Genomic DNA, 57,102 nt, shown 5'->3' on the forward strand with positions numbered 1-57,102 from the left:
CAATTGGCATTGGGTGCACGCCCGTCACCGGCCACGAACAGGGGCCTTGACGCATCGGATGCTAGACCCGACCAATCGCCCGGGCCTACTCGCCCGTGCTCTCTGTGATCGACCAGACAAGCACCCGGCTCCGGTTGATCGATGTAGAAATCATTTCGTGACACGCGAGCAATGCCCAAGCAGCAGCGTCAAGACTTAATTTCGAGAGCCACGTCACCGAATGGCGTGCGCTGCGGACCGGACGAACAATTCACCGAGGACGACACCATCGGGTGGAGTTCTGCCGGGACCGCCGCGCCCGGGAACGCCGGGCGCGCGGTCGGGGGACCGCGGCGGGACCAACAGGAAAGGGGAACGGCATGCGGCGGACGCCGATCTGGAGGCGCTCGGGTGCCGGAGGTTCACGAACGGCCACCGCGGTGGCGGTGCTGCTCACCGGCTCGCTGGTGCTCGCCGGTTGCGCGAAGGACGGAGGCGGCGGGGGGAGCAACAACGCCGACGGCCAGGGCTGCCGGCTGAACGCCCCGCCGGCCGCGGCCGCACCGGCCGCGCCGCCGACCCAGCCGCAGGCCCCGCCGGACGCGAAGCAGCTTCGGGTCGGGCTGGCCTTCGACATCGGCGGGCGCGGCGACGCCTCGTTCAACGACGCCTCGGTGGCCGGGCTGGACCGGGCCAAGCAGGAGATGGGCTTCACCGACGTCAAGGAGCTCGACGCCGGTGCGGGCGAGCCCGAGGATGCCAAGCAGACCCGCCTGCGGCAGCTGGCGCGCGAGGGCTACAACCCGGTGATCGCGGTCGGCTACGCCTACGCCGACGCGATCAAGGTCGTGGCGCCGGAGTTCCCCGGCACCAAGTTCGCGATCATCGACGAGCAGGTCGACGGCGTGCCCAACGTCACCTCGCTGGTCTTCGCCGAGGAGCAGGGCTCCTTCCTGGTCGGCGTGATCGCCGCGCACCGGTCGAAGAACTGCCAGGTCGGTTTCGTCGGCGGGGTGGAGACGCCGCTGATCCAGAAGTTCCAGGCCGGGTTCGAGGCGGGCGCCAAGGCCGCCGCGCCGGACATCGAGATCGACAGCAAGTACCTGACCCCGGCCGGTGACTTCAGCGGGTTCCAGGACCCGAACAAGGGCACCGAGGTCGCCACCGGGCAGCTGGAGTCCGGGGCGGACGTGGTCTACCACGCGGCGGGCGCCTCCGGTAAGGGCGTGTTCTCCGCGGTGAAGCAGGCCGGTGCGAAGGCCATCGGGGTGGACTCCGACCAGTACAACCAGCCGACCGTGGCCGAGTACAAGGACGTGATCATCTCGTCCATGCTCAAGCGCGTCGACCTGGCGGTGTACGACTACATCTCCGCCGTCGCCCGCGACGACCTGGGCTCGCTGCCGAAGAAGTTCGACCTGGCCATCGACGGCGTCGGCTACTCCACCTCGGGCGGCATGGTCGACGACCTGGTGCCGGTGGTGGACGCCTACAAGAACGCCATCGCCAACGGCGACATCAAGGTCTCCGACAAGCCGTGACGTTCGCGGTGCGGGGCACCTCCGCGCCGGTTTCGCGCGAAACCGGCGGTCGGCAGGCGGGGGAGGCGGCGATTTCGCGCGAAACCGCCGCCTCCCCCCGCGGCCGGGCGGAGGTGCCCTTCGCGCTTCACCCGGGACGGTGGCGGTTTCGCGCCAAACCGTCCCTCCCGGACCGAAACCGTCCATTGTTGAGCGTCCGTCCGCTTCGCTGCCGCGAGACGACGTCCCCTGGAGCACCATGAACACCGCCACCGAACCGGATCCCGGCGAGCCACCGGCCGTCGAGCTGACCGGCATCACCAAGACCTTCCCCGGCGTGGTCGCCAACTCCGACGTGAACCTGTCGGTGCGCGCCGGCGAGGTGCACGCGCTGTGCGGCGAGAACGGCGCCGGCAAGTCGACGCTGATGAAGATCCTCTACGGCATGCAGGCCCCGGACTCCGGCACGATCCGGGTGCGCGGCGAGGAGGTGCGCCTGCGCACCCCGGCCGAGGCGATCCGGGCCGGGATCGGCATGGTGCACCAGCACTTCATGCTGGCTGACAACCTGACCGTGCTGGAGAACATCGTGCTCGGCGCGGAGGGCGCGCACGGCATCGGTGCGAAGGCCCGCCGCGAGGTGCTGGAGCTGGCGGCCCGGGCGGGCTTCGAGGTGCGCCCGGACGTGCTGGTCGAGCGGCTCGGCGTGGCCGACCGGCAGCGCGTGGAGATCCTCAAGGTGCTCTACCGCGGCGCGCGGATCATCATCCTGGACGAGCCCACGGCGGTGCTCGTGCCGCAGGAGGTCGACGAGCTGTTCGCGACGCTGCGCACCATGCGCGAGCAGGGCTTCACCTTCCTTTTCATCTCGCACAAGCTCGACGAGGTGCGCGCGATCGCCGACACGATCACGGTGCTGCGGCGCGGCACCACCGTCGGCACCGTGCCCACCGGCGAGGTCACCAGCCAGCAGCTGGCCGAGATGATGGTGGGCAGCGAGCTCCCGGTCCCCGAGCGCGGCGAGTCCACGGTGACCGACCGCGAGGTGCTCGTCCTGTCCGGGCTGTCCGCGTCGGAGCAGGACCGCGCGGTGCTGTCCGAGGTCGACCTGGTGGTGCACGCCGGTGAGGTGGTGGGCATCGCCGGGGTGGAGGGCAACGGCCAGACCGAGCTGGTCGAGGCGATCATGGGCATGCGCCCGGTCGACGCGGGCCGGATCACCCTCGGCGACCGCGACCTGACCGGCCTGCCCACCCTGGCCCGCCGGGAGGCCGGGATCGGCTACGTGCCCGAGGACCGGCACCGGCAGGGCCTGCTGCTCACCGAACCGCTCTGGTACAACCGCATCCTCGGTTACCAGACCCGCCGCCCGACCGCCCGCGGCCGGTGGCTGGACCGGCAGGGCGCGAAGGCCGACGCGGCGCGGATCGTCGACCAGTTCGACGTCCGCACCCCCGGCATCGAGGTCGACGCGGCCGCGCTCTCCGGCGGCAACCAGCAGAAGTTCGTGGTGGGCCGGGAGCTCTCCGGCGACCCGAAGCTGCTGATCGCGGCCCACCCGACCCGGGGCGTGGACGTCGGAGCGCAGGCGGGCATCTGGGACCACCTGCGCGCAGCCCGCGCCGAGGGCCTGGCGGTCCTCCTGATCTCAGCCGACCTGGACGAGCTGATCGGCCTCTCCGACACGATCCGGGTGATGTTCCGAGGCCAGCTGGTCGCCGAAGCAGACCCGCGCTCGATAACCCCGGAAGCCCTCGGCGCAGCAATGACCGGAGCCAGGGACGGTGAGGTCGCATGAACAACCCCGTGCCAAGCCGAGTTCTGCGCAACCGCACCTCAGGGGAACGTGACGCAACTCAGCCACGAGAAACCGCGAAACGCGAGATGACCCTCGAACGCAACCACCACTGTGAATCGCGGAGAGGCGGTACAGCATGAACTGGCGTACTCGTCTGCTCCCCGCTGCGCTGGCGATCGTCTTCGCCGTGGTGCTGTGCAGCGCGGTGCTGCTGATCTCCGGGGCCAACCCCGTCGACACCTTGGGCGAGATGATCGCCCAGGTCGGGCGCGGCACGACCGCGGTGGACGTGGTCAACACCGCGGGCAGCTACTACCTGGTGGCCATCGCCGCGGCGATCGGGTTCCAGATGAACCTGCTCAACATCGGCATCGAGGGCCAGTACCGGCTGGGCGCCTGCGTGGCGGCGATCGTCGGCGGTGCGGTCAGCCTGCCGTTCGGGCTGCACGCGGCGCTCGTCGTCGCGGTCGGGGCGGTCGTCGGCGCGCTGTGGTGCGGGATCGCCGCGGTGCTGAAGGTCTACCGCGGGGTGTCCGAGGTGATCTCCACGATCATGCTCAACACCCTGTCCATCGGCCTGATCGCCTACCTGGTGGCCACCTTCGGCGAGATGCGCGGCAACATGCAGGGCACCGCGCGCATCCCGGAGTCCGGCCAGGTGCCGGGGATCCCGCTGGGCGGCGCCGGGACGATGTTCGGGCTGGTGCTGCTGTCGGTGGCGGTGGGCGTCGGGTACGCGGTGCTCGTCGACCGCACCCGCTACGGCTTCCAGCTGCGCGCATCGGGGCTGTCGCCGACCGCCGCGCTGGCGGGCGGGGTGGACTCCAAGCGCATGATCATGTCGGCGATGCTGATCTCCGGCGCCATCGCCGGGGTGGCCGGGCTGCCGGAGATCCTCAGCCGCGACCACACCTTCACCATCAACTTCCCGGCCGGGTACGGCTTCGCGGGCCTGGCCATCGCGCTGCTCGGCCGGAACCACCCGATCGGCATCGCCTTCGGCGCGCTGCTGTGGTCCTTCCTGGACAAGAGCTCGTTGACGCTGGACAACATCGGGGTGCCGAAGGAGATCGTGACCATCCTGCAGGGCACCATCGTGCTCTCCGTGGTGGTGGCCTACGAGCTGGTGCGCCGCCGCGAGCTCGCCGCCGAGCAGCGGCGGGTCGGGCGCGCGCTGGGCACTGCGAGCGAAGCACCGGCCGCCGCCGGGACCGGAGGTGAGCGGGCATGACACCTCTTGTGTCAACCGGAGTCCTGCTCGACCGCACCCAGGGGACCGTGATGCAACCCAGCCATGAGAAACCGCGAAACGCGAGAGCAACGCCCGACGTGACCACCACTGAAAATCGCGGAGAGGCGGGCCGCGCATGACGACCGCGGTGACCGCGGAACCGACGAAGGTCCCGCCGAAGCCCACCCGCCGCCGGATGCCCGGTTGGGCGCGGGTGCTGCTGTGGGTGGCCGTCGCCTTCGCGGCGGTGTCGATCACCTCGTACCAGACGGGGGTGCCGCAGCTGACCTCGTCGGGCACCGTGCAGTCCGCGGTGCGGCTGGGCATCCCGATCCTGCTGGCCGCGCTGGGCGGCCTGTGGGCCGAGCGCGCCGGGGTCATCAACATCGGCCTGGAAGGCATGATGATCCTCGGCACCTGGGGCGGCGCGTGGGCCGGTTACCAGTGGGGACCGGTCGCCGGGCTGGTCGCGGCGGCGGTGTTCGGCGCGCTGGGCGGGCTGGTGCACGCGATCGCGACGGTGACCTTCGGGGTCAACCACATCGTGTCCGGTGTGGCGATCAACCTGCTGGGCGCGGGCATCGCCAAGTACCTCTCGACGCTGGTGTTCGAACCGATCTCGCGGAACCCGCGGGAGTCGCCGCCGGTGCCGAAGTTCGACACCTACTCGGCGCAACCGCTGGGCACCTGGCTGCAGCAGCTGGAGGACCTGCAGCGGGTGGGCATCTCCGACGCCGCGGGCATCCTCGGTGGCCTGGTCACCGAGGTCTCGCCGCTGACCATGCTGGCCTTCCTGCTGGTGCCGGTGAGCTACCTGGTGCTCTGGCGCTCGCCGTTCGGCCTGCGGCTGCGGTCCTGCGGGGAGAACCCGGTGGCGGCGGAATCGCTGGGCGTCAACGTCTACCGGTACAAGTACCTGGCGGTGATCATCTCCGGTGCGCTGGCCGGGATCGGCGGCGCGGCCCTGATCCTCAACCCCGGTCAGGCGGGCTACCTGGAGGGCCAGACCAACAACCGCGGCTACATCGGCCTGGCGGCGATGATCTTCGGCAACTGGCGCCCGGGCGGCCTGCTCGGCGGTGCGGCCCTGTTCGGCTACTCCGACGGCCTCCAGCTGCGCAGCGGCGAGACCAGCGTGCACGCCCTGTTCTACGGCGCGACCCTGCTGCTCGTGGTGGTCGCAGCGGTCCAGGTGTGGCGGCGCAGCTGGTTCGCGGCGGGCCTCGCGCTGGTCGCGGCCGCGGTGATGTACGCGGTGTACTGGTACACCGACGAGCTCCCCACGGAGCTCACGGCGTACACCCCGCACCTGGTGACGCTGGTGGTCCTCGGCGTGGCCTCGCAACGCCTGCGACCACCGGCGGCGAACGGCCTGCAGTACCGCAGAGGAGCGGACTAGTGACCACAGTGGACTGGGGAGCGCTGCGCGCGGCGGCCGTCGAGGCCGCCGCCCGGGCGTACTGCCCGTACTCGAAGCTCCAGGTCGGAGCGGCAGCCCTGTGCGACGACGGCCGCATCGTGACCGGCTGCAACGTGGAGAACGCCTCCTACGGCATCACCCTCTGCGCCGAGTGCACGATGGCGGGCCAACTCCACCTGACCGGAGGAGGCCGCTTCGCAGCGGTGGCCTGCAGGAGCGGAGCAGGTGACCTCCTGATGCCCTGCGGCCGCTGCCGCCAGATCCTCCAAGAACTCGGCGGCCCGGACTGCCTCCTCGACACACCCCGAGGAATCCTCCCCATGACAGAAGTCCTCCCAGACGCCTTCGAGCTCTGAAAAGCCAACAGCGGTTTGGAGGCGACGATGCATTCTGCGGTTGATGTGATTCGGGTGAAGCGGGACGGCGGGCGGCTCAGCGACGAGCAGATCGACTGGGTCGTCGACGCCTACACGCGCGGGCAGGTCGCGGACGAGCAGATGGCTTCGCTGGCGATGGCGATCCTGCTGCGCGGCATGACGTCGGAGGAGACCGCGCGGTGGACGGCGGCGATGGTCGCCTCCGGCGAGGTGTTAGCGCTCGACTCGGTCCGGAAGCCCACTGTGGACAAGCACTCCACCGGCGGCGTCGGGGACAAGATCACCCTGCCGCTCACGCCGCTGGTCGCCGCGTGCGGTGCTGCCGTGCCGCAGCTGTCCGGGCGCGGGCTGGGGCACACCGGCGGGACGCTGGACAAGCTGGAGTCCATCCCCGGCTGGCGGGCGCAGCTCTCCGACGAGGAGATACGCGCGCAGCTGGACGAAGTCGGGGCGGTGGTGTGCGCGGCGACGGAAGGCCTGGCACCGGCCGACCGGAAGCTGTACGCGCTGCGGGACGTGACGGGCACGGTCGAGTCGATCCCGCTGATCGCCAGCTCGATCATGAGCAAGAAGATCGCCGAGGGCGTGCAGTCGCTGGTGCTGGACGTCAAGTGCGGCTCCGGCGCGTTCATGAAGGACCTCGACCGGGCGCGGGAGCTGGCCACCGCGCTGGTGGACATCGGCACCGCCAGCGGCCTGCGCACCAGCGCGCTGATCACCGACATGTCCGTCCCGCTGGGACGTGCGGTCGGCAACGCGCTGGAGGTCGCCGAGGCGGTGGACGTGCTGCGCGGCGGCGGTCCGCCGGACGTCGTGGAGCTGACCCTGGCGCTGGCCCGCGAGATGCTCGACCACGCGGGTCTGTCCGATGTGGACCCTGCGGAGGTCCTCGCGGACGGGCGCGCCTACGACTCCTGGCGACGCATGATCAAGGCCCAGGGAGGAGATCCGGAGGCGGAACTGCCTCGGGCGAGGCACATCGACGTCGTCACCGCGCCGGAGGACGGCGTGCTGACCGAGCTCGACGCGTTCGCCGTCGGCATCGCGGCCTGGCGGTTGGGAGCTGGGCGAGCCCGCAAGGAGGACGACGTCGAGCACGCCGCCGGAGTGCTGTGCCTGGCGAAACCAGGCGACCGCGTCACCGCGGGCCAACCGCTGCTGGAGCTGCACACCGACCGGCCGGAAACCGTCCCGGGGGCGGGCGAAGCACTGCAGGGCGCATACGAGATCAGCGGCGCCGACCGGAGGTCGACGCCGCTGATCCTGGATCGAGTGGCCGCTAGCAGCTGACCGAGCTGGCGCGGCGGTCCGGGGCTACCGGCACCGCCGCGCGGGGGACTCAGGCGCTTTCGGCGGTGAAGTCGTCTTCGCCGTCGGTGATCGCCTTGTCGGTCGTGTCGCGCTTGGCGCTCTTGGAGCGGCCGCGGCGCTGCTGGCGCGGGAGCGTGGTGGGCGGCGGCGGGGCCGACGGGGCGCTGCCACCGAGGATCAGCTCCGCGAAGGTCGCCATGGCCTCGTCGAGCTGCCCGGCGTGGCGCCGCTCGCTCTCCTCGTTGGCCTCGCGCACCAGGGCGTTCAGCGCCTCGCTGTCCGGGCGCGACGCGAGCGTGCCGGACAGCTGCGACAGGTTCTTCGACAGCGTGCCGCCGAGGTCGCCGAGACCGGTCTTGACGCCCTCCTCGACGGTTTCGAGGCGGTTGGTGAAGCCCTGCTCGACGGTGTCGATCCGGGTGTTGACGTTGTCCTCGACCTGGTCGAGGCGGGAGGACACCTGGTCCAGCCGGTTGGTGAGCTGCTCCAGCCGGTCGGCCAGCTTGTCCAGCTTGTCGGTCGGGTCCACCGCGGGGCGGGCCGCGAGCTGGTCCAGCTTGGCGTCGAGCTGGTCGCGGGTTCCGGCCACGGCGTCGGCGAGCGTGTTCTGCGCGCTGCCGGTGGACTCGGCGACCGCGCGCTGCAGGGCCTCGCGGGTGCCGTCGAGGTGCTCGTGCACGCCCTCGTCGATCTCGGCGAAGCGGCCGCGCAGGCTGGTCTCCAGGGAGTCGATGCGCTCGCGCACCGGGCCGTGCACCGTCGCGGGCAGCGACTCCAGGCGGCCGTCCTGCTTGTCCAGGTGCTGGCCGAGCTCGTCCAAGCGCTTGTGGATGTGGCCGAGCTTGTCCTCCAGGCCGTCCATCCGGCCGACCACGCCGTCCATCCGCCCGGACACCCCGTCGAGGCGGCCGTCGAGCTGGGCGAAGGGCTTGGCCAGCTTGTCCACCAGGCCGTCGACCGCGCCCTTGAGCTCGACCAGCGCACCGTCGTGCGCCTCGAGCTTGGCCAGCGCTTCGTCGAGTCGTTCGGCGAGCACGCTGACTTCGGTGCGGTCCGGCAGCTCGGACAATCGTTTCCGCACGGAACCCAGCGACTCCAGCGGGGAGAGCCGGGCGTGGATCTCGTCCAGGGCGTCGAAGATCTGCTGTTGTTCGCTCTCGCGGATCTCAGCCGCACGCGTGAGCATGTTCCGCATGCGGTCGAACGACATGTTCTCGGTCACGGCTAGGGGCGTCCTTCGTCGAGGGGAGGTGAGGACTCACCGAGCCTAGCCACTCACTCCGCGCGTTCCCAGGCACCCCCCGATACATTGCGTGATTGCCCATCGGAGGATGGCTCCATTCGGAGCAGCATTGTTCGACTGAAAAGTCCAGCCGACTCGCCGCTGATTGCTTTAAGCGTTGTGTTTGGGTCCATCCGGGTGAGTTTTGCGGGACGCCCGTCCTGCTCGGCAACCGTCGGAAACCTCGAGTTCCCGAAGTTTTCGCAGGGTTTTCGCTGGTAGCTGTGCGTGAGGTGGTCATCGGCGCCCTGTAACGTGGATGCATGTCGACTCCGGTGAACCTGAACACCATCCGGCAGGCGCCCAAGGTGCTGCTGCACGACCACCTCGACGGTGGGCTGCGGCCGCAGACCGTGATCGATCTGGCGCAGGCTGCCGGGTATTCCGAACTGCCCCACGAGGACGCCGCTGAGCTGGGAAATTGGTTCCGGGAGGCGGCGGATTCCGGGTCGCTGGAGCGGTACTTGGAGACCTTCGCGCACACCGTGGCGGTGATGCAGACCGAGGAGGCGCTGGCCCGGGTCGCGGCGGAGTGCGTCGAGGACCTGGCCGCGGACGGCGTGGTGTACGCCGAGGTCCGCTACGCCCCGGAGCTCTTCCAGGACGGCGGGCTGACGCTCGACCAGATCGTGCAGGCGGTCCAGGACGGGTTCCGGGAAGGGGAGCGGCGGGTCGCGGCCGCCGGAAAACGTATCCGAATCGGTACCTTGCTGTGCGCGATGCGGCAGAATGCGCGGTCAACGGAAATCGCCGAGCTCGCGGTCCGCTACCGGGATGCCGAAGTCGTCGGCTTCGACATCGCCGGACCGGAAGCCGGATTCCCGCCCACCCGGAACCTGGACGCGTTCGAATACCTCCGCCAGCAGAACGCGCATTTCACGATTCACGCTGGTGAGGCGTTCGGGCTCCCGTCGATCTGGGAGGCCATCCAGCACTGCGGCGCGGAACGGCTCGGGCACGGCGTCCGCATCGTCGACGACATCAAGGTCGACGAGGACGGCTCGGTGCACCTGGGGCGGTTGGCGTCCTACGTGCGGGACCGGCGGATCCCGCTGGAGATGTGCCCGTCGTCGAACCTGCAGACCGGTGCCGCCCGGTCGATGGCCGAGCACCCCATCGGCCTGCTGGCCAAGCTCCGCTTCCGGGTCACGGTGAACACCGACAACCGGTTGATGAGCCACTGCTCGATGTCGGGCGAGTTCGCCGCGCTGCACGAGGCCTTCGGCTACGGCTGGGAGGACATGCAGTGGTTCACGGTGAACGCGATGAAGTCGTCGTTCATCGGCTTCGACGAGCGGTTGGAGCTGATCAACGACGTGATCAAGCCCGGCTACGCGGCGCTGCTGGGCTGATCGGCGCGCCGCATGCCGCCCCGGAGGGGCTGCGCGAGCGGCGGTGGCGTTGGATACTGCCAGACCTGAGTGCGACTCACGTATGGCGCGAGGACAGCGGCGCCGCGCATTGCCGGGAGGGAACGGTGGCACGGGGTGGCGAACCAACGCTGATCACGTCGGTGCAGCGAGCCCTTCGGTTGCTGGAGGCGGTCAGCGAACAGCCCGCCGGGACCACGGCGAAGCACCTGTCCAGGCGCACCGGGATCGCCTTGCCGACCACCTACCACCTGCTGCGCACCCTGGTGCACGAGGGCTACCTCGAGAAGCTCGACGACGGCGCGTTCATCATCGGCGAGCAGGTCGCCGGGCTGCATTCGGCTGCGCAGGGCCAGGGCCTGCGCAGCCGGATCCGCTCGGTGATGACCGAGCTCCGCGACGACCTGAACGCGGCGGTCTACCTCGCCCGGTACGACGACGGCGAGGTGGTGGTGACCGACATCGTCGACAGCCCGCGCACGCCGCGGGTGGACACGTGGGCGGACTTCAAGGAGGCCGCGCACGCCACGGCGATCGGCAAGTGCCTGCTGTCCGGGCTGAGCCGGGCCGAACGCGCGGACCACTTCGACCGCTACCCGCCCGCGGACCTCACCCCGCGCACGATCACCCGGATCCGCGACCTGATCGACGGCCCGGAGCACCCGGTGGTCACCGACTCCGAGGAGTACTCGCTGGGCACGGCGTGCATGGCCGCGCCGGTCCTGGGCACCGGTTCGCCGATGACGCTGGCGATCTCGTTCCCGGCCCGCAAGCTCACCGGCACCGGCGCCTTCGTGCCGCCGCTGTGCGCGGCCGCCGGGGAGATCTCCAGAACGCTCGCGCTCTCCGGCGACTTTCCCACTGCTGGGTGACTTTCGCGAGTGGACACCCGCTTCACCTGCGATCAATCACTATCTGAAATATTCCATCTTGTTCGATGCCAGCGGCTTCGCGAACATCTTTCGCAGCGGGGGCGTATTCGGTGAGGGGCGTCAACCCCTCGGCGACGTCCCTCACCGGTGCAAAGGCTGAGGGGAACCATGTACGCGGGCGACGACGGAACTCTGCTCGAAGCGGTTCGATCCGGGTCGTCCGAGGCGTTCGCCGAGCTGTACGACCGGCACCGCACGGCGGCGCGGACGATGGCCAAGCAGGTCGCACCGACTCCGGCCGATGTGGACGATCTGGTGGCCGAGGCGTTCGCGAACGTCCTGGACGTCCTGCGGCGCGGTGGCGGACCGGACACGGCGTTCCGCGCCTACCTGCTCACCACCATCCGGAACCTGGCCGCGGCGGCGAGCAGCCGCGATCGCCGGGTGCACCTGGCCGCCGAGCTGGACGGCTTCTGCCCGGACGAGTACCTGCCGTTCGTCGACCCGGCGGTGGCGGAGCTGGAGCGGAACCTGGTCAAGCAGGCCTTCACCCGCCTCCCGCGCCGCTGGCGCCACGTCCTCTGGTACGTGGAGGTCGAGAACCAGACCCCGGCCGAGGTCGGCAAGCGCTTCGGGATCAGCCGCAACAGCGCGGCAGCGCTGGCCTACCGGGCCCGCAAGGGCCTCCGGGAGGCCTACACCCAGGTCTGCCGCGGCGAACCCGCCCAACGCCGCCTCGCAGCCCCCGGACAACTCCTCGCCGTGGCCTGACCACGCCGACCGCGCTCGGGGACGAGCCCTTGAGGCCCCTCTGCGGGCCGAGATCGCTTCGGGAGACCGCGAGTTCCATTGAAATCGAAGATGCGATTTCCATTGAACTTGTTCATCCTGTCCGTGGACCGCAGCCGCGAAGAGCGAACGGCACCGGCCGTCAGGTGCCGCATGCGCCGCCAGGCGCATAACCCACCCTCGCAACTCGCACCGCCGCGGGTTCACGGTGCCCACCCCTCCGGGGTTCCTTCCGGCGAGGACGGCCCTGACGCCGTATATCGGGCCATACATCAGTCAGGGCACCCGGAGTCCAGGCGGGCGCTGAGGTTCCGCCACGTGCACCGCCGCGCAGAACCAGGTTGGAAAAACCTCAATGGAACTCGTGCGGAGAGGTGCGCTCAGTGGGTGCGGAAGCGGTCCTCCAGGGCTTCCACGAGCTTGCGCCAGGCTTCGACCTCGGTGTCGAAGGGGCCGCTCGGGGGCAGGCGGTTCGGGCTGGGGCGGAGGATGAAGGAGACCAGCCAGCCGAGCCGCTCCGAGGGCTGGAGGGCCTTCTCCACGCTGTTGTCGTCCGCCCAGGCCGCCGCGTCCATCAGCAGCTCCTCGGCCAGGTCCAGCTGTGTCGGGTCCACTTCGGACGGTCCGCCGCCCAGGTCGGCGTCCAGCCCGGTCAGCACGTAGGTGTTGTCGTCGTCGACCTCGACGTCGAGCTCACCTGCGGTCGCCTTCTCCCGCACCTGCGCCCAGGTCGAGACCCGCTCCAGGTCGGTCCCGGCCACCGCTTCGTCGTCGGCGACGAACCGGGCCAGCGCGCGGGGGCTGGGGAACACGTCGATCTTCCCATCGCTGCCGAGGAAGACCGGGTCGTCGTCGAGGTAGCAGCGCAGCGAGTAGTGGTCGCCGGTGCTGGTGATGATGCGGATCGGGTCGATCCCGACCTCGCCCCAGAACCCGAGGTCGACCTCCTCGATCTCGTCCACGTCGGACTCGTCGGCGGTGCCCGCGGCGTCCTCGGCGTCGGCCTCCAGCGCCTCGGCCAGCTCGGCCTCGGCGGTGGCGACCGCGTCGGCCGGGACCTCCGGGGTGGTGACCACGGCGTCGATGGCGTCCAGCAGCTCGTCCCAGCGCTCCACGACGACCTTGCACAGCTCGGTCCAGCGGCGCTGGCCGTCCTTGCCGGTGAAGGCGAAGGTGCCCTGGTCGAGCAGGGCGAAGCCGTCGGCGGAGTCCAGGACGTCGTGCACCGCGTCCAGCTCGCAGACGTCGGCCAGCGAGCGGGCGATCTCGACGATGTCGGCGAGCTCGCCGACGGTCCAGGTGTCCAGCGGCTCGGCCACCAGCTCCGGCACCCCGACCAGGTCGTACTGGTGGTCCTCGTCCGGGCTCAGGTCCTCGGCGGCGAGCTGGGGCACCACGTGCCACGCCGGGTGGTCGTCGAGGTCGTGCTCCTCGGCGGTGCGCACGAACGCCGCCAGGTGAGCGGGGTCGGGGAACGCGTAGAGGTCGTCCTCGTGCCCGAGGAACGCCTCCCACTCCTCGCCGTCCTCGCGCCACCGCGGCGCCCACAGGGTGACGACGTCGCCCTGCGGCAGCCCGAGCTCGATGGGGACGATGTCCTGCGCCATCTCTCTACCTCCGGTCACCGAACCAGACCTCGCGGAAGCCTACGGGTTGCCCGTTCGCAGCGTGTTCCCCGGTCCAGCTGTCACCGTATCGAGTCCGGCGCGTGCAACGGTCGACGGAACAATTCGTAACGATCAGTCGTCGGGGTGGTGATCGCGTCCCAACGGCGTTGGGCTGTTCGGCTCAGCGGTGGCCCCGTCGGGGGCGAGGTCACCTTTGGCGGTACCCCTGCGCGGGCTTCCCGGCGATCATGAACGGAATGGATGTCACGGAGCTGTGGACCGAGATCGTGCGCTGGCTTTCGGAGCACGCACCGGTCACCGCAGCGGCCCTGCGCCCACCCGTGCCACCCCCGGACCTGGCCGAGCTGGAGGCGGAGTTCGCCGTCGAGCTGCCCGCGGAACTGCGCGAGCTGTGGTTGTGCTGCGGGGGCACCGACGCGAACGTGCTCGCCGACGTCCTGCCGCCGTTCTACACGCCGTACAGCGCGGCCGAAGCGCTCCAGGCGTGGCGCGACCACCGCAAGCACTGGGCCGCGCAGTGGGAGCGCCCGGCCTGCGACTACTACGCGGGCTCACCGGGATCGAGCTTCCACCCGGCCTGGATCCCGATCGCCGGTGACGGTTTCGCCGACGAGCTGGTGGTGGACCTGCGCCCGGGACCGCTGCGCGGCTGCGTCCTGGAGTGGGAGCAGGAGGCCGCGCAGGTGCTCCGCCCCGAGTGGAAGGGCGTCGCGGCGATGCTCCTCGACGTCCGCCGCGCCCTGACCGAAGGGGTCCCGGCGGGGCACAGCTACCCGACGGTCACCGAGGACGGCCGCCTCGACTGGCAGATCCGCTGACCCACCCGGCCTTCGCCGCCGGCCGCACGACCGCTTCCGCCGCTTCCAGCGCAGCGAGCAAGCGCCGCGCCTGCTCCGGTCCCAGGCCGGGGGCGGGCTTCGCCGGTGGTTTCCCGCTCGCCAGCGCGTCGGTGCAGGCCGCGCGGATCCACTCGGACAAGGTCGTACCGCTGGCCTCGACCGCGGCGCGGATCGCGAGGGCCTCGTTCTGCGGGAGGCGGAAGGACATCGTGATGCTGAGCGGGCGAGCGACGGTCACCTCCACTTCCTCCCCGTCCAGCGCGGGGTCGTCGCGGTTGGCGTGGTGGAAGTCGGCCAACCCGGCGTCGGTCGTTGAGGTAGTGCAGCGCAAGGGTTCTTTTCCGGGTGGGCGATACCTTCGCGTCGCCCACTAGTTTGCGACACCTACTAGTTGGTGTTACGTTGTCGGCATGGCGGACAGGACGATCTCGGGGCGGCAGGCGCAGTGGTTGCGCGGCGTGCTCGACCTCGCCGTGCTGGCGTTGCTGGCCGAGGGCGGCGAGGGCTACGGGTACACGCTGCTGCAGCGGTTGGCCGAGGCCGGTTTGCCGGGGATGAAGGCCGGGACGCTGTACCCGCTGCTCAACCGGCTCGCGGCCGACGGGCTGCTGAGCGCCGAGTGGCGGGCTGGGGAAGGCGGACCCGGGCGGAAGTTCTTCGCGCTCACCGACGAGGGGCGCGCGGTGCTCGCCGAGCAGGGGCCGAAGTGGGTCGAGTTCGCGAAGAACTCGATCTCCGTAGTGGAACGAGGGGTGCAGTCGTGATGACGTTGGACGCGAAGTACCGGGACGAGCTGCTGCTCGCGCTGCGGTTGCACGAGATCTCCGGCGAGCGCGTCGGCGAGGTGCTCGCCGAGGTCGAGGCGCACGTGCGGGAGACCGGGGAGGACCCGGTGGAGGCCTTCGGCAGCCCCCGGGAGTACGCGGCGCAGGTCGCCGAGCAGCTGGACAGCAGCACCGGCAAGCGCTCGTCGCTGGAGATCGCGATCAGCGCGCTGGCCACCGCGGCGCTGGTCATGTTCGGCTCGGACTTCCTGCTGGACGCGCTGTTCGAGAGCTCGGACGTGGTGGCTTACACGCTGAAGGACACCGTCGCCCTGGTGTCCCTGCTGGTGCTGATCGTCGCCGGGGTGATGCTGGCGTTCAAGGCCTACACCGCGAGGCGGGGGAACAAGGTCTACGGGGGCGCGGCGATCGGGGCGTTCGCGCTGGGGATCTTGGCGCAGTTCGCCTCCGCCCGGCTCTTCGACGACGTGGCGCCGCTGTACGAGCTGCCGCGCTGGGCCGCGGTCGTGCTCGGGGTCGTGGCGCTGGCGGGGGCCGTCACGCTCCTGGTGCGGGCGATGCGCCGGGGTCGGGTGGTGTACCCGGAGGTCGGCTGATCCCGCGATTTCCCTTGAAATCGGACCTTCGACTTCAAGGGAAATCGCACTCCACCGGCGTGTCGGGCCACGACACGCCGGTGGTCGCCGGGCGACTCCGCAATTTCAATGGAAATCAGACCTCCGATTTCCATTGAAATTGTTCATCCTGCCCGTGGACCGCAGCTGCGAAGGGCGACCGGCACCGGTCGGCCGGTGTCGCATGCGCCGCAGGCGCATAGCCCACCCTCGCAGCTCGCACCGCCGCGGGTTCTCAGCGTTCGCCTGGCGAGGACGGCCCTGACGCCGCGTATCGGTCATACATAAGTCAGGGACCCCGGAGTCCAGGCGGGCGCTGAGGTTCCGCCACCGGCACCGCCACTCAGAACGAGGTTGGAAAAACCTCATTGAAATCGCGGGACCGGGGGCGTCAGGTGCCGACGGGGTGCCAGACGGTCTTGACCTCGGTGAAGGCGCGGAGGCGCTGGATGTCCGGCTCGCGCGTCCAGTCCGGCTCGCCGCCGCGCACCGGGAGCACCCGCTTCACCGTGTTCGCCGCGGTGCGGGCCAGCTCGGCGCGCAGGTCCTCCGGGGCGCCGGTCGGGTCCAGGGCGTTGACGTCGGCGTGCGAGGCCAGCCAGGGGCCGAGCTCGGCGGCCCGTCCGGTGAGGACGTTGACCACGCCGCCGGGCACGTCCGAGGTGGCCAGCACCTCGGCGAAGGTCACCGCGGGCAGCGGCCGCTCCGCGCTGGCCACCAGCACGCAGGTGTTCCCGGCCGCGAGCACCGGCGCCACCACGCTGATCAGGCCGAGCAGCGCGGAGTCCTGCGGGGCGAGCACGCCGACCACGCCGGTCGGCTCCGGGACGCTGAACGAGAAGTACGGCCCGGCCACCGGGTTCGCCGCGCCGAGCACCATCGAGATCTTGTCCGTCCAGCCCGCGTACCAGACCACGCGGTCGATCGCGGTGTCCACGACGGTGTTCGCCCGCTCGGCGGACAGGCCCTCGGCGGCGGCGATCTCGGCGGCGAACTGGTCGCGCCGCCCCTCCATCACCTCGGCGACCCGGAACAGCACCTGGCCCCGGTTGTAGGCCGTCGCGCCCGACCAGCCGGGGAACGCCTTGCGCGCGGCGGCGACCGCGTCGCGGACGTCCTTGCGGGACGCGTGCGCGGCGTTGGCCAGGAACTCGCCGTCCGCGCCGCGCACCGGGTAGACCCGGCCGGACTCCGAGCGCGGGAACGATCCGCCGATGTAGAGCTTGTAGGTCTTGGCCACGGCCAGCCGCTCCGGGGTGTCAGACATCGAGGTACGCCTCCAAACCGGCCCGGCCGCCCTCGCGGCCGAACCCGGACTCCTGGTAGCCGCCGAAGGGGGCGGTCGGGTCGAAGCGGTTGAAGGTGTTGGCCCACACCACCCCGGCGCGCAGCTGCTGCGCCGCCCACAGGATCCGCGACCCCTTCTCGGACCAGATCCCGGCGGACAGGCCGTACGGGGTGTTGTTCGCCTTGGCGATCGCCTCGGCCGGGGTGCGGAAGGTCAGCACCGACAGCACCGGGCCGAAGATCTCCTCGCGGGCGATCCGCATCGACTGCTGCACGTCGGAGAACACCGTGGGGGAGAAGAAGAACCCGCGCTCCGGCAGCGGGCACGGGCTGGTCCAGCGCCGCGCGCCCTCGACGTCCCCGCTGTCGGCCAGCTCGGTGATCCTGGCCAGCTGCTCGGCGGAGTTGATCGCGCCGACGTCGGTGTTCTTGTCCAGCGGGTCGCCGACCCGCAGCGTCCGCACCCGCGCCCGCAGCTTCTCCAGCAGCTCCTCGGCGATCGACTCCTGCACCAGCAGCCGCGAGCCCGCGCAGCAGACGTGGCCCTGGTTGAAGAAGATGCCGTTCACGATGCCCTCGACGGCCTGGTCCAGCGGGGCGTCGTCGAACACGATGTTGGCGGCCTTGCCGCCGAGCTCCAGGGTCAGCTTCTTGCCGGTGCCCGCGACGGTGCGCTGGATCTGCTTGCCGACCTCGGTCGAGCCGGTGAACGCGACCTTGTCGACGCCGGGGTGGGCGACCAGCGCGGCGCCGACGTCCCCGGCGCCGGGGACGATGTTCACCACGCCCGGCGGCAGCCCGGCCTGCTGGCAGATCTCGGCGAACACCAGCGCGCTCAGCGGGGTGGTCTCGGCGGGCTTGAGCACCACGGTGTTGCCGCAGGCCAGCGCCGGGGCGATCTTCCAGGCCAGCATCAGCAGCGGGAAGTTCCACGGGATGACCTGCCCGGCCACGCCGAGCGGCCGCGGGTCCGGGCCGTACCCGGCGTAAGCGAGCTTGTCCGCCCAGCCCGCGTGGTGGAAGAAGTGCGCCGCGGCGGTCGGGATGTCGGCGTCCCGGGACTCCTTGATGGGCTTGCCGTTGTCCAGCGTCTCCAGCACCGCGAGCTCGCGGCCGCGCTCCTGGATCAGCCGGGCGATGCGGAACAGGTACTTCGCGCGCTCGGTGCCCGGCATCCGCGACCAGGTCTGCTCGAAGGCGCGCCGCGCCGCCCGCACTGCGGTGTCCACATCGGACTCGTCGGCGCTGCCGACCTCGGCGAGCACCTCCTCGGTGGCCGGGTTGATGCTCTTGAGCGGCTCGCCCCCGCCGTCGGTGAACTCGCCGTCGACGAACATCCGGTAGCTGGGCTTGAGGTTCGCGATGTCCCGCGACTCCGGGGCGGGTGCGTACTCCCAGGGGCTTTCGGTCATCAGTCCACCGCCACGTGGTCGGGGCCGCTGTAGTGGCCGTCGAGCTGGGTGCGTCGCTGCATCAGCAGGTCGTTGAGCAGGCTGGACGCGCCGAAGCGGAACAGGTCCGGGGTGAGCCACTCCGGACCGGCGACCTCGTGCACGGCCACCAGGTAGCGGATCGCGTCCTTGGTGTTGCGGATCCCGCCCGCCGGTTTGACCCCGCGCAGCTCGCCGGTGGCGTCGCGCCAGTCGCGGACCGCCTGCAGCATCAGGTGCGTCACGGGCAGGGTCGCGGCCGGGGCGACCTTGCCGGTGGAGGTCTTGATGAAGTCGCCCCCGGCCAGCAGCGCCAGCCAGGACGCCCGGCGCACGTTGTCGAGGGTGGCGAGCTCGCCGGTCTCCAGGATCACCTTCAGGTGCGCCTCGCCGCAGGCCGCCTTGACGGCCTGGATCTCCTCGAAGACCTGCCCGTACCTGCCGGACAGGAACGCGCCGCGGTCGATCACCATGTCGATCTCGTCGGCCCCGGCGGCGACCGCGAACTCCACGTCGGCGAGCTTGACCGCGCGCGCCGCGCGGCCCGACGGGAACGCGGTGGCGACCGAGGCGACGTGGATGCCGGTGCCGTCCAGCTCCCGCACCGCGGTGGCGGCGAGGTCGGAGTACACGCAGACGGCGGCGACCGGCGGGGTGTCCGGCCGCTCGGGGTCGGGGCGCCGGGCCTTGGCGCACAGCGCGCGCACCTTGCCCTCGGTGTCGGCGCCCTCCAGCGTGGTCAGGTCGACCATCGAGATCGCGGTGTCGATCGCCCAGCGCTTGGCGTCCTTCTTGATGCTCCGCGTCGCGAGCCCGGCGGCCCGCTGCTCCAGCCCGACCTGGTCGACACCGGGCAGGCCGTGCAGGAACCGCCGCAGCGACCGGTCATCCCGGACCGCGTCGGCGAGCTCGGACGAAGTCGGCGACTGTGCCATGCCCGGAGTCTAAGCGGCCCGCCCACCGCGCCGCCGGGCCTGGAGTGATCACGCCAGCTGACCGGGGACCGGCATACTCGGGTGCGCAGTCCGAGGGGAACGGGGTGGGGCGTGCTGATCGGAGAACTGGCGCGGATCAGCGGTGTCGATGCGCGCTTGCTGCGGTACTACGAGGCGCGGGGACTGCTCGAACCCCGGCGGGGAGCGAACGGCTACCGCGAGTACGACGAGAACGCGGTGGTCGTCGTGCGGCAGATCCGCGCCCTGCTCGACGCGGGGCTGTCCACCGGGGTGATCCGGGCGGTGCTGCCGTGCGTCCGCGGTGAGCTCCCGGAGTTCGACTGGTGCGTGGACGTGCGGGAGATCATGGACCGGGAGCTGGCGATCGCCGAGCAGCGGATCGCCGAGCTGCAGCGCAGTCGCAGCGCTCTCGCCGGTTTCCTCGAGAAGTCCTGATTCACGGCGCGACGAGCGGTTCCGCCTCGTACGCCCGGTGCAGCAGCTCCAGGAAGTCCGGTGCGACGGGCACGGTCGTGCCGTCGATCCGGTGCACCGCGACACCCGGCGTCCAGGAGTTCATGACCACCGCCCCGGCCAGCCCCGGGAGATCGGCGGGTCGGATCTCGGCAGTGCGCTGGGGCACGTCCAGCTGCCTGCGGACGATGCCCATCGCGGTTCCGCCCAGCACGTCCGCCTCGGGCCACACCACTGCCTCGCCGTCCCAGAAGGCCAAGTTCCAGATCGACGCCTCGCTGAACCGGCCCCGGCGGTCGAGGAAGGCGGCGTCGTCGAAGCCCTGCGCCACGGCCTGCCGCAGGTAGAAGGTCTTGGCCACCTCGCCGACGTGCTTCAGCTCCGGCAGGGTCCGTTCGTGCTCGACGGTCGCCAGCGACAGCGGACCGGTGGGGCCGGAGGCGGCGGGCGAGGTGCGGATCAGGACGTCGAGCGTCCCGTCGGCCGCGGTGAACTCGCCCGCGGACGAGTAGACGGTGACCAGCAGCGAGTGGTCGGCGGGTGACCCTTCCACGGCTGCCCGCAGGTGGGACCGCACCTGGTCGTCGGGCAGCGCCTGCCCGAACATCGTCAGCGAGGCGTTGCGCAGCCGTTCGAGGTGCAGGTCGAGGCCCCGCACGCCGCCGTCCCGCACCTGAACGGCGGTCATGTGCGCGAACCCCGCGAAGGCGAGCGGCGCCAGCTCCGCAGCGGTGGCTTCCCGGCCGTTGCGGTGCACGACGAAAGCGGACATGAGCGGCTCCTGAGCTCGTGTTTCCCGACTGGATCCGGGAAGGACGCTAGGGCTTCCAACCGGTTGGAAGGTCAACCCGAGGTGGCTCGGATCACGCCAGCGGGCATGCTGGGCCGATGGCGCTGACGAGCATCCCGTGGGACCCGGCTTCGCCGGTTGAAGTGCGCGAACTGCTCGCCGAGGTGGGTGTTCCGTGGTGGTTGGCCGGTGGTTTCGCCGTCGAGCTCGCGCTCGGGCGCTCGCTGCGCGAGCACGGCGACATCGACGTCCTGGTGCTCCGCCGCGATCAGCTGGCCGTGCGGGAAGCCCTGCGCGGGTGGGAGCTTTGGGCGGCGGATCCGCCAGGGGTGCTGCGGCCGTGGCGCAGCGGGGAGGTCCTGCCAGCCGGGGTCTGCGACGTCTGGTGCCGCCCGGCCGCCGACCAGCCGTGGCGGATCCAGGTCGTGCTCGACGAATCCGACGGCGACTGCTGGGTATCGCGGCGCAACCCGCGCGTGCGCCGCGACGTGCGATCGATCGGACGCACCGGTTCGGACGGCATCCCGTACCTGGCACCCGAGATCCTGCAGTTCTACAAGGCGAAGGACGCCCGGCCGAAGGACGAGGTCGACTTCGCCGCGCTGCTGCCGTTGCTCGGTGCCGACCAGCGCCGGTGGCTGGCCGGGGCGATCCGCGACACCTTCGGCGACCACCCGTGGTTGGCGCGCATCGGCTGAATGCGGCGGACCAGATCGAGGGCTCGGTCCTGCTGCACCACGACGGCGTCGGCCACGGCCAGCACTACCACAGCCCCTGCGTGACGGATCACGTCAACGACTCCGTGACGACGCTGCGCACGCCGGAGCCCGACACCACTGCGAACCGCCCCGGCGGCTGACGATCCCCGTCCGGGTCCCGATCTCGGGGAAATGTGGGAACTCTCCCGGAACCGGTCCTCGGAACGGTGGTGATTTCGCGCGAAGTCGCCACATCCCCGACCGGAACCCTGAGGGACCCGATTTCGGCAGAAATCGGGGCGGCGCGAAGGTGAGGGCGCGTACTCGATGGAGGTTCGGTGATTCAACTTCCGAAGGCGTTGTGGTGGGACCACAACGCGCACTACCACCCGTGGTTGCTGCGGCAGGTGCCGCGGCGCATCGCGCGGGCGCTCGACGTCGGGTGCGGGAACGGCGCGTTCGCCCGGCAGCTCGCCGGGAGGGCGGAGCACGTCGACGCGGTGGACGTCTCGGCCGAGATGATCGAGCGCGCCAGCAGCGCGCCGAACCCGACCAACGTCAGGTGGTTGTGCGCAGACCTGCTGGACCCCGAGCTGGCCCTGGACCCCGAGGGATACGACGCGGTGACGGCGATCTCGAGCGTGCACCACATGCCGCTGCGCCCGGCGCTGACCAAGCTCGCCGAGCTGGTGCGGCCGGGCGGAACGCTCGCGGTCGTCGGCCACTACCGCAAGGAGACGGCGGTGGACTTCGCCATGGACGCGGTGACGCTCCCGGCGAACGCGGCGGTCGGTGCCTACAAGGCGGCGCGCGGCCGAGCGGGCAAGCCCAACAACGAGGGCATGCCGATCGAGGACCCGGTGGACACCCTGGCGGAGATCCGCGCGGCAGCGGAGGACATCCTCCCCGGAGCAGCGCTGCAACGCCGCCTCTTCTGGCGCCACACCCTCCTCTGGCGCAAGCCCGGGGCGCGCCCCTGAACAGTCGTGAGTGCGCAACGGCGTTCGAACACCGTTGCGCACTCACGACAGCGGGGGTGGGGCGCGCGGGTCGCCACCGGCTGTGGTGGGACGGGTTCCCCGGTCAGTGCCGGAACGGGCCGGTGATCTCGTAGGTGATGCCGCCGGAGGAGTCGCCGGAGGTGCCGCGCTGGGAGGAGAAGTACAGGCGGTCGCCCGCCGGGTTGAACGCCGGGCCGCACAGCTCCGAGCCGTCCTGGTCGTTCACCCGCACCACCGGGGCGACCACGTCGTCGGGGGTGATGATGCAGATCTCCATGTTGCCGCCGTCCTCGGCGACGTAGAGGTCGCCGAAGGAGCTGCCGGTGATGTTGTCCACGCCGCTCAGGTCACCGTCGCCGTCGTAGGCCAGCTCGAAGGTGTCGTCGGCGGCGTTGAACTGCCACACCCGGTCGTCGCCCTTGGTGGTGAACCAGCACCGGTCGTTGGCGTAGTGGCAGCCTTCGCCGCCGTCGAAGTGCTTGGCCTCGGACACCTGCTCGCGGGTCGGCGTCGCGCCGTCGTCCGGCAGCGGCTCCGGCACCTCCACCCAGGTGGCCTTGCCGGACGTCTCCGACCCGGCGGCCAGGACCTCCAGCACCCCGCCCGCGCCGAGGTCGCCCCAGTTGTTCGGCCGGAAGCGGTAGAAGCAGCCGTCGGGTTCGTCCTCGGTCAGGTAGATGACCTTGCGGACCGGGTCGCAGGCCGCGGCTTCGTGGTTGAACTTGCCCATCGCGTCGCGCCGCACTGCTTCGTCGCGGCCCCACGGGTCGGTCTCGAAGACGTACCCGTACCCGACCTCCTCGCAGGACAACCAGGTGTCCCAAGGGGTTTTGCCGCCCGCGCAGTTGCGCCGGGTGTCGTCCAGGATCCGGTAGGCGTCGGCGATGTTGCCGCTGGCGTCGAAGCGGACCGCGCCGACGCCGCCGCCCGGCTCGATCTCGGAGTTCGACACGTAGATCCACCCGTCGCCGTCGGCGAAGCACGCCCCGCCGTCGGGTGCGTCGTGCCAGGTGTAGGACGTGCCCTCGACGGTCTCGCCGGACCGCGCGATGACCCGGCTGGTGAACCCCTCGGGCAGTTCGAGCCCGTTGCCGTCGGCGGGGAGCAGCGGCCCGTACGGCCCTTCCGCCCGCCGGATCGGCGCGGACGCGGCAGCACCGGTCCACAGCGCGCCGGAGAACGCCGCGACCCCGCCACCGACCACGGCAGCGCGGAGAAAAGAACGACGCCGCACAACGACTCCTCTCGGTCCGTCGGCGGCGGAGCCCCATCTTCACCGCCAGCAGCCCCCGAACGGCCCAATCACCGCAGGCACGGCGGGTCCTGGCTCACCCCTTCCGGCAGCTGGCGCAGCTCGTCCTCGGTGAAGTCGCGGGCCGAGATCCGGCACAGGTCGTCGAACCAGGCGTCCGGATCGAGCGGGATCGCATCCCGGCGCCCGGGGGCGGTGTTGGGCACCAGCGCATCGCCCTCGACGCTGCTCGTCTCACCCGTGCCGTCGAGGGTGATCGAGGTGACCAGCCGGTGCTGCCGCCAGTCCCAGACCTGGAAGTCCAGGGTCTTCTGCGCGAACAGGTAGTCCCCGGAGATGCCGATCACGCGGTCGATCTCGCCGGTCAGCGGCGCGAACTCGGTCAGGTTCGCCAGGTCGATCAGCACCACCGAGGTGCCCACCTCCGTCACCACCGCCGCGACCGAACCGTCCGCCGAGAGCGTTGGCCGCATGTAGTAGCCGTTCATCGGGAAGGACTTCAGCCGCGTCCGGGTTCGGAGGTCCCACACCGCGATCTCGGTGTTGGTCTGCACGACGGCCTGCTCCAGGTGCCCCGGGCGGAGCACGAAATCCGGTCCGGCGCGCAGCGAGTCCCACTCGCCCACGGGTTCCAGCACCAGCGGAGGTGCCGCCTGCACCCCGGTGCGCAAGTCCCAAGTGGACAGTATGCCCAGCTGGCTCACCAGGAGATCGCCGCTCGGGCCGACCGCCAGCACGGCGTACTTCTGGAAGTCGCGCAGCTCGTCCTCGTGGCCGCTCGGCACGGGCAGCTGCACTTCCCGCTCCAGCACCATCCCGGCCGTGCGGTAGATCTGCAGCGTCGTGCCCACCACCACGGCGAACCGCTCGCCGGTGGCGTCGAAGGAGATCCCGTTCGGCGAGCGCGGCGCGGCCGTCCGGCCCACCGCTGCGCCCTGCTCGTCCAGCAGGGCGATCGAACCGCCGAAACCCGTGCCGTCGGGGACGTAGGCGATCCAACGCCGACCGTCCGCGCTCCGGTCCATGAGCGACAGCCCGGTCACCGCCCGCTCGACCGGCCCGCGCCGGATCGGGAGGGAGCTCGTCTGCACTGCGCCGTGGCGCACCGAGACGGCGGTGAGCGAGCCGTCCGGCGCGGGGACGAGCAGCGGAGCCGCGGAACCCCACGACGCGGAGTCCGCCGAGTCGCCGAGCACCAGCCGCTCACCGGTCCGCCACCGGATCACCTCGGGCGGCGTGCCGTCGTACGAGCCGAGGTCGACCAGGAAGTACTGGCCGCTCTCGTCGAGTTCGAGCCGGCACTGCGGGACCGGGTACCGGGCCCGGACCCCGCCGGTAGCGGTGTCGAACACCGTGATCGCCTCGTGCTCGCAGGTCGCCGCGTGCGTTCCCGCCCCGAGGAGGACGGCGCTGCCGTCGTCCGCGGCGGGGAGGGTCCGGAGCTGGGCGCCGGTGGCGAGGTCGCGGACCACCGGGGCGTACACGTCGTCCCCCTGCGCGCTGGTCCGGACGCGCTCGGTGGCCACCAGGGCCCGGCCGTCCGAGGTCGGGTAGACCTCCCTGACCGACGAGGTCGGACCGTCCGACGGGTACACCACCCGGCTCGGGAGCTCGCGCATCCCGTCGAGGTCCCACACCCGGACCCGCTGCGGGCCGTCGTCGGTACCCGACAGGACGGCGAGGAAGCGGCCGTTAGCGCTGAACCGGGCGGCGGCGTTGATCTCCTCGGCCGCCAGCACGACGGGGGAGCTGGCGGCGGCGAGGTCCCACAGCCGCACGCCGGGCCCGTCGCCCTGCCCGGCCAGCCACCGACCGTCGGGGCTCATGGTGACCGTGCTGGTCCCGTCCTCGCCGATCGCCCGGCTGGTCGGGTTCGGCCCCGCCAATCCCCACCACGCGGTCACCTGGTCCGCGCGGTTCTGCGGGATCGCCGCGACGACGCGGCCGTCCTCGCTGGAAACCAGCTGCATCACCTGGTGCATCTGCTGCGGTGGCAGCACCCGGTCCGCACCGCGCCAGTAGAGCCGCTGCGCCAGCAGCGCGCCGTATGCGTCCGGGTTGCCGGGCTTCTCGCGCCAGGCGGCGAGCGCGATCTGCAGCGCCTCCGCCGGGTTCCCCGCGGTGGCGCGGTTGGCCACGCCCGCCAGATCGGTGGCGTTGCTGGTGCGGATGCGGTCTTCGAGCGCGCTGTTCCGGTTGAGCACCACACCGGTCAGCACCGCCGCCACCAGCGCCAGCACCCCGGTGATCGCGCTGATCGTCCGCCAGCGGTTCTGGTTGCGGCGGTGGGCCGCCGCGCTGCGGCGGATGAAGTCCTGCTGCGCCGCCGGGACGTCCTGCTCGCGCTCGGCCAGCCACCCGACCGCTTCGGCCAGGCCGGTGTCCCTGAGCTGACCGCCGGACTCCTGGAGCTGCTGGAGCCGCGACAGCCAGGCGAGGAAGTCGGCGTCCTCGGTCAGCCGGTCCCGCAGCGCTGGCCAGTGGTCGATGAGCGCTTGGTGCACCAGGCCGACGTGCTCGTCGCGGATCACCAGCAGGCGGTGGGCGGCGAGCTCGTGCGCGACCTCCCGGAGCTCCGGGTCGAGGTCCGCGATCCGGGCGCTGCGGCGGGAGAAACCGCCTTCGCCGTCGGGGCGGGCCAGCTGCGTCAGCAACCGCCGAGCCAGCGCCTCGTCCTTCGGGCGCAGTGCCGCGAGCGCGGCATCGGCGTGCTTGCTCAGCGCTCCCGGCAGTCGGCCGATCTCGTCGTAGGCGGTGTGGGTGAGCCAGCCTCCGCTGCTGCTGTCCCAGAGCTGTTCGAGGGCCTTGGAGAGCAGCGGCAGGGTGCTCTGGCCCCGGGCGTCGTCGAGGATCCGGTCCACCAGCCCCGCTTCGAACCCGATCGCGCCCGCCCGCGCAGCGGGCTGGACGATCGCCGCCCGCATCTGCTCGCGCCCCATCGGTTCCAGCAGCCAGACGGCCTTGTTGAGCTCCTGGCGGGTGTCGGCGGTGATCAGGTCGTCCAGCGACCGCGACCGCAGCGTCAGCACGGCGCGCAGCGGTGCGGGCTGCCCGGGGCGGCGGTCGCGGCTGGTCACCAGGCGGATGACCGCCGCCAGCCGGGCGCGGGCCGCGGCCGGGTCGGCGGTGACCTCCTCCTCGAACTGGTCGAGGAACAGCACCGCGCCGTCGGGCACCGCGTCGAGCGGGTCGTCGGCCCGCAGCTCGACCACCGGGGCGCCCAGCGCGGGCAGCACGCCCGCGCGGACCAGCGAGGACTTGCCGCTGCCGGACGGACCGGCGATGGCGACCAGGTCCTGCCGGTCCAGCAGTTCCAGCAGCTCGGCGATCTCCTCCTCCCGGCCGTGGAAGAGCTCCGCGTCCGCGGCCTGGAACGTCCGCAGCCCGAGGTAGGGGTTCCGGCCGGGCGCCGCCCACTCGCCGAGCCGGGAGATCGGCACCAGGTGCGCGGTGGTGGCGTTGTTCCCGGACCTGGTGACGACCATCCCGACGACGCCGCGCAGCTGCTCGTCCCAGACCGGGGCGCCGCTGAACCCCGGCTCGATGCGCTCGCCGTGCGCGTCGGTGCGCACCTGGATGCGCCCGCTGCCGGAGCGGCCGACCAACCGCCCCTCCACCCAGACGCCGTCCGGTTCCGCCGCGGTGAAGCCGAGCGTGCGGAAGCGCTGGTCGCGCAGGTCGTCGAGCCGGACCGGGGCGGGCAGGGCCCCGTCGGGCGGGTCGACCATCCGCAGGACCGCGACGTCGGCCTCCGCATCGCGCGCGACGACCTCCACCGCGCAGCTGGCACCGCCCAGCAACCGGAACTCGGCGGTCGCGGTCTCGTGCGCCCCGATCACGTGCTCGCAGGTGGCGATCAGATCACCGGTCAGCACGAACCCGGTGCCGAGGAGGTGCGCACCGCTGACGAGCCGGACGAGCGAGCGGGCGGGCAGCTCGTCCGAGATCAGGTCCGGCATGGCGCGCCTCCTCGCACGGTCGTTCCGCGGAGATCACCCGTGGCTGATCGAACCACGCTCGGACGTGCGGCGGTGCGGGTTCGCCGAATTTCCTCGTGAGCGCTTTTCGGGGTCACAGCACCGAAAAGCGCTCACGAGACCTCACCGGCGGAACGGGCCGCTGATCTCGTAGGTGTAGCCGTCGGAGAACTCGCCGGACGGGCCGTACTGGGAGGAGAAGTACATCCGGTCGCCCGCCGGGTTGAACGCCGGGCCGGTGAGACCGGACGAGTCGTGGCCGTTCACCCGCACCACCGGGGCGACCACGTCGTCGGGGGTGATGATGCAGATCTCCATGTTGTCCCCGTCCTCGGCGACGTAGAGGTCGCCGAAGGAGCTGCCGGTGAGGTTGTCCACGGCCCCCAGATCGCCGTCGCCGTCGTAGGCGAGCCCGAAGGTGTCGTCGGCGACGTTGAACTGCCACACGCGGCTGTCGCCGGTCGTGGTGAACCAGCACCGGTCCGCGGCGTAGTAGCACCCCTCGCCGCCGTCGAAGTGCTTGGCCTCGGGAACCTGCTCGCGGGTCGGGGTGTCGCCCTCGGCGGGTGTCGGGTTCGGCACCTCGACCCAGCTCGCCCGGCCCGACGTCCCCTCGCCCGCGACCAGGATCTCCAGCAGGCCGCCCGCGCCGAGGTCGCCCCAGTTGTTCGGCCGGAAGCGGTAGAAGCAGCCGTCGGGTTCGTCCTCGGTCAGGTAGATGACCTTGCGGACCGGGTCGCAGGCCGCGGCTTCGTGGTTGAAGCTGCCCATCGCGTCCCGGCGCACGGGCTCGTTGCGGCCCCACGGGTCGGTCTCGAAGACGTACCCGTACCCGACCTCCTCGCAGGACAACCAGGTGTCCCACGGCGTCTTGCCGCCAGAGCAGTTGCGTCGCGTGCCGTCCAGGATCCGGTAGGCGTCGACGACGGTCCCGTCGGCATTGAACTTGATCGCGCCGACGCCGCCGCCCGGCTCGATCTCGGAGTTCGACACGTAGATCCACCCGTCGCCGTCGGGGAAGCAGGCCCCGCCGTCGGGCGCGTCGTGCCAGGTGTACTCGGTTCCGGCCACCTTGTCGGTGGAGTGCGCGATGACCCGGCTGGTGAACCCCTCGGGCAGTTCGAGCCCGTTGCCGTCGGCGGGGAGCAGCGGTCCGTAAGGGCTTTCCGCCACCCGCCGGGCGGGCCCGCCCACGGCCGCCCCGGTCCACAACCCGCCGGTGAATGCCGCGACCCCGCCACCGACGACGGCAGCGCGGAGGAAGGAACGACGCCGCACAACGACTCCTCTCGGTCCGTCGGCGGCGGAGCCCCATCTTCACCACCAGCGCGGCCGGAACGGCACCTCCGAACGGTCGAATCAGCCGCACGGCGGTTCGGCGCTCGCCCCCGGCGGGAGGGTCCGGAGCTCCTCCGGGGTGAACTCGCGAGCACCGATCCGGCACAGGTCGGCGAACCACCGCTCGGGGTCCATCGGGATCGGATCGCGATGCCCGGGACGGTCGTCGAGGAAGAACTCGTCACCCTCGAACGCCGCGTTGTCGATCGCCGCCCTGCCCTCCGCGGCACCGGTGACCGCGCGCTGCAGCCGCCAGTCCCAGACCTCGAGGCCGTCGCGCTGGACGAACAGGTAGTGGTCGGAGAACCCGACGACGCTGGTGATCTCGGCGTTGATCGTGGACACCTCGCGGAGCGAGTCCAGGTCGAGCACGCTCACCGGGCCGTTGAACTGGCCGAAGGCGGCGTGCGCGCCGTCCGCCGACACGACCGCTTCCGGTGTGGTCGACGTCCCCTCGGGGACCGGGAACGCCGCCAGCGCCCGCCGGGCGCGGATGTCCCACACCGCCACCTTCCCGTCGGTCGTCACGAGCAGCTGCTCGGGGTGGCCGGGCCGGGCGGTGAGCATCGACGTGTCCGGAAGCTCGCCCCGCGGCCCGGGGGCTTCGAGGACGAGCGGGGGACTGGTCTGGGCTCCCGTCCCGAGGTCCCAGGCGGAGAGCACGCCCTGGGTGCTGACGAGCAGGTTCCCGTCGGGTCCGGGGAGCAGCTGAGTCCGGTCCCCGGGCGCGGGGGAGTCTTGTCCCGGGGCCTGGAGCTCGCGCTCGAAGACCAGCCCGTCCGCGCGGTACGTGCGCAGCACCGGCCCGATCGCCAGCGCCACCCGTTGCCCGCTGCCGTCGAACGACACGTCGACCCGGGGCGGGGTGTCGTCCGATCCGGCGGAGTTCGGGACGGGCGTCGAGGCCAGGACCGCGCCGGACCCGTCGAGCAGGAAGAGCTCCAGGTCGCCGGATTCCGCTCGGCGCGTGGCGGCCCACCGGTCGCTGCCGGGGGCTCTGGTGAAGGAGTCGTAGTCGCCGAGCTCCGCGCTCGACGTTTCCGCGGTGCGCACCGCCAGCGCGCCGCCGAGGTCGGTGATGGCGGTCGCGGAGCGATCGTCGCGCGGGATCAGCACGAGCTTGTTGCTGGACGAGCCGATCTCGGTGTACATCCGCTGCCAGCTGGGCCAGTGCACGATCTGCTTGCGCCCGTCGTCCGGGGACGCGTACGGCAGGAGGTACTGGCCGCTCAGATCGGTGTCCAGGTCCGAGCACTCGACCGAGTTCGGCAGCGTCCCGGTGGAGCGGCCGGTGAGCGGGTCGGTGCCGCGCAACTCGGTGTCCTGGCAGGAGATCAGCAGCGTTCCGCCGCCGACGAGCCGGTCGTAGGTCCCCGCGGGGAGGGTCCGGACGCGCGCACCGGTGGCGAGGTCCCGGACCACGACCGGGGAGGTCTGCTCGTCGCCGCCCAGGGCGTGCTCTTCCCTGGTGATCAGCGATCGCCCGTCGGGGGAGGGGTGGGCCTCGCTGATCGGGTCCACATCGGACACCACCGCGCTGGGGAGCTCCCGCCCGCTGGTCAGGTCCCAGACCCGCACGGGTTGGCGCTCGTCGGCGGGTTCGGCGCTCAGGAACCGGCTGTTCGCGCTGAACCCGGCGAATTCGATCTGTTCCGGCTGCGCGATCAGCTCGATCTCCCGGTCCTGGTTCGCCAGGTCCAGCACGCGCAGACCCCGGTTCTCCTTCGCGCTGACGGCGAGGAAGCGGCCGTCCGGGCTCAGCCGCACGAAGGCGGGCGGGGAGACGTCCGGGTCCACCGGCAGCACGCGGTGCTGCGGGTCGGGGCCGTGCAGGTCCTTCCACACCGAGGGGGCCTTCGACCAGTTTCCCGGGTAGATGACCACGGTCCGGCCGTCCGCGCTGGAGAGCATCGACCAGATGCCCGCGTCCGGGAGCAGATCGCTGGGGATGAACCGCTCGACGCCGTGCCAGTACACGCGCTGCTGGAACAGCGCGCCGTAAGCCTCGGGGCTGTCGGGCTTCTCGGCATAGGCGGCCAGCGCGAACTGCAGGCTCTGGCGAGGATCGATCCCGATCACGCGCCCGGAGGCTTCCGCGAGCTCGGCGGTGTTGGACGTGCGCAGCTGCTCGCGGGTCTGCGCGGCGTAGCGGGCAACGACACCGGTCAGCAGCAGCGCGACCAGCGCCAGCACGGCGGAGACCGCGGTGATGGCGCGCCAGCGGCGCTGGCTGCGGCGGCGGTTCGCCTCGCTGCGGTTGATGAAGTCGCGTTGTTCCCGGCCGATGTCGGCGGAACGCGAGTTCAGCCAGTCCAGCGCTTCGGCCAGCGGTGCGCCGGTGAGCTGGCCGCCGGAGTTCCGCAGGTCGTGGAGCTTCGCCTGCCAGGCCAGGAAGTCCACGTCCTGGTCGAGCCAGGTGCGCAGCGTCGGCCAGTGGTCGATGAGCGCTTGGTGGGCCAGGTCGACGCGTTCGTCCTGGATGGTGATCAGGCGTCGGGCCGCGAGTTCCTGGGCGATCGCGTGGAGATCCGGCGTTAAGTCGTTCATGTCGGCGCTGCGGCGGGCGTGGCCGCCTTCGCCGTCCGGGCGGGTGAGCCTGGTGAGCAGCTGGCGGGCGGCGCGGCGCTGGGGGATGTCCAGCGACGCGAGCGCGCCGTCGGCCGCGGTGCTGATCGCGCCGGGTAGGCGGCCGAGCTGCTCGTACGCGTCGTGGGTCAGCCAGCCGCCGTGGCGGTGCTGCCAGAGCTGGTCGAGCACCAGCGAGAGCAGCGGCAGCGTGCCCGGTTCGGCTTCGGTGTCGTCCAGGATCCGCTGCACCAGGCCGGATTCGAAGGCCAGGCCGCCGACCACCTCCGCCGGGCCCTCGACGGCCGCGGCGAGCTGCTCGCGGGACATCGGTTCGAGGAACCACACCGCGCGGTTGAGCTCGTCGACGGTCTCCTTGGTGATCAGCTCGTCCAGCGACCGCGAGCGCAACGTCAGCACCGTCCGAGCTTTCCCGGCGAGCCGGATCACCGCGGCGAGCTTCTCCCGCGCCGCGGCCGGATCCGCGGCCACGGTCTCCTCGAACTGGTCCAGCACCAGAACCGCGCCGGGCGCGGGCGATTCCGGGATCTCGTCGTTCGGACCGAGGTAGACGACGGTCCGGCCGTGCTGCTTGAGCTTCGGGATCAACCCCGCGCGGACCAGCGACGACTTGCCGCTGCCGGACGGCCCGGCGACCGCGACGACGTCCTGGCGCCGCACCAGGTCGAAGAGCCGGTCGGTGTCGGCCTCCCGGCCGCGGAACAGCTCGGCGTCCTCCTCGCGGAACGGCCGCAGCCCCCGGTAGGGGTTGCGGGCCGGTGTCGTCCAGGCGGCGCCGAGCGCGCTCGTCGGCACCAGGTGCGCGGTGGTCCCGCTGCGCACCGACGCGGTCACCACCATGCCGACCACCCCGGCCAGCTCCTCGTCCCAGACCGGTGCGCCGCTGAAGCCCCGTTCGATGCGCCAGTGGTCCGGGTCGACCGCCATCTGGATGCGGCCGGAGCCCTCGGCCCCGAGCAGCCGACCGGTCACCCAGATGCCGTCCGGCATGTCGTGCGGGAACCCGAAGGTGCGGAAGCGGTGGTCGCGGACCTCACCGGAGATCCGCGCGGGGGCCGGGAGCGCGCCCGGCGGCGGATCGGTCAGCCGCAGGATGGCGATGTCCAGCTCGTCGTCGCGCTCCAGCACTTCGACCGCGTGGTCGAGGCTGCTCAGGAACGGGAAGTCGGCGACGAGACCGGCGTCCACGACGTGCGCGCAGGTGGCGACCACGTCCGGGGCGACCAGGAACCCCGCCCCGAGGGTGCGCCGACCAGCGCGCAGCCGGACGAGGGCGGGGCCGACCGAGCCGCCCATCAGGACTCGTCGACGCCGTTCCACTCGATGGTGACGTTGAAGTTCGCCTCGCCCGCCGACTTGGCCACCGCGAGGTTCGCCTCACCGGTCACCTTGATGCCGAACTGCACGTTGACCTTCGACGGCGGCTTCTCCATCGCGCGCAGCTCGCCGAGCACGGCTTCGGCGGCGGACCGGATGCTGCCCATCGCCTTCTGCACCGTCTCCGACGCCTGCACCACGCGGCTGCCGCCGACCGGGATCGAGCCCTGCCCGTCGACCGATTCGACGAGCAGCTCGCCGCCGCCTTCCAGCGGCATCTTCACCAACGACATGGGAACCCCCAGCCCGCTGCGGATGTGATCGAAGTTACCCCGAGATCGACTCCGGTGGGGGCGGTTTCGGCAACTCCCGGTAAGGCCCTCGTTCGGGTGACCGCCATCCGTGTCTCGGGTCGTCCGGTGCGGGGTAGCCGGGAGGCGGCACGCACAGGGGAAACGCGCGTCTTCCACCCGGAGGTGGTCTGCCATGAAGGCTGTCGTGTACCAGGAACCGTTCTCGGTCGCGGTCGACGAAGTGGACCGGCCGACCATCCAGCACCCCAACGACGTGATCGTGCGGATCACCTCGACCGCCATCTGCGGTTCCGACCTGCACATGTACGAGGGGCGCACGGCGGCCGAACCGGGCATCGTGTTCGGCCACGAGAACATGGGCATCATCGAGGAGCTCGGGTCCGGCGTGACCAGCCTGAACCGCGGCGACCGCGTGGTGATGCCGTTCAACGTCGCGTGCGGTTTCTGCAAGAACTGCATGGCGGGCAACACCGGGTTCTGCCTGACCGTCAACCCCGGCTTCGCCGGCGGTGCCTACGGCTACGTCGCGATGGGGCCGTACACCGGCGGGCAGGCGGAGTACCTGCGGGTGCCGTTCGCCGACTTCAACTGCTTGAAGCTGCCCGCCGACGGCAGCCACGAGGCCGACTTCGTGCTGCTCGCCGACATCTTCCCCACCGGCTACCACGGCTGCGAGCTCGCGCAGGTCTCGCCGGGGGAGAGCGTCGTGGTGTACGGGGCCGGACCGGTCGGGCTGATGGCCGCCTACTCGGCGCTGCTGCGCGGTGCCGCGCGGGTGTTCTCCGTCGACCGGGTGCCGGAGCGGTTGGCCAAGGCGGAGGAGATCGGGGCCATCCCGATCGACTTCTCGCAGGGCGACCCGGTGGAGATGATCAAGGAGCAGACCGACGGCGAGGGCACTGACAAGGGCATCGACGCGGTCGGCTACCAGGCGCAGGTCGGCGACGGCACCAAGGAGGAACCGGCCGTGGTGCTGAACTCGCTGATCGACACGGTCCGCGCGACCGGGCGGCTGGGCGTGCCCGGCCTGTACGTGCCGAGCGACCCGGGCGGGCCGACGGACGAGGCGAAGAAGGGCATGCTGCTGGTCTCGGTCGGCCGCATGTTCGAGAAGGGCCAGGTCATCGGCACCGGGCAGTGCAACGTCAAGCGCTACAACCGGCAGCTGCGGGACATGATCATCGCGGGCCGCGCCAAGCCCAGCTTCGTGGTCTCCCACGAGCTGTCCCTCTCCGACGCCCCGGACGCCTACCGCAAGTTCGACCAGCGCATCGAGGGCTACACCAAGGTCGTCCTGCACCCGTGAAGGGTCGTGAGTGCTTTGGGGCGCTGGAGCACCCCAAAGCACTCACGAGGATGGCTAGCGGTCGAGGACCGCGCGGAGGGCCTTCTCCAGGTCGGCGGGGGAACCGGCGCCCTTGCTGCGCCAGGCGATGAAGCGGTCCGGGCGCACCAGGACGGCGCCGTCGGCGGTCACGCCGTACTTGCCGGTCCAGTCGCCGGCGACCTCGCCGCCGAGGCGGTGCGCCCGCAGGCGGATGCCGAGGTCCGCGGCCAGCTGCTCGGCCGCCTCCGCCCAGGCCTCGGACTCGGTCAGCAGCACGAACTCCCGGCCGAACAGGTCGATCGTGGAGATCTCACCGTCCGAAGTGGTCAGTCGGACGTGCGGGGCGCGCGAGCCGGGGCGGCCGGTCGGCGCGGTCGGCTCCTCCAGGAGCTCGCCCTCGTCGTCGGGCTCCGGGACGATCGCGCCGTTGTGCCGGTAGCCGAACAGCAGCATGCCGGGGTCCTCGATCGGCGGGGCGTCATCCGGCTGCTTCAGGTGCGGCATGCTGCGCACGATGGCGTTCATGTACTGGTTCTTCGCGATCAGCTCGCCCACCGGGCGCCGCTCGACGTCGTGGCTGTCCAGCAGTCCTGGCCCGGCCTCGCCCCGGAGCACCGCGGCGAGCTTCCACGCCAGGTAGAAGCCGTCCATCAGCGCGACGTTGCCGCCCATGCCGCCCTGCGGGGGCATGGTGTGCGCGGCGTCGCCGACCAGGTGCACCCGGCCGCTGGAGAACCGGTCCGCGACGTACATGCCCGCCGTCGTGGTGTCGGCGCTGAGGATCTCGACCGCCACGTCCGGGGTGCCGAGGACCAGGCGGATCTGCTCCAGCGCGCGCTCCTCGGGGAAGTCGGCCAGCGTCTCGCGCTCCGGGTCGTAGCCGACCCCGGCCACGAACTGGTCCGGGTGGTCGGTGCTGACCAGGACCCCCATGCCCCCGGAGAGCTGCGGGTTCTGCAGGTTGTAGAGGACCTGGCGGTCGCCCACGACGGGCGTCAGGTCGGCGCGGATCAGCCAGAGGACCGAGTGCCACAGGGCGCCGCGGCCGTGGGTGCCGATCCCCAGCCGCTCGCGGACCGGGCTGCGGTGGCCGTCCGCGCCCACGAGGTAGTCGGCGTGCACCGAGCGGGTCCCGGTGGCGTCGGAGAGCACCGCGCGAACCCCGGACTCGTCCTGCTCGAACGACTCCAGCGCGGTGGAGAAGCGGATCTCGGCCCCCAGCTCGCGGGCGCGCTCGGCGAGCAAGCGCTCGGCGCTGGCCTGGCTGGCGTCCGCCGAGCGGGCGGGCGTCAGGTGGTCGAGCGGGATGAAGGTGTCGTGCAGGATCTCGCGGAACACCGGACCGCTCGCGCTTTCCGCGATGCGCAGGAGGAACCCCTGGTCCCGCGGTGAGGCCTCGACCATCGCCTCGGCCAGGCCCGCGTAGCCCAGCGCTTCCATCGCGTCGTGCTGCTGGCCCCGCGCCTTCGGGTGCGTGGACGTGCTCGGGTGGCGTTCCACCACCAGCGACGGTGTGCCGTGCAGGCCCAGGAAGACGGCGGTCGACAGACCGGCCAGCCCGGCGCCGACGATCAGGACGGGAGTGCGTTCGGACATCTCGGTGACCCCTCTCTCGCGAACGGTGTTCGTTCGACGAACACTGTTCTACAATCGAACGGTGTTCGCGTCAAGTACGGTGTTCGCGACAGCAGCGATCGACGGTGAGGGAGAGCGATGTCGGTGCCCGTCCCGCCCTGGCGGCAGCGTGCGGCGCGCGAGCGGTCGGTGAAGCAGCCGCTGAGCCTGGAGCTGATCGTGCGCACCGCGCTCGACCTGCTCGACACCGAAGGGCTGGACGCGGTCAGCATGCGCAAGGTCGCCCAGCGGCTGGGCACCGGCGCGGCCTCGCTCTACGCCTACGTGCGCAACAAGGACGAGCTGCACGAGCTGATGCTCGACCTGGTGATCGGCGAGATCGCGCTGCCCGAACCCGACCCGGCGAAGTGGCAGGAGCAGCTCAAGGACCTGGTCCGCCAGCAGGTCGCGGTGCTCAGCGCGCACCCCGGCATCGCCCAGGTCGTCATGCGCACCCCGGCGCCGACCGGGCCGAACGCGCTGGACGTCAGCGAGGCGATGATGGCGATCCTGCGCGCGGCCGGGATGCCGGACCGGGTCGTGGCCTTCGCCGTGGACGTCCTCGCCCTCTACGGCACGGCGGTGGCCATGGAGCGCACCGCGGACTTCGGGCTCAGCGACGCCGAGCGCGGCGAGCGGATGATGCAGGTCCAGCAGTACTTCGCCGAGCTCCCGCCGGAGCGCTTCCCGTCGATCACGGGCCTGCTCCCGGCCCTGATGTCCGGCACCGACGACGAGCGCTTCGAATTCGGCCTCGACCTCCTCGTCCGAGGCCTCGCCGCCACCCAGCGGTGACCCCACCCCGGCGCGCCGCGACGTCTGCGGATCGCAGTTTCCATTGAGGTTTTTCCAACCTCGTTCTGAGTGGCGGTGCCGGTGGCGGAACCTCAGCGCCCGCCTGGACTCGGGGTCCCTGACTTGTGTATGCCAAATACACGGCGTCAGGGCCGTTCTCGCCAGGCGAACGCTGAGAACTCGCGGCGGTGCCGGTCGCCCTTCGCAGCTGCGGTCCACGGGCAGGATGAAAAAACCTCATTGAAACTGCGGTTCGCCGTGGGGGGAGTGCGCAGTTTCACCTGAAACTGCGGCCCGGGCGGGCGTGGAGCGTGTCGCACCAGGTGATCGGCGGTGGACGTTCCGCAGTGGACCGTTGCGACCGACGACACGTTGGCGCGCAGGTGCGGCGTGGGCGCGGGGGTCGGCGGTTACTGTTGTCGGTCATGGACGTTCGGGTCGTGGACCACCCCCTGGCGAAGGCAAGGCTGTCCACCATGCGCGACGCGCGCACCAACAGCGCTGCGTTCCGGGCCGCCCTGCAGGAGCTCACGCTGATGCTCATGTACGAGGCCACGCGGGACGCCGAGGTCGCGGTGGAGCCGATCCACACCCCGGTGGCGCGCACCGACGGCTACCGGCTGGCCAACCCGCCGCTGCTGGTCCCGGTGCTGCGGGCCGGGCTGGGCATGGCCGACCAGGCGCACCGGCTGATCCCGGAGGCGCAGATGGGCTTCGTCGGCCTGGCGCGCGACGAGACCACCCTGCAGCCCACGCCGTACCTGGAGTCGCTGCCCGCCGACCTGTCCGGCCGCCCGGTGTTCGTGCTGGACCCGATGCTGGCCACCGGCGGCTCGATGGTCCACACGATCCGGATCCTGACCGAGCGCGGCGCCAGCGACGTCACGGCGATCTGCACCCTGGCGGCCCCGGAGGGCGTGCGGAAGCTGGAGGAGTCCGGTCTCCCGGTGCGCGTGGTGACCGCGAGCGTGGACGAGCGCCTGAACGAGTCGGGCTACATCGTGCCGGGCCTCGGCGACGCGGGCGACCGCGAGTACGGGGCGGTCTGACCCGTCGGCAGTTCCGAGCGGCCCCCGGCTTCCGCGAAGTCGGGGGCCTTTCTGCTGACGGCTGGTCGCAGCAGTCGTTTTCGGCTGAACAGGCGATGGTTGGTCTAGACCTGCTTCGAATATGGTCTATACCACACATGGAGCGATCCCCCCGATGATGCAGGAGTCGCCATGTTCCCTCGAAGACGACGGTTCCCGTTCCGGATCCCGGTGCTGATGGCCTCGGTCCTCGCGCTGGGATTGCCCGCCCTGGCCTCGCCCGCGGGCGCCACCGACACCCCCGCCGAACCCCGACCGCAGGCCGCGGAGGCCCAGCCGCAGGCCGCCGCCCGCAAGGTCGGCTACTTCACCCAGTGGTCGATCTACGGTCGCAACTACTTCGTCAAGAACCTCGACACCTCCGGCGCGGCCGGGCAGCTCACCCACCTCAACTACGCCTTCGGCAACCTGGACGCCTCCGGCAAGTGCTTCCAGGTCAACCAGACCGGTGAGGGCGACGCCTGGGCCGACTACCAGCGCCGGTTCACCGCCGAGCAGACCGTCAGCGGCCAGGCCGACGCCTACGACCAGCCGCTGGCGGGCAACCTCAACCAGCTCAAGCAGCTCAAGGCGAAGTACCCGCACCTGAAGGTCTACATCTCCTTCGGCGGCTGGACCTGGTCGAAGAACTTCCACGCCGCGGCGGCCACCCCCGAATCGCGCGCCGCGCACGTGAAGTCCTGCATCGACATGTGGATCCGCGGCAACATGCCCAAGATCGGCGGTGAGCCGCAGGGCGGCGACGGCGTGGCCGCCGGGATCTTCGACGGCGTCGACCTCGACTGGGAGTGGCCCGCCTCCGAGGGCGGCCCGGGCAACGTGGTCGACCCGGCCGACAAGCAGAACTACACCGCGCTGCTGCAGGAGTGGCGCAACCAGCTCAACGCCGTCGGCCAGGAGACCGGCAAGACCTACGACATCAGCGCCTTCCTGCCCGCCGACCCGAAGAAGATCGAGGCCGGGTACGAGGTCCCGAAGGTCTTCGACCTGCTGACCTTCGGCACCATCCAGGGCTACGACCTGCACGGCGCCTACGACCCGACGACCAACCACCAGTCGGCGATCTTCAGCCCGGACGGCGACCCGTCGCCGGAGAAGTGGAGCATCGACCAGACGATCAACGCCTGGCGCACCGCCGGGGCGCCGAACGACAAGATGGTGCTCGGCGTGCCGTTCTACGGCCGCGGCTGGACGGGCGTGACGAACCAGAACAACGGCCTGTTCCAGAACTCGACCGGTCCCGCTCCGGCCACCTGGGAGGCGGGCATCGAGGACTACAAGGTGCTCAAGTCCAAGGCGGGGCAGTACACCCTGCACCGCGACGAGAAGGCCGGTTTCGCCTGGCTCTTCGACGGGACCACCTTCTGGACCTACGACGACCCGGCCGAGATCACCCGCAAGGTCCAGTACCTCAAGCAGCAGGGACTCGGCGGCGCGATGGTCTGGTCCATGGACGGCGACACCCCGGACGGCGAGCTGATGACCGCCATCCACAACGCCCTCGGCTGATCCCCCCGAGAACGGTCGTGCGCGGCGTGGTGAGACCCGCCAGGTCGGGCACGACGCGCTGACCCCGAAGGCAAACCCCCCGTCGCTTCGGGGTCAGCGCCTCCAACCGGCGATACCGTTCACCAGCGCCCGCTCGTAGCGGGCGCTGGTGGCGCTTCCGGGGAGCATCGACCCGTGCTGCAGCTCCAGCGAGATCAGGCCGTGCACCAGGGCCCAGGCGGCGAAGGTGATCTCGTCCGGGTCGGTGTCGACCAGCACGCCCTGCGCGATGCCCCGCGCGACGGTCTCCTGCAGCGGTCGCAAGCTCCGCAGCGCGGCATCCACGGCCTCGTCGTCCGGGGCGAAGTCGGGCACGGCGCGGCCGAACATGATCGAGTAGAAGTGCGGGTTGGCCAGGGCGCTCTCCCGGTAGGCCAGGCCGAGCGCGCACAGGTCGGCCACCGGGTCGTCGGTGCGGGGCACCTGCTCCATCCGGTCGCCGAACCGCCGGAAGCCCTCCACGTACAGCTCGCGCACCAACCCCGGCTTGCCGCCGAACAGCGAGTACACCGCGGTGGTGGAGGTGCCGACGTCCGCGGCCAGCCGCCGCAGCCCCAGCCCCTCCGGCCCCTGCGCGGAGAGCACCTCACCCGCGCGGTCCAGCAGCCGGGTGCGCAGGGCATCGTCGTGCGCTCGCGGTCTAGCCATTGAGGTTCTTCCATACTCGTCTTGCGCAGCGGTGCCGGTAGCGGAACCTCAGAGCTTCCCTGGACTGCGGGTGCCCAGCCTTATGTATGACCAGTACACGGCGGCTGGGCCGTCCTCGCCAGGAAACCTCTGAGAACCCGCGGCGGTGCCAGCTGCGTAGGTGGGCCCGAAAGCGCCTGGCGGCGCTTGGCGGCAGCTTTCGCGGCCGCAGCGCGTCAGACGTCGCGGTCATGGTTGCCGAGGAGGGCTAGAAGGGTGCATTGACCGAACGTATCTCCTTCAACGAGTGGTATCAGCGCGATACCATCACCTCATGGCCATGACCCTGCGCCTCACCGAAGAAGAGAACCAGCGGCTCGCCGAGCTGGCGGCGGCCGAGGGCCGGTCCAAGCAGGAGGTCGTGCGCAGCGCGCTGGCCGACCGCTGGGCGCGGCAGCAGAAGGAGCAGCAGCTCGACGAGGTGGTGCAGCGGGTGCTGCCCCGCTACCGGGGCTTGCTGGACAAGCTCGGCAGCGCATGATCGACCATTGACGGTGTGATCGTTTACCTCGACACGTCGGACCTGCTCCTGCTCGCCACGGCGGTGACCGACGGCGACCTGATGGTGCGGGACGGCGGTCTGCTCGACGCGGCCGCGTACCGGCCGCACGCCGAGGTGTTCGGCGTTCCCGCTTACGAGACGTTGTGGCTGAAGTCCGCCGCGCTGCTGGACTCGATCGTCCGCACCCGCCCGCTGGCGGAGGGCAACTGGCGGCTGGCGTGGGTGGCCGCGGTGGCGATGTGCGACCTCAACGGGTGGTGGGTGGAGGCCGCCGACGACGCGGCCCTGGAGCTGGTCCGCGAGGTCGGCCGGGACCAGCGGGAGCTCCCCGAGATCGCCGACCACTTGGAGTCCTGGGCGAAGCCGAAGCGGTGACCTCCGGACGCGGCGGTGGCCCGGCCGGTATCTCCGGTCGGGCCACCGCGATCGTTGTACCGGTCTGCGTCGGTCAGTCGGCGGAACCGCCTCGCAGCTTGCGCAGCGCGATCGGTGCGCCCGCCAGGTCCTCCTCGTTGCAGAGCAACTTCAGGTCGTAGTACGGGGCACCTTCGCGGTCGTCGTAGTCCAGGTGGACTGCGATGACGTCGATGGGCTCGCCCAGCCAGTCCTGGGCTTCGCGGAGCCACTTGGCGGAACGCTCCAGAGCAGCCGGTAGGTCGTTGTCGCGGAACTCGACAGGTCGGTAGGGAACGCCCTGAACCTGGTCGTGTGAACCAGCGGGCTGTGGGAGATCCACGGAGACGCCGGAGTCGTCGAGTTCGAGTCGGATCGTTTCCTCACTCACTGTCGCAGCGTAACCCCTCCGGCCCGGCAAATGCTGCTGGAGTCCTGGGTGGATGTGTCCCGGCGTCCCGAATGGGGTGGTTCGAGGGGGACTGGACCGTTACCGAGCGCGAGGGAGGAGGGCGCCCCGAACATCGCACGTTGATGAGGGAAGGCGGGCTTTGCCCAGGGCGCCCCGTGTCGTCAAGGGGCGCGCCCCGACGACACGATCAGGTTACTCCGCCCGATCGGATCAAGATCAACTGGGGTTCTTCTGCTGCCGCGCAACCGAAAACCGCTCGCGCAACGGCGGGGGAAAAGGCCGGAATGCCCGGTCAGCCGTCCATGAGCCCAGCGGCGACGGTCGCGCCCAGCTCCCAGCAGGCCGCGAGGTCGGACTTCTCCGGGGCGCCCAGCACGGTGACCGGCTCGGCGACCTGCTGCCAGGACAGCCCGGTGGTGATCGAGCGGATCGCGCGCTGCGCGCCCTCCACGCCCTCGTTGCCGTGCACGTAGTAGCCGAACGGACGACCCGCGGTCGAGTCCAGGCACGGGTAGTAGATCGTGTCGAAGAAGTGCTTGAGCGCGCCGCTGATGTAGCCGAGGTTCGCCGGGGTGCCCAGCAGGTAGCCGTCCGCCCCGAGGACGTCGCTCGCGGTGGCGCTCAGCGCCGCGCGGCGCACCACCTCGACGCCTTCGATCTCGTCGGTGGTGGCACCCTCGACGACCTTCTCGAACATAGCCTGCATCCCGGGCGACGGGGTGTGGTGGACGATCAAGAGCCTGGCCATTCAGCCTCCTCGCACGAGTTCGGACACGGCCCGCTCCAGCGCGGCGAGGCGGTCCGCGGCGCGCCGCTTCGCCGCGGGCAGCTCGTCGACCTGCTCGACCACCTGCAGATAGCACTTCAGCTTCGGTTCGGTCCCGGACGGCCGGATGACCACCCGCAGCCCGCCCGCGCCGGTGATCACCAGGGCATCGGTCCTCGGCAGCAGGTCCTCGACGTCCACAGGTGTCTCGGCCAGCTCCGCCGGGGGCCGGGCGCGCAGTCGCCGCATGGTGCGCGGAATCTCGGCGAGGTCGGAAACCCGGACCGAGATCTGCCCGGTCTCGTGCAGACCGTGCGCGGTGGACAGCTCGTCGAGCAGTTCCGGGAGGCTGCGCCCCGCCGCCTTCAGCGTGGCGGCCAGATCGCTGGCCAGCACCGCGGTGGAGATGCCGTCCTTGTCGCGCACGAAATCCGGGTCGACGCAGTGGCCGAGCGCTTCCTCGTAGGCGTAGACCAGCCCGGTGCCCGCACCGTCCCCGGCGCGCACCAGCCACTTGAACCCGGTCAGCGTCTCGTCGTAGCGGACGCCGAACTCCGCGGCGATCGAGCGCAGCATGGTCGCGGACACGATCGTGGTGGCCACCAGCGCATCCGCTTTGTCGTCCAAAGTGGACAGGATGTGCCGGGCCAGCAGGACGCCGGTCTCGTCGCCGCGCAGCATCCGCCAGCCGCCGTCCACCGGAACGCCCAGCGCGCACCGGTCGGCGTCCGGGTCCAGCGCCACGGCCAGGTCCGCGCCGACCTCCGCGGCCAGCGCCAGCAGCGCGTCCGTCGTCCCGGGCTCCTCCGGGTTCGGGAACCCGACGGTGGGGAAGTCGGGGTCCGGATCGGCTTGGGAGGCGACCAGGTGCACGTCCTCGAAACCCGCGCGGTGCAACGCTTCCCGGAGCGGCTGCGCGCCGACGCCGTGCAGCGCGGTCGCCGCGATCCGCAACTCGCGGGCGCTGCCGCGCGGCAGCGTCGCGACCCGGGCCAGGTAGTCCTCCAGCGCCGACTCGTGGATCGACCAGTTCTCGGTGCGGGGCACCGAGTTCGCCGCTGGCGTCGCAGCGACCGCGGCCTCGATCTCGCTGTCGGTGGGGTCCACCAGGTGGATGCCGCCGCGCAGGTACAGCTTGTACCCGTTGTCCTGCGGGGGGTTGTGCGAGGCGGTGATCTGGATCCCGGCGACCGCGTCCAGCGCGCGCACCGCGTGCGCGAGCACCGGGGTCGGCAGCGCTTCGGGCAGCACCCGCACGTCGAAACCGGCCGCGGCCAGCACACCGGCGGTGTCGGCGGCGAAGTCGGCCGACCCGTGCCGCGCGTCCCGGCCGACGACCACGACACCACCGCCGTGGCCGTGCGCGGACAGCCACTCCGCGACCCCGGCGGTGGTGCGCACGACCACCGCCCGGTTCATGCCGTTGGCCCCGGCGCGGACCGCGGCGCGCAGGCCCGCGGTGCCGAACCGCGGCATCCCGGACATCCGGTCCGCGAGCTCCGGCGAGTCGGCGTCGACGAGCTGCTGCAGCTCGGCCTGCGCGCGCGGATCGACGTCCTCGGCGATCCACCGCCGAGCCGCCGCCCGCACGTCGGTCCGGGAAGTCTCCACCGTTTCGCTCACGCGGCCTCCGATCCGAACTCGTCCCACTCCGGTCCTCGTGAGCGCGTAACAGCGTTCTAACACCGTTTCGCGCTCACGACCCGGCTCAGCTGGCTTCGACGACCGAGCGGAGGAGCTTGCCCATGCGGCTGGCCGAGGCGCGGCCCGCCTCCAGGACCTCCTCGTGGTTCAGCGGTTCGCCGGTCAGCCCCGCCGCCAGGTTCGTCACCAGCGACAGGCCGAAGACCTCGGCGCCCTCCGCGCGGGCCGCGATCGCCTCCAGCACCGTCGACATGCCGACCAGGTCCACGCCCACGGTGCGCAGCATGCGGATCTCGGCCGGGGTCTCGAAGTGCGGGCCGGGCAGCCCCGCGTAGACGCCTTCCTCCAGCGTCGGGTCGATGCCGCGCGCCAGCTCCCGCAGCCGCGGCGAGTACAGGTCGGTGAGGTCCACGAAGTTCGCGCCCACCAGCGGCGACCGCGCGGTCAGGTTGACGTGGTCGCTGATCAGCACCGGCTGCCCGACCTGCATGCCCTCCCGCAGGCCACCGGCCGCGTTGGTGAGCACCACCGTGCGGCAACCGGCCGCGATCGCGGTGCGCACGCCGTGCGCCACCGGGTCGATGCCCTTGCCCTCGTAGAGGTGGGTGCGGCCGAGCATGACGAGCACCCGCTTGTCGCCCACCGGCACGGACCTGATCTTCCCGCTGTGCCCGACCGCGCCCGGCGCGGCGAAGCCCGGCAGGTCGGCCATGCCGATCTCGGCGGCGGGCGAGCCGATCTCCTCGGCGGCGGGCTGCCAGCCGGAGCCGAGCACGACGACCAGGTCGTGGCGTTCGACGCCGGTGGCCTCGGCGAGCGCAGCGGCAGCAGCGGACGGGTCAGAAGCAGTACTAGAGGTCACGGCCGCGCAGCATAGAGCCTTTCCGGTGGTTGCGTTGCTCGCGCGGTCATTTAGCGGAACCTGAGAGCGTCAGGACGCGCCGGTGTTCAGGGTCGGCGCGATCTCGTCCAGCACCGCCTGGTTGTCGGTGATCTGCCCGACCGGTCCGGTGACCCGCACGATCCACAGGTCGTTGCCCCGGCGGACCACTTCCGCCGCCGTGGCGCGCTGATTCGGGTTGCCGAGCCCGTCGAGCACCGGGCGCACGGTCGTCGTGTAGACCAGCCGCTGCCCGTCGCCGTGATCGGTCACCGTGTCCACCCGGACCTCGCCCTGGTCGCCCGCGAACCGCGGCAGCTCGGCCAGGTAGTCCTCGACGTCGTGGCCGGAGCGGAAGTAGTTGCCGTAGCGCTGCACGGCGATCTCGGTGCGACCGTCCGGGGACACGTGCGAGACCACCAGGCTGTTCGCGATGTCGGTGCGCTCGCTGTGGAACGACCGCCACCCCTCCGCTCTCGGGGTCAGCACGGTGAACTCGCCGCCCGAGGGCGCGGCGGTGTGCTTGGCGTTGTCCTCGGTCTCGACCAGGCCCAGCTGTTCGCCCAGCGGAGTCGGCGTCGTCGAGTTCACCGGTGTCCCGGTGGTGGGCAGCACGGACTTCCCGGCGATCAACCGGGTTGCGGCGAACCCACCGGCCAGCGCGGCGGCGAAGAGCAGGACGGCGGCCACCGCCAGCGCGATCACCGCCCACGGCGAGCGGCGGCGCGGCGGCGGGTCCTTCAGCTCGAACGGCGGCAGCCCGGGATCGGGGGCCAGCTGCTGCGGGGCCGGTGCGCCGAGCGTGGGCTGCTTGGGCTGGGGAGGCGGCGGGGTCGCCGGGACCAGCGTGCGGACCCGCACCGTGGGCGCGTCCGGGTCGAGCAGCATCGCGAACGGCCGCGTCCCCGGCTCCGGCAGCAGGTGCTGCACCCGGCGGCGGACCTCGGTCAGCGGCATCCGCCGCGTCGGGTCCTTGACCATCAGCGCGGTGATGATCTCGCCGATCGGCCCGGGCCGGGTCGCCCGCGGCACCGGCCCGCGCACCACCTCGGTCACGGTGGCCAGCGGGTCGTCGCCGACGTCGTAGGGCGCGCGCCCCTCGGCGGCGGCGAACAGCGTCGCGCCCAGCCCCCACAGGTCGGCCGCCGCCACGACGCCCTCGCCCGCCGCGACCTCGGGCGCGATGAAGGCCGGGGTGCCCAGCAGGATCCCGGTGCTGGTGATGGTGTGCTCGGCGATGTTGCGGGAGATGCCGAAGTCGCTGACCTTGATCCGGCCGTCGTCGCCGATGAGCACGTTGCCCGGCTTGACGTCGCGGTGCACGATGCCCGCCCGGTGCGCCGCCTCCAGCCCGGCCGCGACGCCGTCGGCGATCACCGCGAGCTGCTGGTCGTCGAGCGGGCCGTGCTCGCCGAGGATCGCCGCGAGGCTCTGCGACGGCACGAGCTCCATGACCACGAACGGCTCGCCGTCCTCGCGGGCCACGTCGTAGAGGGTCACCACGTTGGGGTGCGACAGCACCGCGATCGCCCGGGCCTCGCGGAGCGCGCGCTCGCGCAGCTCGGCGGCCTCCTCGTCGGGCATCCCCGGGGGGAGCTTGACCTCCTTGACCGCCACCGGGCGGCGCAGCAGCTCGTCGGTCCCGGCCCACACGGTGCCCATCGCACCGCCGCCGAGCTTGCGGTCCAGGCGGTAGCGGTCGCCGATCAGCCGACCAGCGCCGGCGAGGGTGTCGTTGTCGTTCGCGGGCACGTCCACATTCTCCACAGCGGGCCCGCCGCGCGAGGCCGAACGGGGCCGATCGTTGCGCAGCTGGGACGACGCGCTCGCCCCGGAACGATCAGCGCGGATCGGTCGTATCGGTGTTACAAAACGTGAGTAATCCCACCTGACCAGGCGCCTCGGGGCCGTTGTTGTCGCGGCTAACGTCATTTCGCCGCAACGAAAAAACCGGTCTCGATCCGCTACCGGTGCGCGGAGGCGGATTGGCCCGAATACGCGTGTTTCGGATAAGTTGGGCGCCGATCGGACCTCGCTGACATCGGTGGCCCGAGCCTTCTCAACGCCGATATTCGCAGCGTGGCGCACCAGTGAGCAACATACCCCCGGTCACGGTGCGTCCGCGATGACGGTGGCGAACAATCCCGGTGGTCGGGTGTCGGCGGGTCGAGCTGACCACGACCAATCGGCGTCGAGGAGGTGCCCTTGCTCGCGTTCGTCGTCGTGCACCTGCTGGTGGCCCTGGCACTCCCGTTCCTCGCCCGGCGCAGCACCCGAGCCGCATTCCTGACCGCAGCCGTTCCCCCGGCTGCGGCTCTGCTCTGGGTGCTCGCGCAGGCAGGACCGGTGCTGGCCGGGCGGACGATCAGCGAGACCGTCGAGTGGGCACCGCTGATAGGCCTGCAGTTCGCCTTCCGGCTGGACGCGCTGGCGCTGCTGATGACCATCCTGGTCGCCGGTCTCGGCGCCGTGGTGCTGGTCTACGCCGACTCCTACTTCACCCGCGGCGGCGGGGACGCCCGCCGCTCCGCCCCGCTGCTGCTGGCCTTCGCCGGGGCGATGCTCGGGCTGGTCTTCTCCGACGACCTGATCACCGTCTACGTCTTCTGGGAGCTGACCACCATCTGCTCGTTCCTGCTGGTCGGGCAGGCCGGGCTCAGCCGCGAATCGCGCCGGTCGGCGCTGCAGGCGCTGATGATCACCAGCCTCGGCGGGCTGGTGATGCTGCTCGGCTTCGTGGTGCTGGGCGAGTCCGCGGGCACCTACCGGATCTCCGAGCTGGTCGCGAACCCGCCGGGCGGCACCGCGACGGCGGTCGCCGCGCTGCTGATCCTGGTCGGCGCGTTCACCAAGTCCGCGCAGATCCCGTTCCACAACTGGCTTCCCGCGGCGATGGTCGCGCCGACGCCGATCAGCGCGTACCTGCACGCCGCGTCGATGGTCAAGGCCGGTGTGTTCCTGGTGGCCCGGCTCGCGCCGGTGTTCACCGGGGTGCCGCAGTGGTGGCTGCCCGCGATCGCCTTCGGCCTGGTGACGATGCTGGTCGGCGGTTGGCGCGCGCTGCACGAGTACGACCTGAAGAAGCTGCTGGCCTACGGCACGGTCAGCCAGCTCGGCTTCCTGATGGTGCTGTTCGGCGCGGGCACCCACACCGGGGCGATGGCCGGGGCCGCCATGCTGCTGGCGCACGGCATGTTCAAGGCGACGCTGTTCCTGGTCGTCGGCATCATCGACCACCAGGCGGGCACCCGGGACATCCGCAAGCTGTCCGGGCTGGGCCGCCGGATGCCGGTGCTGGCGGTGATCGCCACCCTCGGCGTGGCCTCGATGGCCGGGCTCCCGCCGATGCTCGGCTTCATCGGCAAGGAAGCCGCCTTCAGCGCCTTCCTCAACGGCGGTCGGCCGGACCTGCTGGTGGACGCGGTGCTGGTGCTCGGCTCGATGCTGACCGTCGCCTACAGCCTGCGGATGCTGTGGGGCGCCTTCGCGGACAAGCCGGAACTGCCGCGGACCAAGGCGAAGACGCCCAGCCCGGAGGCGCTGATCCCGACCGCGCTGCCCGCGCTGGCGGGCATCGCGCTCGGCGTCAGCTACCCGATCGCCGACGAGCTGGCGAGCTCCTACGCCGACGTCTTCACCCCCGTCGCCGAGCCGTACCACCTGGCGCTCTGGCACGGCTTCAACCTGCCGCTGCTGCTGTCCGCGGTCGCCGTCACCGGCGGTGTCGCGCTGCACCTGGGCCGGGTCCAGCTGACCGCGGCGCGCAACCGGCTGCCGCGACCGCTCGACGCGCAGCGCGGCTACGAGCGGATCATGGCGCTGCTGGAGCGGGTTGCGGTCGGCGTCACCGGTCGCTTGCAGGTCGGTTCGCTGCCGACCTACCTGGGCATCATCCTGCTGACGATGCTGGTGATCCCCGGTTCCGCGCTGGTCCTGCGGGCCGGTGTCCCGGAGCAGCTGCGCGCCTACGACAACTTCCTGCAGATCCCGCTGGCCATCGTGGTGATCGTCGCGGCGATCGGGGTGCTGCGCTCGCGGCGCAGGCTCACCGCGGTGCTGCTGGTCGGCGTCGTCGGCTACGGCATCGGCGGTCTGTTCATCGTGGACGGTGGCCCCGACCTGGCGCTGGCCCAGTTCCTGGTGGAGACGCTGACGCTGGTGGCGTTCGTGTTCGTGCTGCGGCGGCTGCCGGTGCGCTTCACCCAGTCCGACACGGCGAAGGCCTGGCAGGCGCCTAAGGCGGTCATCGCCGGTGCCGCCGGGATCTTCATCGCGCTGGCCGCGGTCATCTTCAGCGGGGCGCGGCAGAGCGCGCCGGAGGCCAGCGAGGCGTTCATCGCCAACGCCGAGAAGGGCGCGGGCGCGACCAACGTGGTCAACGCGATCATCGTCGACTTCCGCGCCTTCGACACCGTCGGCGAGATCGCGGTGCTCGCCATCGCCGCCACCGGCGTGGCCAGCCTGATCCTGGCCTCCCGCCACGAGCGGCGGAAACGCAGCACGCGGGTGCCGATACCCGTCAAGACCCCGGCCAAGCAGCAGGAGGAGGTGCGCGAATGACGACCACGCCGATGAAGCGCCCGTCCTGGACGACCTGGGACGCGCCGACCGAACGCTGGTTGCTGTCCGGGTTCTGCCGGGACGGCAGGCAGCGCACCGTGCTGCTGGAGCTGGCCGCCCGCACCATCTTCCCGACCGTCCTGGTGCTGTCGATCTACCTGCTGTTCGCCGGGCACGACCGGGCCGGCGGCGGCTTCAGCGGCGGCCTGGTCGCCGGGCAGGCGTTCGTGCTGCGCTACCTGGCCGGTGGCCGGATGGACGACAGCGCGATCGTCTCGATGCGACCGCCGGTGCTGATCGGGCTCGGCCTGACCATCGCCACCACCTCGGCGTTCCTGCCGCTGCTGTTCGGCGGCCAGCTGCTGGAGACGGCGATCTACAAGTTCACCGTGCCGCTGCTCGGCGAGCTCAAGTTCGTCACCAGCGTGCTGCTGGACAGCGGGGTGTTCCTGCTGATCGTCGGGGTGGTCCTGGACCTGCTGCGCACCCTCGGCTCGGGCATCGAGGCCGACGTCGACGCGGCGGAGCGGGGGCAGCGATGACCATCAACCTGACCATGGCCCTGGTGCTCGCGGTGCTGTACTCGGTGGGCTTCTACCTGCTGATGCAGCGCTCGCTGATGCGCATCCTGCTGGGCATCGTGATCCTCGGGCACGGCTCGAACCTGCTGCTGCAGACCGCGGGCGGCCCGCCCGGCCGCGCGCCGATGCTCACCTCGGCGGCGCCGGAGCAGATGACCGACCCGCTGCCGCAGGCGATGGCGCTCACCGCGATCGTGATCACCTTCGCGCTGACCACGTTCCTGCTGGCGCTGGCCTACCGCTCGTGGACGCTGCTCGGCCACGACGAGGTCCGCGACGACCTGGAGGACCGGCGCATCCAGCGGCTGGAGCGCCGGCTGGCCGAGTCCGAAGAGGACAGCACCGAGGAACTGGCGAAGGAGGCCACCCAGTGACGGTTCTCGTGGCCCTGCCCGTTCTGCTGCCCCTGCTCGCGGCCGGGCTGTCGCTGGCGCTGGGGCGCTTCGCGGACATCCAGCGCGCGCTGGGGCTGCTGGTGCTCGGCGGGATCATCGTCGACGCGGCGGTGCTGCTCTACGTCGCCGACCGCTTCGGACCGGTCGTGCTGCAGATGGGCGCCTGGCCCGCGCCGTTCGGCATCACGCTGGTCGCCGACCGGCTCTCCGCGCTGCTGCTGATGATCTCCTCGGTGGTGACCTTCGCGGTGCTGATCTACTCGATCGGCCAGCGCATCACCGACTACGGCCGGGAGCGCTCCAGCACCACGTTCCACCCGATGTACCTGATGCTGTGCGCGGGCGTCTCGCTGGCCTACCTCACCGGCGACCTGTTCAACCTGTTCGTCGCCTTCGAGATCATGCTCAGCTCGTCGTACGTGCTGATCACCCGGCGCACCACGGCCACCCGGGTGCGCGCGGGCATGACCTACGTGATCGTCAGCCTGGCGTCCTCGCTGCTGTTCATCACGATGATCGCGCTGGTCTACGCCTCCACCGGCACGGTGAACCTGGCCGACCTGGGCGAGAAGGTGCACCAGCTGCCGGAGGGGCTGCAGATCGCGCTGGCGCTGCTGGTGGTGATCGTCTTCGGGGTGAAGGCGGCGATGGTGCCGCTGCACTTCTGGCTGCCGGACAGCTACCCGACCGCGCCCGCGCCGGTCACCGCCGTGTTCGCCGGGCTGCTCACCAAGGTCGGCATCTACGCGCTGATCCGCACCCAGACGCTGGTGTTCAGCCACGCCGAGAGCTGGAACCTGATGCTGGGCATCGCGCTGATCACCATGATCGTCGGCGCGCTCGGCGCGCTGGCCCAGAACGACCTGAACCGGCTGCTGTCCTTCCTGCTGGTCAGCCACATCGGCTACATGCTGTTCGGGCTCGGCGTCTACGACGTGGTCGGCCTGACCGGCGTGATCCTCTACGTGGTGCACCACATCACCGTGCAGGCGGCGCTGTTCCTGGTCAGCGGTCTGATCACGCGGCACACCGGCACCGTGGCGCTGACCCGGATGGGCGGGCTGGCCAAGGCCGCCCCGCTGATCGCGGTGCTGTTCGCGCTGCCCGCGCTGACCCTGGCCGGGGTGCCGCCGTTCTCCGGTTTCGTCGCCAAGCTGGCGCTGCTGCAGGCCGGTGTCGGCGCCGGGACCTGGACGGCCTACGTGGTGACCGGCGGCCTGGTGCTGACCAGCCTGCTCACCCTGTACGCGATGGCGCGGGTGTGGACGCGGGCGTTCTGGGGGCAGGTCAAGGCCCCCGAGCAGGACCCGGATCCGACCGACGAGCTGGTGGTCGGCACCGCCACCTCGAACCGCCCGATGGTGGTGGCCAGCGGGGTGCTGGTGGCCACCAGCGTGGTGATCGCGCTGGTGGCGGGCCCGCTGGCGGAGATCAGCGGGCGGGCCGCGACGGATCTGATGCACGGCGAGACCTACCGGAGCGCGGTGCTGGGAGGTGCCGGATGAGCGAGCGGATCGCCCGCCGCGGCGGGCTGCTGCGGCGGTTGCCGATGGTGGCCTGGCTGACCCTGGTCTGGGTGATGCTGTGGGGCACCTTCGACCTGGGCACGCTGTTCTTCGGCCTGGTGGTGGCGGTGTTCGTGGCGACGCTGTTCCCGAACCCGGCCATCCGCACCAACATCGCGGTGCGCCCGCTGCGGGTGCTGCAGCTGCTCGGGTACCTGGCCTGGGACCTGGTGATCTCCACCGCGCGGGTGTCCTGGCAGGCGGTCACCCAGGGGCCGAAGGCGCCCGCCGGGATCGTGGCGGTGACGCTGCGGACCGACTCCGACCACATCACCGCGATGCTGGCCAACGCGGTGTCGCTGGCCCCGGGCAAGTTCGTGCTGCAGATCGACCGGGTCAACCGGATCTGCTACGTCTACGCGCTCGGGATGCGGGCCGCGGACGCCGGATCGGTGCGGCAGGAGGTGCTCGCGCTGGAGCGCCGGGTGGTGCGCGCGGTCGGCTCGGACGCCGACCTCGCCCTGATCAGCGGAACGGAGGGATGATCGTGGCCTGGGTGTTCCTGGTGACCTTCGGCCTGCTGTGCGTGGCCGGGCTGCTGGTGCTGGTGCGGTTGATCCTCGGCCGCACCACGCTGGACCGGATCGTCGCGGTCGACGTGTTCGTGACCATGATCATCGCCGGGACCTGCGTGAGCATGGGCTGGCTGCAGGACGGTTCGAACATCGCCCTGCTGGCCGCCTTCGCGCTGCTGGCCTTCATCGGGTCGGTCAGCGCTGCCCGGTTGGTCGAGAAGAAGGAGCCGTACCGATGAGCCTGCTGGACGTCTTCTCCGCGGTGTGCCTCATCGGCGGTGCGCTGTCCTGCCTGCTCGGCGCCATCGGGCTGCTGAGCTTCCCGGACGTGCTGGCCCGCCTGCAGGCCGCCACCAAGCCGCAGACCCTGGGGCTGATCCTGATCCTGGTCGGCACCGCGGTGCAGCTGGACTTCGTCTACGCCTCCGGCCTGATCCTGGTGGGGCTGTTCCAGATGCTCACCGCGCCGGTGATGGCGCAGCTGGTGGGCCGGGCGGCGTACCGCGCGGACAGCATCCGCCGGGACACCCTGGTGGTGGACGAGCTCGGCGATCGGATCGAGCGGGAGCGCCAGGTCCGCTGATCCGATCCGGCACATCTCGAACGCGCCTGGTCACACTCCGCGCCGACTGTGATCAAATGGTCCTGTACGGGTGACCACGAAAGTGTCGGCAGTCCGACGCTGCGCAGAAGGATGTGGAGCCATCATGGGGCGGACCGGCCGCGCGCTCGCTGGCCTCGCGATCGTGTTGTCCCTGTTCGGGGCCCCGGCGGTGGCCTCGGCCGAGGAGTCCGCCGCGCCCCCGGCGACCGTCGTGCTGGCACAGGAGCCGCCGCCCGCACCGCCCGCCGAGCAGCCTCCCGCGGGCGCCGACGCGCGCCAGCGCATGGCGATCGGCATCACCGGCTTGGTGCTGATCGGCGTGGTGCTGCTGTCGCGCCGGCTCCGCAAGAAGCCGGTCTTGTTTGTCAAGTGGAAAAAGTCGTAGCCCTGCGGGAAAACCGGGTGACCGGTCTGTTCTATGCGAAATAATTTCGCTGCCAATTCTCGCCATGGACTAGACCTGACGGCGAACCTGTGGGATTTTCACAACTGACTACGCGCGTAGGCGCAAGCCACACGAGGTGACACCAGTCCCTGACGTGCGGAGATCGGGGCGTACGCCCCCCACGAACGTGGGCCGGCACCGGGAAGCCCCCCGACCGGTGCCGGCCCACACCCTTCTCGCGGCCCGCCCGTCGCCGCCGCACTTGGTTGAACGCGAAATCAATGCGTGTTGAAAACAGTTCTTTCCGGCCCGGACCGGGGAGGCTTTCGGGCCTGCCGAGACCCCCGGAGCTTCGGCCGAGCTGAATCGAGACCACCCGTTCGTCGCAGCGGGAGGACCGGTGGGCTAGACGTTCGCCGTCGGCGCCGCACCGCTGATCGCGATGATGCAGGATGGGCGGCAAATGAGTACTGCGCCCGCTCCGCACCGCGACCCCGGCCGTTCCCCCGTCGCGCGCTGCCGCGCCGCGGTGCAACGCCACGAGCGCGAGCTGGTCGAGCTCTCCCGCAGCATCCACGCCGAAGCGGAACTCGCCTTCGAGGAGCACCGCAGCGCCGCCCAGGTCGCCGACCTGCTCGCCCGCCACGGCTTCGCGGTCCGGAAATCGGTGGCCGGGCTGGACACCGCGCTGGTCGCCGAGTTCGGCAGCGGCGACCTCGTGGTGGCCGTCTGCGCCGAGTACGACGCGCTGCCGGAGGTCGGGCACGCCTGCGGGCACAACGTCATCGCCGCGGCCGCGGTCGGCGCCGCGCTGGCGCTCGCCGAGGTCGCCGACGAGCTGGGCATCGCGGTCCGGCTGATCGGCACCCCGGCGGAGGAGACCGGCGGCGGCAAGGTGCTGATGCTGGAGCGCGGCGTGTTCGACGACGTGGCGATGGCGATGATGGTGCACCCGGGCCCGGAGGAGGTCTGCCGCCCGACCTCGCTGGCCATCACCGACCTGGAGGTCCGCTACACCGGCCGCGCGGCGCACGCCGCCTCGGCCCCGCAGCTGGGCCTGAACGCCGCCGACGCGCTGACCGTCGCGCAGGTCGCCATCGGCCTGCTGCGCCAGCACCTCGAGCCGCAGCAGATGGTGCACGGTATCGTTACCGCAGGTGGCGCGGCGCCGAACATCGTTCCCGCGCGCACCGCGGCGGTCTACAACTTGCGCGCTGCCGAAGCGCGCTCCCTGCAGCGCCTGGAGAACCGCATCCGGGCCTGCTTCGAGGCGGGCGCGACGGCGACCGGGTGCACGCACGAGGTCGTGCAGGTCTCCCCGGCCTACGCCGAGTTGGACCCCGACGGCTGGTTGTCGGAGGCGTACCGCCGCGCGATCACCGAGCTCGGGCGGGAACCGCTCGACCGGGGTGCTGAGCAGGGCCGGGTCATCGGCAGCACCGACATGGGCAACGTGACCCAGATCCTGCCCGCGATCCACCCGATGATCGCGATCGACTGCGGCGACGCGGTCAACCACCAGGCGGAGTTCGCCGCGGCCTGCGCGACCCCGACCGCGGACCGGGCGGTGCTCGACGGGGCGGTGGCGATGGCCTGGACCGCGGTGGCCGCGGCTGCGGACCCCGCGCAGCGGGACCGCCTGCTGGCGGCCGTGCGCGAGCGGTCCGCTCGGAGTTCGTCGGAAGAGTTCTGCACACCGGGAGGCGGCGCGCACCGCGGACCGGGTGCGGGTGCCCAGCAGGACGAGGGCGTGGCGTGAGCGGTGCCTCCCGCCCGCGCCGCGGACCGGACACCCCGCAAGACACTGGAGGAATGGCGTGACAGTGGTGGATTCCCGTGGCTCGGACCCGGGGCAGCCCTCGAACGGCGGTTCGGCGGTGGAGGAGGCGGACTGGTCGGCGGAGCGCGCCGCCGCGCCGGGCACCCTCCTCGCCGCGGGCGTGGACGGGCCGTCCGCGCCGATCGGCAGCACCATGTCCGGCGTGGACACCAGTGTCGGGGCCGTGGCGGACCTGGGTGCCGGTCGCGGGCCGTCCTGGCTGGACTCCTGGCTGGGCGAGAACGCCCAGCGGGTGGTGGCCTGGCGGCGGCACATCCACGCCTACCCCGAGCTCTCCCGCGCCGAGCACGAGACCACGGCCTTCCTCGCGGACCGGCTCACCCGCGCCGGGCTGAAGCCGCAGGTGCTGCCGGTGGGCACCGGCCTGATCTGCGACATCGGCGAGGAGCGCGCGGGCGCTCGCACCGTGGCGCTGCGCGCGGACATCGACGCGCTGCCGCTGACCGAGGCCACCGGCCTGCCGTACTCCTCCACTGTGGACGGAGTCGCGCACGCCTGCGGGCACGACGCGCACACCACGGTCGCGCTGGGCGCCGCGCTGGCACTGGCCGCCGCGCCGGAGCTGCCCGGCCGGGTGCGGCTGATCTTCCAGCCCGCCGAGGAGGTGATGCCCGGCGGTGCCCTGGACGTGCTGGCCGCGGGCGGGCTCGACGGGGTGGACCGGATCTTCGGGCTGCACTGCGACCCCCGGCTGCCGGTGGGGCAGATCGGCACCCGCGTCGGCGCCATCACCTCGGCCGCCGACCTGCTGGAACTCCGCCTGACCTCGCCCGGCGGGCACACCTCGCGGCCGCACCTGACCGCGGACCTGGTGCACGCGCTGGGCACCGTCATCACCGGCCTGCCGACGCTGCTGTCGCGCCGCGTCGACCCGCGCAGCGGCACGGTCCTGACCTGGGGCGCGGTGCGCGCCGGGGAAGCGCCGAACGCCATCCCGCAGGACGGGGTGCTCACCGGCACGCTGCGCACCGGCGACCGCGACACCTGGGCGAAGCTGGAACCGCTGGTCCACGAGCTGGTGCACAGCCTGCTCTCGCCGCTCGGGGTCGGCTTCGACCTCCAGCACCGGCGCGGTGTGCCGCCGGTGGTCAACGACGAGGAGAGCACCGAGCTGTTCCGCTCCGGCATCGAAGCGGCGCTCGGCGGGGAAGCCCTGGCCAGCACCCCGCAGTCCTCGGGCGGCGAGGACTTCGGCTGGTACCTGGAGCACGTCCCGGGCTCCTTCGCGAGGCTGGGCGTCCACTCCGGAGCGGGCCGGGTCAAGGACCTGCACCAACCGACGTTCGCCCTGGACGAGCGAGCCCTGCTGGTGGGCGTCCGAGCAATGGTCCACACGGTCCTGCGCGCCCTCGAGAGCTGACCCGCGTCACCCGGGGCGGGCGCGAATTCGCGGTTGATCGGGATTGCACCTGATCGAGGTGTATCCAGCCGCAGCTGTATCTGAGAGCGGGGTTCGCTCCTCTGTAAGGGCATGAGAACGAACATCATCTGCCCCGGAGGACGAACCCCGAACCCGGCGGTCGAGTGGCCGCCTTCGGCCCGGCACGGCGCGATGACCTGGCTCGACGCGGAGCGGCTGCTCGGTCCGGCCGGGCTCGCGGCGGGCTTGGCCGACGGCGAGTGGGTGCAGCCCTGGCACGGCGTCGTGGTCCCGGCCGCCCGCGCGCACGACCCGATGACCCGCGCGGCGGCCGCCCTGCTGCGCGCCGGGCCGCACTCGGTGCTGTCCGGCCCGACCGCGGTGGCGATGCACGGCTGCGGTCCGGTCGACGAGGTCGTGGACGTGA

The 57,102-nt window shown here is 71.4% G+C and carries 52 protein-coding genes (1 of these 52 only partly in view); 33 read left to right on the plus strand and 19 right to left on the minus strand.

Going from position 1 to position 57,102, the window contains the following annotated elements; genetic code table 11:
• Positions 1–359: 359 nt before the first annotated feature.
• The 6 genes from F1721_RS15240 (at position 360) to F1721_RS15265 (ending at position 7,615) form a co-directional block, all read left to right on the plus strand.
• Entirely contained in the window at positions 360–1,520 is a 1,161-nt protein-coding gene (locus F1721_RS15240) for a BMP family lipoprotein (protein WP_170301491.1), read from the plus strand.
• A gap of 238 nt (positions 1,521–1,758) precedes the next feature.
• A complete protein-coding gene (locus tag F1721_RS15245; protein WP_150067310.1) occupies positions 1,759–3,297 on the plus strand; it encodes an ABC transporter ATP-binding protein in 1,539 nt (512 codons plus the stop codon).
• A 136-nt stretch (positions 3,298–3,433) separates the two neighbouring features.
• The gene (locus tag F1721_RS15250) at positions 3,434–4,528 is read left to right on the plus strand and encodes an ABC transporter permease (protein WP_150067311.1); all 1,095 of its coding nucleotides are present in this window, start codon (positions 3,434–3,436) and stop codon (positions 4,526–4,528) included.
• 136 nt (positions 4,529–4,664) lie between these two features.
• Entirely contained in the window at positions 4,665–5,927 is a 1,263-nt protein-coding gene (locus F1721_RS15255) for an ABC transporter permease (protein ID WP_150067312.1), read from the plus strand.
• Complete coding sequence (locus F1721_RS15260; RefSeq protein WP_150067313.1) at positions 5,927–6,304, plus strand: cytidine deaminase; 378 nt, start codon at positions 5,927–5,929, stop codon at positions 6,302–6,304. Before F1721_RS15255 ends, F1721_RS15260 begins: the two co-directional genes overlap by 1 nt.
• 27 nt (positions 6,305–6,331) lie before the next feature.
• Positions 6,332–7,615, plus strand: a complete 1,284-nt coding sequence (locus tag F1721_RS15265) for a thymidine phosphorylase (RefSeq protein WP_150067314.1) — start codon at positions 6,332–6,334, stop codon at positions 7,613–7,615.
• Between the two features lie 49 nt (positions 7,616–7,664).
• Here the strand turns inward: F1721_RS15265 and F1721_RS15270 are convergent, their stop codons facing one another.
• The gene (locus F1721_RS15270; protein ID WP_150067315.1) at positions 7,665–8,858 is read right to left on the minus strand and encodes a hypothetical protein; all 1,194 of its coding nucleotides are present in this window, start codon (positions 8,856–8,858) and stop codon (positions 7,665–7,667) included.
• Positions 8,859–9,181: 323 nt separating this feature from the next.
• Here F1721_RS15270 and F1721_RS15275 point away from each other — a divergent pair, with 323 nt between their 5' ends.
• From F1721_RS15275 to F1721_RS15285, 3 genes are all read left to right on the plus strand, one after another.
• Positions 9,182–10,270 carry an adenosine deaminase gene (locus F1721_RS15275; RefSeq protein WP_150067316.1) on the plus strand — a complete coding sequence of 363 codons (1,089 nt, stop codon included), beginning with the start codon at positions 9,182–9,184 and terminating at the stop codon, positions 10,268–10,270.
• A 161-nt stretch (positions 10,271–10,431) separates the two neighbouring features.
• Positions 10,432–11,160 carry an IclR family transcriptional regulator gene (locus F1721_RS15280; protein ID WP_246154936.1) on the plus strand — a complete coding sequence of 243 codons (729 nt, stop codon included), beginning with the start codon at positions 10,432–10,434 and terminating at the stop codon, positions 11,158–11,160.
• A gap of 168 nt (positions 11,161–11,328) precedes the next feature.
• Entirely contained in the window at positions 11,329–11,931 is a 603-nt protein-coding gene (locus F1721_RS15285) for an RNA polymerase sigma factor (RefSeq protein ID WP_150067318.1), read from the plus strand.
• Positions 11,932–12,329: 398 nt separating this feature from the next.
• Here the strand turns inward: F1721_RS15285 and F1721_RS15290 are convergent, their stop codons facing one another.
• A complete protein-coding gene (locus F1721_RS15290; RefSeq protein ID WP_150067319.1) occupies positions 12,330–13,556 on the minus strand; it encodes a primosomal protein in 1,227 nt (408 codons plus the stop codon).
• Between the two features lie 257 nt (positions 13,557–13,813).
• On the opposite strand from F1721_RS15290, the gene F1721_RS15295 reads away from it, so the two are divergent.
• Complete coding sequence (locus F1721_RS15295; protein ID WP_150067320.1) at positions 13,814–14,395, plus strand: SMI1/KNR4 family protein; 582 nt, start codon at positions 13,814–13,816, stop codon at positions 14,393–14,395.
• On the opposite strand, the gene F1721_RS15300 is transcribed toward F1721_RS15295, so the two are convergent.
• Positions 14,358–14,714, minus strand: coding sequence for a plasmid mobilization protein (locus F1721_RS15300; RefSeq protein ID WP_150067321.1), 357 nt, complete (start codon positions 14,712–14,714; stop codon positions 14,358–14,360). The genes F1721_RS15295 and F1721_RS15300 overlap by 38 nt on opposite strands.
• Before the next feature lie 112 nt (positions 14,715–14,826).
• On the opposite strand from F1721_RS15300, the gene F1721_RS15305 reads away from it, so the two are divergent.
• Together F1721_RS15305 and F1721_RS15310 are read left to right on the plus strand one after the other, a co-directional pair.
• Positions 14,827–15,180: a PadR family transcriptional regulator gene (locus tag F1721_RS15305; protein WP_150067322.1), complete on the plus strand. Its 354-nt coding sequence runs from the start codon at positions 14,827–14,829 to the stop codon at positions 15,178–15,180.
• Positions 15,180–15,797: an HAAS signaling domain-containing protein gene (locus F1721_RS15310; RefSeq protein WP_425474406.1), complete on the plus strand. Its 618-nt coding sequence runs from the start codon at positions 15,180–15,182 to the stop codon at positions 15,795–15,797. Before F1721_RS15305 ends, F1721_RS15310 begins: the two co-directional genes overlap by 1 nt.
• Before the next feature lie 409 nt (positions 15,798–16,206).
• On the opposite strand, the gene F1721_RS15315 is transcribed toward F1721_RS15310, so the two are convergent.
• The 3 genes from F1721_RS15315 to deoC are packed head-to-tail and all read right to left on the minus strand — an operon-like array spanning position 16,207 to position 19,467.
• Positions 16,207–17,082 (minus strand): aldehyde dehydrogenase family protein, encoded by an 876-nt coding sequence (locus F1721_RS15315; RefSeq protein WP_150067324.1) that lies wholly within the window; start codon positions 17,080–17,082, stop codon positions 16,207–16,209.
• Entirely contained in the window at positions 17,075–18,514 is a 1,440-nt protein-coding gene (locus tag F1721_RS15320) for an aldehyde dehydrogenase family protein (RefSeq protein ID WP_150067325.1), read from the minus strand. The genes F1721_RS15315 and F1721_RS15320 overlap by 8 nt, the downstream gene beginning before the upstream one ends.
• Positions 18,514–19,467, minus strand: coding sequence for a deoxyribose-phosphate aldolase (deoC, locus tag F1721_RS15325; RefSeq protein ID WP_150067326.1), 954 nt, complete (start codon positions 19,465–19,467; stop codon positions 18,514–18,516). The genes F1721_RS15320 and deoC overlap by 1 nt, the downstream gene beginning before the upstream one ends.
• A gap of 111 nt (positions 19,468–19,578) precedes the next feature.
• Here deoC and F1721_RS15330 point away from each other — a divergent pair, with 111 nt between their 5' ends.
• On the plus strand, positions 19,579–19,923 hold the full coding sequence (locus F1721_RS15330) for a MerR family transcriptional regulator (protein ID WP_150067327.1): 345 nt from the start codon (positions 19,579–19,581) through the stop codon (positions 19,921–19,923).
• A 1-nt stretch (position 19,924) separates the two neighbouring features.
• Here F1721_RS15330 and F1721_RS15335 read toward each other — a convergent pair whose 3' ends face one another.
• Positions 19,925–20,713 carry an aminotransferase class IV family protein gene (locus F1721_RS15335; protein ID WP_150067328.1) on the minus strand — a complete coding sequence of 263 codons (789 nt, stop codon included), beginning with the start codon at positions 20,711–20,713 and terminating at the stop codon, positions 19,925–19,927.
• A gap of 116 nt (positions 20,714–20,829) precedes the next feature.
• On the opposite strand from F1721_RS15335, the gene F1721_RS15340 reads away from it, so the two are divergent.
• The 3 genes from F1721_RS15340 (at position 20,830) to F1721_RS15350 (ending at position 22,409) form a co-directional block, all read left to right on the plus strand.
• A complete protein-coding gene (locus F1721_RS15340) occupies positions 20,830–21,429 on the plus strand; it encodes a nucleotidyltransferase domain-containing protein (protein ID WP_150067329.1) in 600 nt (199 codons plus the stop codon).
• Positions 21,408–21,590 carry an alpha/beta hydrolase gene (locus F1721_RS15345; RefSeq protein ID WP_170301492.1) on the plus strand — a complete coding sequence of 61 codons (183 nt, stop codon included), beginning with the start codon at positions 21,408–21,410 and terminating at the stop codon, positions 21,588–21,590. Before F1721_RS15340 ends, F1721_RS15345 begins: the two co-directional genes overlap by 22 nt.
• A gap of 177 nt (positions 21,591–21,767) precedes the next feature.
• Positions 21,768–22,409, plus strand: a complete 642-nt coding sequence (locus tag F1721_RS15350; RefSeq protein WP_150067331.1) for a class I SAM-dependent methyltransferase — start codon at positions 21,768–21,770, stop codon at positions 22,407–22,409.
• A gap of 103 nt (positions 22,410–22,512) precedes the next feature.
• Here the strand turns inward: F1721_RS15350 and F1721_RS15355 are convergent, their stop codons facing one another.
• The 5 genes from F1721_RS15355 to F1721_RS15375 all read right to left on the minus strand — a co-directional run bounded on the left by F1721_RS15355 (position 22,513) and on the right by F1721_RS15375 (position 33,193).
• The gene (locus F1721_RS15355; RefSeq protein WP_150067332.1) at positions 22,513–23,664 is read right to left on the minus strand and encodes an alkaline phosphatase PhoX; all 1,152 of its coding nucleotides are present in this window, start codon (positions 23,662–23,664) and stop codon (positions 22,513–22,515) included.
• A 68-nt stretch (positions 23,665–23,732) separates the two neighbouring features.
• Positions 23,733–27,641: an nSTAND1 domain-containing NTPase gene (locus F1721_RS15360; RefSeq protein WP_150067333.1), complete on the minus strand. Its 3,909-nt coding sequence runs from the start codon at positions 27,639–27,641 to the stop codon at positions 23,733–23,735.
• 141 nt (positions 27,642–27,782) lie between these two features.
• The gene (locus F1721_RS15365; RefSeq protein WP_150067334.1) at positions 27,783–28,937 is read right to left on the minus strand and encodes an alkaline phosphatase PhoX; all 1,155 of its coding nucleotides are present in this window, start codon (positions 28,935–28,937) and stop codon (positions 27,783–27,785) included.
• Positions 28,938–29,018: 81 nt separating this feature from the next.
• A complete protein-coding gene (locus F1721_RS15370; RefSeq protein WP_150067335.1) occupies positions 29,019–32,879 on the minus strand; it encodes an nSTAND1 domain-containing NTPase in 3,861 nt (1,286 codons plus the stop codon).
• Positions 32,879–33,193, minus strand: a complete 315-nt coding sequence (locus F1721_RS15375; protein WP_150067336.1) for a CU044_2847 family protein — start codon at positions 33,191–33,193, stop codon at positions 32,879–32,881. The genes F1721_RS15370 and F1721_RS15375 overlap by 1 nt, the downstream gene beginning before the upstream one ends.
• 193 nt (positions 33,194–33,386) lie before the next feature.
• Here F1721_RS15375 and F1721_RS15380 point away from each other — a divergent pair, with 193 nt between their 5' ends.
• A complete protein-coding gene (locus tag F1721_RS15380; protein WP_150067337.1) occupies positions 33,387–34,520 on the plus strand; it encodes a glutathione-independent formaldehyde dehydrogenase in 1,134 nt (377 codons plus the stop codon).
• A gap of 54 nt (positions 34,521–34,574) precedes the next feature.
• Here F1721_RS15380 and F1721_RS15385 read toward each other — a convergent pair whose 3' ends face one another.
• Positions 34,575–36,137, minus strand: a complete 1,563-nt coding sequence (locus tag F1721_RS15385) for an FAD-dependent monooxygenase (RefSeq protein WP_150067338.1) — start codon at positions 36,135–36,137, stop codon at positions 34,575–34,577.
• A 117-nt stretch (positions 36,138–36,254) separates the two neighbouring features.
• Here F1721_RS15385 and F1721_RS15390 point away from each other — a divergent pair, with 117 nt between their 5' ends.
• The 3 genes from F1721_RS15390 (at position 36,255) to F1721_RS15400 (ending at position 39,547) form a co-directional block, all read left to right on the plus strand.
• Complete coding sequence (locus F1721_RS15390; RefSeq protein ID WP_150067339.1) at positions 36,255–36,950, plus strand: TetR/AcrR family transcriptional regulator; 696 nt, start codon at positions 36,255–36,257, stop codon at positions 36,948–36,950.
• 425 nt (positions 36,951–37,375) lie between these two features.
• Positions 37,376–37,999 carry a uracil phosphoribosyltransferase gene (gene upp / locus F1721_RS15395; protein ID WP_150067340.1) on the plus strand — a complete coding sequence of 208 codons (624 nt, stop codon included), beginning with the start codon at positions 37,376–37,378 and terminating at the stop codon, positions 37,997–37,999.
• Between the two features lie 171 nt (positions 38,000–38,170).
• Positions 38,171–39,547, plus strand: a complete 1,377-nt coding sequence (locus F1721_RS15400) for a glycoside hydrolase family 18 protein (protein WP_246154941.1) — start codon at positions 38,171–38,173, stop codon at positions 39,545–39,547.
• Positions 39,548–39,640: 93 nt separating this feature from the next.
• Here the strand turns inward: F1721_RS15400 and F1721_RS15405 are convergent, their stop codons facing one another.
• Positions 39,641–40,234 carry a TetR/AcrR family transcriptional regulator gene (locus F1721_RS15405; RefSeq protein ID WP_150067341.1) on the minus strand — a complete coding sequence of 198 codons (594 nt, stop codon included), beginning with the start codon at positions 40,232–40,234 and terminating at the stop codon, positions 39,641–39,643.
• Positions 40,235–40,547: 313 nt separating this feature from the next.
• On the opposite strand from F1721_RS15405, the gene F1721_RS15410 reads away from it, so the two are divergent.
• Both F1721_RS15410 and F1721_RS15415 read left to right on the plus strand, forming a co-directional pair.
• Positions 40,548–40,754 (plus strand): ribbon-helix-helix protein, CopG family, encoded by a 207-nt coding sequence (locus tag F1721_RS15410; protein ID WP_150067342.1) that lies wholly within the window; start codon positions 40,548–40,550, stop codon positions 40,752–40,754.
• Between the two features lie 15 nt (positions 40,755–40,769).
• A complete protein-coding gene (locus tag F1721_RS15415) occupies positions 40,770–41,150 on the plus strand; it encodes a type II toxin-antitoxin system death-on-curing family toxin (protein WP_150067343.1) in 381 nt (126 codons plus the stop codon).
• Positions 41,151–41,223: 73 nt separating this feature from the next.
• Here the strand turns inward: F1721_RS15415 and F1721_RS15420 are convergent, their stop codons facing one another.
• The 5 genes from F1721_RS15420 to F1721_RS15440 form a co-directional block, all read right to left on the minus strand.
• On the minus strand, positions 41,224–41,559 hold the full coding sequence (locus F1721_RS15420) for a hypothetical protein (RefSeq protein WP_150067344.1): 336 nt from the start codon (positions 41,557–41,559) through the stop codon (positions 41,224–41,226).
• Positions 41,560–41,872: 313 nt separating this feature from the next.
• Positions 41,873–42,328 carry a flavodoxin family protein gene (locus F1721_RS15425; RefSeq protein ID WP_150067345.1) on the minus strand — a complete coding sequence of 152 codons (456 nt, stop codon included), beginning with the start codon at positions 42,326–42,328 and terminating at the stop codon, positions 41,873–41,875.
• Positions 42,329–43,957 carry a phospho-sugar mutase gene (locus tag F1721_RS15430; protein ID WP_150067438.1) on the minus strand — a complete coding sequence of 543 codons (1,629 nt, stop codon included), beginning with the start codon at positions 43,955–43,957 and terminating at the stop codon, positions 42,329–42,331.
• 97 nt (positions 43,958–44,054) lie between these two features.
• Positions 44,055–44,852, minus strand: a complete 798-nt coding sequence (locus F1721_RS15435; protein ID WP_150067346.1) for a purine-nucleoside phosphorylase — start codon at positions 44,850–44,852, stop codon at positions 44,055–44,057.
• A gap of 69 nt (positions 44,853–44,921) precedes the next feature.
• The gene (locus tag F1721_RS15440) at positions 44,922–46,622 is read right to left on the minus strand and encodes a serine/threonine-protein kinase (RefSeq protein WP_246154945.1); all 1,701 of its coding nucleotides are present in this window, start codon (positions 46,620–46,622) and stop codon (positions 44,922–44,924) included.
• Between the two features lie 453 nt (positions 46,623–47,075).
• Here F1721_RS15440 and mbhE point away from each other — a divergent pair, with 453 nt between their 5' ends.
• The 11 genes from mbhE to F1721_RS15495 all read left to right on the plus strand — a co-directional run.
• Positions 47,076–49,430 (plus strand): hydrogen gas-evolving membrane-bound hydrogenase subunit E, encoded by a 2,355-nt coding sequence (gene mbhE, locus F1721_RS15445; protein ID WP_150067347.1) that lies wholly within the window; start codon positions 47,076–47,078, stop codon positions 49,428–49,430.
• A complete protein-coding gene (locus tag F1721_RS15450; RefSeq protein ID WP_246154948.1) occupies positions 49,427–49,972 on the plus strand; it encodes an MnhB domain-containing protein in 546 nt (181 codons plus the stop codon). The genes mbhE and F1721_RS15450 overlap by 4 nt, the downstream gene beginning before the upstream one ends.
• A complete protein-coding gene (locus F1721_RS15455; protein ID WP_150067348.1) occupies positions 49,969–50,385 on the plus strand; it encodes a Na(+)/H(+) antiporter subunit C in 417 nt (138 codons plus the stop codon). The genes F1721_RS15450 and F1721_RS15455 overlap by 4 nt, the downstream gene beginning before the upstream one ends.
• On the plus strand, positions 50,382–51,911 hold the full coding sequence (locus F1721_RS15460; RefSeq protein ID WP_150067349.1) for a Na+/H+ antiporter subunit D: 1,530 nt from the start codon (positions 50,382–50,384) through the stop codon (positions 51,909–51,911). The genes F1721_RS15455 and F1721_RS15460 overlap by 4 nt, the downstream gene beginning before the upstream one ends.
• Positions 51,908–52,456, plus strand: coding sequence for a Na+/H+ antiporter subunit E (locus F1721_RS15465; RefSeq protein ID WP_150067350.1), 549 nt, complete (start codon positions 51,908–51,910; stop codon positions 52,454–52,456). Before F1721_RS15460 ends, F1721_RS15465 begins: the two co-directional genes overlap by 4 nt.
• Positions 52,453–52,725, plus strand: a complete 273-nt coding sequence (locus F1721_RS15470) for an MrpF/PhaF family protein (protein WP_387512983.1) — start codon at positions 52,453–52,455, stop codon at positions 52,723–52,725. Before F1721_RS15465 ends, F1721_RS15470 begins: the two co-directional genes overlap by 4 nt.
• Positions 52,722–53,069 carry a monovalent cation/H(+) antiporter subunit G gene (gene mnhG, locus F1721_RS15475; protein ID WP_150067351.1) on the plus strand — a complete coding sequence of 116 codons (348 nt, stop codon included), beginning with the start codon at positions 52,722–52,724 and terminating at the stop codon, positions 53,067–53,069. Before F1721_RS15470 ends, mnhG begins: the two co-directional genes overlap by 4 nt.
• A gap of 124 nt (positions 53,070–53,193) precedes the next feature.
• Entirely contained in the window at positions 53,194–53,475 is a 282-nt protein-coding gene (locus F1721_RS15480; RefSeq protein ID WP_150067352.1) for a hypothetical protein, read from the plus strand.
• Positions 53,476–53,938: 463 nt separating this feature from the next.
• Positions 53,939–55,234 (plus strand): M20 family metallopeptidase, encoded by a 1,296-nt coding sequence (locus tag F1721_RS15485; protein ID WP_150067353.1) that lies wholly within the window; start codon positions 53,939–53,941, stop codon positions 55,232–55,234.
• A gap of 58 nt (positions 55,235–55,292) precedes the next feature.
• Positions 55,293–56,675, plus strand: coding sequence for a M20 family metallopeptidase (locus F1721_RS15490; RefSeq protein ID WP_387512987.1), 1,383 nt, complete (start codon positions 55,293–55,295; stop codon positions 56,673–56,675).
• A gap of 111 nt (positions 56,676–56,786) precedes the next feature.
• Positions 56,787–57,102 carry the start of a hypothetical protein gene (locus tag F1721_RS15495; protein WP_246154949.1) on the plus strand. The gene runs 335 nt beyond the window's last position, so only the first 316 of its 651 coding nucleotides appear in the window; the start codon lies at positions 56,787–56,789; its stop codon lies off the right edge, out of view.

Source organism: Saccharopolyspora hirsuta (assembly GCF_008630535.1).
Lineage (GTDB): Bacteria > Actinomycetota > Actinomycetes > Mycobacteriales > Pseudonocardiaceae > Saccharopolyspora > Saccharopolyspora hirsuta.

Coding starts and splice junctions, on each gene's coding strand:
- F1721_RS15485 (WP_150067353.1), top strand. CDS start 53,939: ATGAGTACTGCGCCCGCTCCGCACCGCGACCCCGGCCGTTCCCCCGTC.
- F1721_RS15255 (WP_150067312.1), top strand. CDS start 4,665: ATGACGACCGCGGTGACCGCGGAACCGACGAAGGTCCCGCCGAAGCCC.
- F1721_RS15340 (WP_150067329.1), top strand. CDS start 20,830: ATGGCGCTGACGAGCATCCCGTGGGACCCGGCTTCGCCGGTTGAAGTG.
- F1721_RS15425 (WP_150067345.1), bottom strand. CDS start 42,328: ATGGCCAGGCTCTTGATCGTCCACCACACCCCGTCGCCCGGGATGCAG.
- F1721_RS15375 (WP_150067336.1), bottom strand. CDS start 33,193: ATGTCGTTGGTGAAGATGCCGCTGGAAGGCGGCGGCGAGCTGCTCGTC.
- F1721_RS15410 (WP_150067342.1), top strand. CDS start 40,548: ATGGCCATGACCCTGCGCCTCACCGAAGAAGAGAACCAGCGGCTCGCC.
- F1721_RS15360 (WP_150067333.1), bottom strand. CDS start 27,641: ATGCCGGACCTGATCTCGGACGAGCTGCCCGCCCGCTCGCTCGTCCGG.
- F1721_RS15275 (WP_150067316.1), top strand. CDS start 9,182: ATGTCGACTCCGGTGAACCTGAACACCATCCGGCAGGCGCCCAAGGTG.
- F1721_RS15400 (WP_246154941.1), top strand. CDS start 38,171: ATGTTCCCTCGAAGACGACGGTTCCCGTTCCGGATCCCGGTGCTGATG.
- F1721_RS15450 (WP_246154948.1), top strand. CDS start 49,427: ATGACGACCACGCCGATGAAGCGCCCGTCCTGGACGACCTGGGACGCG.
- F1721_RS15290 (WP_150067319.1), bottom strand. CDS start 13,556: ATGGCGCAGGACATCGTCCCCATCGAGCTCGGGCTGCCGCAGGGCGAC.
- F1721_RS15335 (WP_150067328.1), bottom strand. CDS start 20,713: ATGTCCGCTTTCGTCGTGCACCGCAACGGCCGGGAAGCCACCGCTGCG.
- F1721_RS15315 (WP_150067324.1), bottom strand. CDS start 17,082: ATGTCTGACACCCCGGAGCGGCTGGCCGTGGCCAAGACCTACAAGCTC.
- F1721_RS15240 (WP_170301491.1), top strand. CDS start 360: ATGCGGCGGACGCCGATCTGGAGGCGCTCGGGTGCCGGAGGTTCACGA.
- upp (WP_150067340.1), top strand. CDS start 37,376: ATGGACGTTCGGGTCGTGGACCACCCCCTGGCGAAGGCAAGGCTGTCC.
- F1721_RS15390 (WP_150067339.1), top strand. CDS start 36,255: ATGTCGGTGCCCGTCCCGCCCTGGCGGCAGCGTGCGGCGCGCGAGCGG.
- F1721_RS15470 (WP_387512983.1), top strand. CDS start 52,453: ATGATCGTGGCCTGGGTGTTCCTGGTGACCTTCGGCCTGCTGTGCGTG.
- F1721_RS15320 (WP_150067325.1), bottom strand. CDS start 18,514: ATGACCGAAAGCCCCTGGGAGTACGCACCCGCCCCGGAGTCGCGGGAC.
- deoC (WP_150067326.1), bottom strand. CDS start 19,467: ATGGCACAGTCGCCGACTTCGTCCGAGCTCGCCGACGCGGTCCGGGAT.
- F1721_RS15405 (WP_150067341.1), bottom strand. CDS start 40,234: ATGGCTAGACCGCGAGCGCACGACGATGCCCTGCGCACCCGGCTGCTG.
- F1721_RS15465 (WP_150067350.1), top strand. CDS start 51,908: ATGAGCGAGCGGATCGCCCGCCGCGGCGGGCTGCTGCGGCGGTTGCCG.
- mnhG (WP_150067351.1), top strand. CDS start 52,722: ATGAGCCTGCTGGACGTCTTCTCCGCGGTGTGCCTCATCGGCGGTGCG.
- F1721_RS15250 (WP_150067311.1), top strand. CDS start 3,434: ATGAACTGGCGTACTCGTCTGCTCCCCGCTGCGCTGGCGATCGTCTTC.
- F1721_RS15385 (WP_150067338.1), bottom strand. CDS start 36,137: ATGTCCGAACGCACTCCCGTCCTGATCGTCGGCGCCGGGCTGGCCGGT.
- F1721_RS15245 (WP_150067310.1), top strand. CDS start 1,759: ATGAACACCGCCACCGAACCGGATCCCGGCGAGCCACCGGCCGTCGAG.
- F1721_RS15455 (WP_150067348.1), top strand. CDS start 49,969: ATGACCATCAACCTGACCATGGCCCTGGTGCTCGCGGTGCTGTACTCG.
- F1721_RS15295 (WP_150067320.1), top strand. CDS start 13,814: ATGGATGTCACGGAGCTGTGGACCGAGATCGTGCGCTGGCTTTCGGAG.
- F1721_RS15370 (WP_150067335.1), bottom strand. CDS start 32,879: ATGGGCGGCTCGGTCGGCCCCGCCCTCGTCCGGCTGCGCGCTGGTCGG.
- F1721_RS15310 (WP_425474406.1), top strand. CDS start 15,180: ATGACGTTGGACGCGAAGTACCGGGACGAGCTGCTGCTCGCGCTGCGG.
- F1721_RS15265 (WP_150067314.1), top strand. CDS start 6,332: ATGCATTCTGCGGTTGATGTGATTCGGGTGAAGCGGGACGGCGGGCGG.
- F1721_RS15380 (WP_150067337.1), top strand. CDS start 33,387: ATGAAGGCTGTCGTGTACCAGGAACCGTTCTCGGTCGCGGTCGACGAA.
- F1721_RS15480 (WP_150067352.1), top strand. CDS start 53,194: ATGGGGCGGACCGGCCGCGCGCTCGCTGGCCTCGCGATCGTGTTGTCC.
- F1721_RS15305 (WP_150067322.1), top strand. CDS start 14,827: ATGGCGGACAGGACGATCTCGGGGCGGCAGGCGCAGTGGTTGCGCGGC.
- F1721_RS15285 (WP_150067318.1), top strand. CDS start 11,329: ATGTACGCGGGCGACGACGGAACTCTGCTCGAAGCGGTTCGATCCGGG.